Genomic DNA, 57,671 nt, shown 5'->3' on the forward strand with positions numbered 1-57,671 from the left:
TAAGTTCGCTCTTTGAAACCGAACCTACACGAAGCCAAGGTAAGAAAATCATTGCTTTGGCAAAGAAGTACCTTATAACTACTTTGGAAGGAGAGCTTATCATCATCAATATCAACAGGGCGCACCAACGCATCTTGTACGAAGATTTTATGAAGCATCTGCAATCCACCCATAGTGCAAGTCAGCAACTGATGTTCCCCTACGAACTGCCTTTTGCACCACACGAATTGGAAGTGATTGCACAACTGCGCGAACTCTTTGAGTGCAGTGGCTTTATGTTTACCATAGAAACCGACAAGATTGTAGTAAGTGGGATTCCTCTTCACCTCACCGATAGTGAGATTCCTAATATTTTCAACGAACTCTTGCAACAGCATATCGAGGCATTACCCTCTACCGAAAACACTCAGAAAGAAGCCTTTGCTAAAGCTTTATGCAAGAGCTTAGCTGTAAAAACCGGACAGGTACTCAGTGAGGAAGAACAAGAAACTTTGATAAATAATTTGTTTAGTTGTCAAGAAGTATTAATTTCGCCTTTTGGAAAGCGAATTTATTACAACCTTTCAGTAAATGAAATAGAAAACCTATTTTAAATGCGAGTTGGATAGGCAATATAAGCATTATGAACATTGCTAATTAACCAATCTCTAACAACTAATAACTAAAAACTAAAATGGACAGAATATCTAAAACAGTACTACATCTGATTATTATCAATACGATAGTATTAATACTTACCGCATTGAATGAAAAAGGACTATTTTTACCTCAAATAAATATAGTCGGCACTTTTGCCTTGCATTATTTTGAGAATCCTAACTTTCACTGGTGGCAATATATCAGCTATATGTTTATGCACGCTGATTTTACACACCTGCTCTTTAATATGTACGCCTTATGGGCATTCGGGACTCCCTTAGAGAATATATGGGGGCGCAATAAGTTTCTATTCTTCTATTTCTCTTGTGGCGTAGGAGCAGCCTTACTTCATACGGGAGTAAATTACTACTATGTACATCACACCCTCGATGCTCTTGGCAGTATGGGAGTTACTATGGAAGATTTAATAAACACTGTCAATACTAATTCTTATCCCCGCGTGTGGACTGAAGTGGCTTCAGTTGATGCTATTAATAATATGGGATCTACTTTCGCAAGTACTACCGTAGGCGCTTCAGGTGCTATTTACGGTATATTAGTAGCTTTTGGTATGTTCTTCCCCGATGCCAAACTGATGTTATTCTTTATCCCCTACCCTATAGCGGCTCGTTATTTTATCCCTTTACTCGTAGCCTTAGACTTAATAATGGGATTTGTGGGAGGAATTACTATTTTCGGTGGTAATATCGCTCACTTTGCCCACGTAGGAGGAGCTCTCATAGGCTTCCTAATTATGTTGTACTGGAAAAAGCACAACTTTGATAAGAATAGATGGGACAGAAGATAGTAAAGAGCCTTTAAGTAGAATCCTATTTTTTAATAACAAATGATATGCAAAATATTCAAATTCCCGAAAACTGGACTATCTATATCGGCAGAGTAGAAGATAACCCCGCTGTATTCCGCCTCAATTTAGGATTAGAGGAAATTGCTCCTATCACCCAATACCCTCAAAGCGTACGCCTTACTTTTGAGCTAAAAGAACCTGATGGAAACGGTTTTTCAAATAATCGAGAACGTGACTTCCTCTATACGATAGAAGATGAAGAAATAATGCCTTTGCTTAATGAAAGTGATATATTAACCGGTATTGTCACTTATCAAGGCACTATTACGTGGTATTTTTATACCGAAAATACTTCTGATTTAGAAAAACGCTTGCAATCAGTAGTAACCAAACACCCTGATTATAGCATTCAAATCAAAACTACTGACGATACTGATTGGAAGATTTACTTTGAGTTTCTTTTCCCTAATATCTACGAAATGCAAAGCATTCACAATAGTAATTTGCAAGAACATTGTGAAGAAGCAGGCGACCACACCGACCAAGAGCGCCCTATTGAACACTGGTTGTATTTCCAAACTGAAAAGGATATGAATAGTGCTATTACAAAAGCTGAAACCTTAGGTTTTTCAGTATATAACAGAGGTAAAATAGAGCCCGAAGAGGGTGAAGACCCTAATGAAGATTTAGGTTACCGCGTTATCCTCAGTAAAGTAAATAGTGTAGACAACATCGACCCCGATACGTGGGATTTGATAGACCTCGCTCTCGATACTCACGGCGAATACGACGGCTGGGAAACAGTCTTAGTTAAGTAAAAATAATTAACCATTTATCATTAAACATTAATCATTATTTTGAACTTAGAAAGTAAAAAAACAATTGTAGAGAAAAGTGCTAAAGACCTCTTTGCACTTTTAGAAAATGTAGCTAATTTTGAACGACTGATGCCCGATAATATTAGTAAGTTCCAAATGCTCAGCGAGCAGTCCTTTGTATTTGCACTAAAAGGAATGCCTGAAATTTCCTTAGAAAAGAAAAGTACTACCCCGAGTAGTCAGTTGGTATTAGGAGAAGCAAAAGGTAAGATTCCTTTTCAGCTTACTGCCAATATTACCGAAGTATCGAACAATAAGAGTGAGGTACAACTACTCTTCGAGGGCGACTTCAACCCCGTAATGGCAATGATGGTAAAGACACCTATCAGCAAGTTTATGGAGACCTTAGTAACCAAAATGAAAGAATTATAATGGCTGGAAATAGTATAGGTACACTCTTTAGGCTCACCACCTTTGGCGAATCGCACGGCGAAGCCTTAGGAGGAATTATAGACGGTTGTCCGCCTAATATAACCTTAGACTTTGGAGCTATACAGCACGAACTCGACCGTCGAAAACCAGGGCAGTCAGCTATTGTCACCCAACGCAAAGAGGGCGACAAGGTACGCTTCCTTTCGGGTATTTTAGACGGCAAAACTACGGGTACACCGATTGGCTTTATCATTGAAAATGAAAATCAGCATTCAGCTGATTATACCCATATAGCCGAAGTATACCGCCCCAGCCACGCCGATTATGTATATCAACAGAAATACGGTATACGTGACTATCGTGGAGGTGGTCGCTCATCAGCGCGTGAAACGGCTTGTCGGGTAGTAGCAGGAGCTATTGCAAAACAGGTACTGAAAGGAGTACAAATTACCGCTTATGTATCGAGCGTAGGTGAGCTTACCCTTACCAAGCCCTATACCGAACTCAATTTGGCAATAGCCGAAACTAATGCCGTGCGCTGTCCCGAACCTACCTTAGCGGAACAAATGGAAGCCTACATCAAAGCCATTCGTAAGGAGGGTGACACCGTAGGCGGGGTAGTAAGCTGTGTAGTAAAAGGTGTACCCGTAGGTTTAGGTGAGCCTGTATTCGATAAGCTCCACGCACAACTCGGCAAAGCGATGCTCTCTATCAATGCGGTTAAAGGCTTTGAATACGGCAGTGGTTTTGCAGGTACTGCAATGCACGGTAGCCAGCACAACGACCTTTTTAACCCCGATGGCACTACCCAAACCAACTATTCGGGCGGGATACAAGGCGGTATCAGCAACGGTATGGATATTTATTTTAGAGTAGCTTTCAAGCCCGTAGCTACCCTTATGCAAGAGCAACCCGCACTCGATACACACGGCAACATCGTAATAATGCAAGGCAAAGGCAGACACGACTCTTGTGTAGTACCTCGTGCAGTTCCTATCGTCGAGGCTATGACCGCAATCGTATTATTAGATTTTTACTTGTTAAATAATAGTTATCAGTAGTTGAACTTGTCAGAAAAGCCTAACTTATCTGACAATTAATCATTAAAGAATGAACACAAAAGAAATAGCAAATGGTATATTGCGTGCCGTAGGAATTATTGTATTGGTAGCCTTAGGGCTCTACACCCTTTACTTGCTACAATCTATTATCATTTACCTCATTGTATCGTTGGTACTGACATTGATGGGCAAACCTCTTATACAGTTTTTTTACAAAAAACTGAAGATAAAAAACCGAACCTTATGTGTGGTTCTTACAATGTTATTGTTCGTGGTATTGAGCCTTGGGGTATTCAGTTTATTTATCCCTTTGCTTATTTCGCAAGGCAAGAACCTCTCAAGCCTTAATATAGACTTGCTGAAGGACAATCTTGATGCCCTCCTCCACCAAACTCTTAGCAAGGTCGGACTTCAGAGAGAAGATTACTCTTTTGGAGTACAAGAGATGTTGAATTTTATCGATATTCCTAACTTCCTAAACTCTTTTATCTCGTTTATCAGTAGTTTTGGGGTAGGATTCTTCTCAGTGCTTTTTATTTCCTTCTTCTTTATGAAAGACGGTGACAGAATACTTATCGCATTGCTTTCTATTTTCTCTCCTAAACGTAAACGCAAACTTAAAACCTCTATTTTCAAAATAAACAACCTATTGTCGCGTTATTTTGTAGGATTAATGCTACAGCTTACTATTCTTTTTATAATTTACACCATAGTATTGCTTATTTTCGGAGTAGAAAATGCGTTTATCATAGCCCTTTTATGCGCTTTACTGAACCTTATTCCTTATATAGGCCCGATGATAGGTTTTATCCTAATGGCTTTGCTTACAATGAGTAGCAACCTACAAAACGACTTTATGACGGTAAGTCTGCCTACTACTATCTATGTGTTGATAGGGTTCATAATAGGTCAGTTTATTGATAATTTCTTTTCTCAACCGCTTATTTTCTCTAATTCAGTAAAATCTACTGCCTTAGAGATTTTCCTCATTACCCTTATTAGTGGTACGCTTTTCGGGATAACAGGAATGGTAGTGGCTATTCCCGCCTATACAGTACTGAAAGTAGTGTTAAAAGAGTTTTTCCCAAACAACAAGGTTGTAGAACTTCTCACTAAAAACATATAGCTATAAACCCTCTTGCTCTGTTCGTTTTAAATTAGACAAATGGTGAAAAACTCCGATTTTTAGGAAAAGAATGAACGAACAAAATATCCTCACCCCAGTCACATACTCTCCTATTCGGAGACTTCTCCCAAGGAGAGGGAGGGTAGTAACGGAAAAATGAGACAAACAATGAACGAACAAATGACGGTGCAAGCCGCACGGGCAGATAATGAAAAGACGAACAAAACCTCCCCCTAGCCCCCTCCAAAGGGGGAACTAAAGCGACGTAAAGACGAACAATGAACGAACAAAAGACGAACAATGAACGAACAAATAACGAACAATGAACGAAGCTAAACTGAAGCTAAGACAAAGCTATAATCTTAGAAAACTAAATATTAATTGCTTTTTTAAGGTAATAAAACTTTTAAAATAACGCAATGGTTTTAGAGTTTTTATGATTTTTAGACTTAACGGACAATAAGGATTTAAATAGCTATTATTCAAAGATATAAAATTATATATAAATAAAAAAGTGATTAAAGTAGCTTTTATTCAAAATATTATTCGTAACTTTGTAGCCTAATATCAAACTTGATAAATTTTAAAAGAAATGAGTAAATACGACGTTATTGTATTAGGAAGTGGTCCTGGTGGGTATGTTACTGCCATTCGCGCTTCTCAATTAGGGTTTAAAACCGCTGTTATTGAAAAAGAAAACCTCGGAGGTATTTGTTTAAACTGGGGTTGTATTCCTACGAAAGCTTTGTTAAAATCAGCGCAAGTGTTTGAATACCTAAAACATGCTGAGAACTATGGTATCACTGTAAAAAAAGAGTCTTTTGACAAAGATTTTTATGCGGTTATCAAACGTAGCCGCGAGGTAGCTGCTACAATGAGCAAAGGGGTGCAGTTCTTGATGAAAAAGAACAAAATAGATGTGATAATGGGCTATGGTACCCTAAAAGCTGGCAAGAAAGTAGACGTAAAAGATAAAGATGGTAAAGTAACTGAATACAGTGCTGACCACATCATTATTGCTACTGGAGCACGTTCACGCGAGTTGCCTGCTTTACCTCAAGACGGCAAGAAAATTATCGGTTACCGCCAAGCACTTACGCTCCCTGAGCAACCTAAGAAAATGATTGTGGTAGGTAGTGGAGCTATCGGTATTGAGTTTGCTTACTTCTATAACGCTATGGGTACTGAAGTAACCATCGTAGAGTTTATGCCTAACATTGTTCCTGTGGAAGATGAAGATATCTCTAAACAATTAGAAAAGAGTCTTACAAAATCAGGTATCAATATTATGACTTCGGCTGAGGTAACCAAAGTAGATACTTCTGGCAAAGGTGTAAAAGCATTTGTGAAAACAGCCAAAGGCGAAGAAGTTTTAGAAGCTGATATCTTGCTTTCAGCGGTAGGTATCAAAACAAATATCGAAAATATCGGTTTGGAAGCGGTAGGTATCAAAACTGAACGCGATAAAATTCAAGTAAACGAGTTCTACCAAACTAATGTTCCTGGTTATTACGCTATTGGTGACGTAGTTCCTGGTCAAGCCTTAGCACACGTAGCTTCAGCAGAAGGTATTATTTGCGTTGAAAAGATTAAAGGAATGCACGTAGAACCACTTAACTATGGTAATATCCCTGGTTGTACTTACTGCACTCCTGAAATTGCTTCAGTAGGTCTTACCGAAAAACAAGCTAAAGAAAAAGGCTATGAAATAAAAGTAGGTAAGTTCCCATTCACTGCCTCAGGAAAAGCAAATGCAGCGGGTACTACTGAAGGCTTCATAAAAGTAATCTTTGATGCTAAATATGGCGAATGGTTAGGTTGCCATATGATTGGTGCCGGTGTTACCGATATGATTGCTGAAGCGGTAGTAGCTCGTAAGTTGGAAACTACAGGACACGAAATCATCAAAGCGGTACACCCACACCCTACAATGAGCGAAGGTGTAAAAGAAGCAGTAGCAGCTGCTTATGGTGAAGCTATCGACATTTAATATTTTTGTTCCAATAAATTCATAAACGCAAGAAACTCCAAGTAAAAAGATTTTACTTGGAGTTTTTTTTATTAGTGTAAGTTTGAGATAAGAAATTTAACAGAGTGTTAGTTACAATTAACTTTGGCTAAGTTTAAAACTTTAGCTAAGTGTGGGAGTAAAAAACAGTATTGTATTATGTTGGAATAGTGCTAAAAGAGCGTTTGTAGCACCTCTAATGATTTTATTTGTCTAAAATTGGGGAAGTGCCATTCGTAGTATTTAAGCAGTTGAAAAAGCAATGCATTGCGCTCGTTCTTATTGCTTTTAACGCTTGATAACTGAGGATAATCGGTGTGTAGGAGGGTTTTGAATAGCAACAAGGTAGCGCCTGTAATGGTGTATTTGCTTTCATCGGTAGTAGTGAAAATGCCGTCTTCCAACGAAAAGGAGGGCAAATGCTCGTGAGTGGTATCGGGGTAAAAGCCGAGATAGCGAGTGATATCAAGCAGAAACTTTAAGTGAAAATTGGCAGAGAAGTCGTTTCTATCAAAAAAAAGGAGCTTCTGTTCTAAAAACAAAAACATTTCTTCATCGGGAGCTTCAGATGTGCAAACAAAAGCACATACTTCGGAAAGAAACATACTTACAGCACTCTTGTACATATCAGTATGTAACGAGTAATAAGGGACGGCTATCTTAGCTTCTTTTACACGTCCTAACGTACCGTTATTTTTATGGGTAGCCACCAGTTCTAACAGCATAAAAGGCTGAAAAAGGGCTGTTTTTAAGTTCCCTTTCTTCTGTGCTAAAACGCCTTGTAACAAATAGCTACGAGTACCCATCGTTTGAGTGAAACACTTCACTATAAGACTGTTATCGCTGTATTTGAGACTTGAAATAACTATGGCTCGGACTTTATGGTACATATTTCTTCTATAAATAGCGTTGCAAAAATACAAAAAAGACTTCAATAGGACGTAATTGATGATATAAATGAAAGGTAACGCCAATAATACCAATGAGAGAATGAGAAAATTAGAGAATTAGTAAATGGGGTACAAGCTTGAGTTAGAGGAATGGAGCTGTGCCTTGTGAAGTAACTTTTTGGAACATTAACTTTGGCAAAGGTCGTAGCACGACGGGCAATAGAAAATTAGAGAATTAGGAAATTAGCAAATGGGTAGTGATAAAAAAGGTTTTTTGACGGGTCTGACTTGTCGGACAAATTGGACTGGTCTGAGTTATCGGAGGAAAACGAAAAATATAAAAAGTGAGTTAGAAGGATTTTTGGTAAAAAAAGGGTGTAAGGAGGGTGTGGTTAGCTTATAGAGAGCTTATAGGAAGCTTATACGAATCTTGGACAATTGGTATAGGAAGGGTATATAAATAGTTGACTTATAGTACAATACAGCGATACAAAAAATGGTAAAAACGGGGTTTCGAGGCGAAAGAAAGAGAAAAGGCACTAGGCCTTAGGCCATAGGCAATAGGGGGAAGTATGACGGAAAGAAGAAGGAATCATTAGGAAATTAGTAGGTTAGTGGAAATATTGGAGAATCTTGGAGGGAGTTTGAATATAATGAGAGCATTTGTAATTCGCAATTATTTTGTACCTTTGCACCCATAATGAGCAAAAATAAGCATATAACCATTGAAAATGTAACCGTGATTGATGCAGGAGCCAAAGGCAAAAGCATTGCTAAAGCCCCTGACGGACGTGTGATATTTATAAGTAACGCTATTCCTGGTGATGTAGTAGATGTGCAGACCACCAAGAAGAAATCGGCTTATTATGAAGGTTTTGTAACTAAATATCACCAACTATCAGAACAACGAGTAACGCCCGTATGTTCTCACTTTGGTTATTGTGGCGGTTGCAAATGGCAAGATATGAACTACCAAAGTCAGCTATTTTACAAGCAGAAAGAAGTAGAAAACAACTTAGTACGGTTGGGCAGGATAGAAATTCCTGCTGTAATGCCTATCATAGGCTCTGAAGAGACTTATTACTACCGCAACAAAATGGAGTTTTCTTTTTCGGATATGCGCTGGCTCACTCCCGATGAAATTAAGAAAGCTGACGAAATAGACAATCGGAATGCCTTAGGTTTTCACATAGCAGGAGCTTGGGACAAGATTTTGGACATAGACAAATGTTACTTGCAAGCCGACCCTTCTAACGCGATACGCTTGGAGATAAAGCGTTTTGCCTTAGCTAACGAAATGCCTTTTTACAGCCCGAGGCAACAAACAGGCTTATTGCGTACTATGATGATACGCATTAGCTCCATTGGGCAAATAATGGTAGTGATACAGTTCTTCCGCAACGACCCTAAAATTACACTGCTCCTCGACCATATTGCAGAGACATTCCCGATGATTACCTCTTTGCAATACTGTATCAATAGCAAAGGTAACGATGCTATTTATGACCAAGAACTTATTTGCTATAAAGGTACTGACTGTATTTATGAGGAAATGGAAGGGTTGCGATTTAAAATCAATGCCAAGTCGTTTTACCAAACTAACTCAGCACAAGCGTACAAGCTGTACCAAGTAGCTCGTAACTTTGCCGATTTAAAGGGCGATGAATTAGTGTACGACCTTTATACGGGGACGGGCACTATTGCGCAATTTGTAGCCAAAAAAGCGAAAAAAGTGATAGGGGTAGAAGCTGTACCAGAAGCTATAACAGATGCCAAAGACAATGCTTTTGCCAATGGTATTGAGAATGTTACTTTTTACGTGGGAGATATGAAAAACATTTTCAACGACACTTTTATAGAAGAAAACGGCACCCCTGATGTGATTATCACCGACCCTCCTCGCGACGGTATGCACAAAGATGTAGTAGCTAAAATTCTTCAAATAGCCCCCCAAAAGATAGTATATGTAAGTTGCAATAGTGCAACGCAAGCGCGAGACCTTTCCTTGCTTGATGTAACTTATAAAGTAACCAAAATTCAGCCCGTGGATATGTTCCCACAAACCTACCACGTAGAGAATGTTGTATTATTAGAAAAGAGAAATGAAAAAAGCTGAAAAAGTAAACTTTATCATTGATACACTGGAAAGTATCTATCCTGAAATTACTATACCCCTACAACACAAAGACCCTTATACGCTACTGATAGCCGTACTCTTATCGGCACAAACTACCGATGCACGGGTGAACCAAATCACGCCTATTCTATTTAACAAAGCGGACAATCCGTATGATATGGTACTACTTTCGGTAGACGAAATACAGGAGATTATCAAACCCTTAGGGCTTGCCCCTATGAAATCTAAAGGTATTCACGGGCTTTCCCAAATACTCATAGACAAATACAACGGTGAAGTTCCTCAAACCTTTGAGGCTTTAGAGGCTCTCCCCTCAGTAGGACATAAAACTGCCAGCGTTGTTCTTGCACAAGCCTTTGGCATTCCGACCTTCCCCGTTGATACCCATATACACCGACTGATGCACCGCTGGAAGCTTTCCGACGGTAGTTCGGTAGTGCAAACGGAGAAAGATGCTAAACGACTCTTCCCCAAAGAAAAATGGAACAAACTGCACGTGCAAATCATCTTGTACGGGCGCGAATACAGTCCGGCGAGAGGCTGGAATATGGAAAAAGATATTATAACCAAAACCATTATACAATCGAAAAAATGAATTTACAACAGCGAGACGAAAAACATTTGTGGCACCCGTATACCCAACATCAAACGGCTGTCAAACCTATCGGAATTGTGAAAGGAAAAGATGCTCTCCTTTGGGACGAGGACGGCAAAGAATACATAGATGCCATTGCCAGTTGGTGGGTGAACCCCTATGGGCATAGCAACGAGCGATTAGCCCAAGCTGCCTACAAACAACTCACCCAGTTGGAGCACGTACTCTTTGGTGGCTTTACACACCGACCTGCCGTAGAGCTTGCTGAAAAGCTCATCAGTATTCTGCCTAAAAACCAACAGAAAGTATTCTTCTCGGACAACGGGTCGACAGCAGTGGAAGTAGGTATCAAGATGGCGTTACAGTACTTTTTCAATAAAGGCGAGAAGCGCTTTACGGTAGTTGCTTTTGAAGATGCATTTCACGGAGATACCTTTGCCGCTATGGCAGCTTCGGGTATTTCATTCTTTACTGATGCTTTTAAAGAACATTTGTTGAAAGTAGTGCGCATACCGTTACCCAAAAAAGGAAGCGATGAAGCTGCTAAAAAACTAAAAGAAGTGATTGCTGAACATCACCCTGCCGCCTTTATATTTGAAGCCTTAGTACAAGGAGCCTCAGGAATGCAAATATATGAACCAGAAGCCTTAGACAAGCTGATTCATATCGCACAAGAAAATGGTGTGATTACCATTGCCGACGAGGTAATGACAGGCTTCGGGCGTACAGGACGCACTTTTGCTTCGGACTATCTCACTCATAAACCCGATATTATGTGCTTATCGAAAGCTCTTACAGGAGGAACAATTCCGCTTGCAGTAACTACTGCTACCCAAGAGATATTCGACGGTTTTTACAGTGAAGACGTGAACAAAGCTCTTTTCCACGGACATACCTTTACAGCAAACCCGACGGGCTGTGCGATTGCCTTAGAAGCTATTCGCATATTGGAAAGTGACGAAATGCAAGCCAACTTAAAACGCATTGCACGCCGTCATCAGGAGTTTTTAGCCCGTATTGCGAAATATCCATCGGTAGAGAATGCACGTACCTTAGGTGTTATTTTGGCATTCGACCTCAAAACCTCTCAAAATACTGACTACTACGGCTCATTCAGGGATAAACTGTACAACTTCTTTATCTCAGAAGGCGTAATACTGCGTCCGGTGGGAAATATTATCTACATTTTGCCCCCTTACATCATCACAGATGCTCAATTAGACCGAGTGTATGATGTTTTAGAAGAAGCAATACAGAAGTTCTCTAATCAGTAAGAGAAAAGAAAAACACATTTAAGAGACTATTTTCATAAGAGAATAGTCTCTTTTTTATTTAGTAACACAAGAGAAAAGTTAAAATAATTTTATTGAGATATTAGTACGAGATACAATCTTTAGAATTTTATTTTGATAGTAAGAAAATATTCTATATCTTTGCACCACTTATGAAAACTTTATAACAAAGAAGTTTAAATACTGTATACAATGAAAAAATTAGTCTTATTAGCCACCGCTTTATGTATGGTGGCTTGCAAAAGTATTGAAGCACCCAAGTCAGTGGGAGCTATTCCTTCCGCACGTCAGTTGCCGTGGCACGAGATGGAATATTATGCTTTTATCCACTTTAATATGAACACCTTTACCGATATGGAATGGGGCACAGGTGGCGAAGACCCTGTTTTATTCAACCCTACTGAATTAGATGTAAATCAGTGGGTGAAAGTGATTAAAGACGCTGGTATGAAAGGTGTTATTATCACGGCTAAGCACCACGATGGTTTCTGCTTATGGCCATCAAAGTACACTGAGCACTCTGTAAAAAACTCACCTTGGAAAAACGGCAAAGGCGATGTTATAAAAGAGCTTTCAGAAGCCTGCCACAAAGCAGGACTTAAATTTGGAGTATATTTATCACCTTGGGATAGAAACCACGCTGAGTATGGCAGAGAAGCCTACGTAACCTATTTCCATAACCAACTACGAGAATTGCTTACCAATTACGGTGAAATATTTGAAGTATGGTTTGACGGTGCGAACGGTGGTTCAGGTTATTACGGTGGAGCTAACGAAACTCGTACTATTGATGCTCATACTTATTATCAGTGGGATAAAACATTTGCCATAGTACGCAAATTGCAGCCTAATGCTACTATCTTTGGTGATGAAGGCCCGGATATTCGCTGGATAGGTAATGAAAAAGGCTTTGGTACTCCTACTAACTGGAATCCTTTTACCTCTAACCCTTCTTTACAAGGAAAAGACCGCTTACATCATTTGGGTGAAGGCGATGAAAATGGCGTAAATTGGATTCCTGCTGAAGCTGACGTATCTATTCGCCCAGGTTGGTATTACCACGCACGAGAAGACCACCAAGTGCGTCCGTTAGAAAAAATGGTAGACATATACTACGCTTCAGTAGGTCGCGGTTACAACTTATTACTCAATCTTCCCGTGGATAGACGTGGCTTAGTACACGAAAATGACATCAAGAGACTTATGGAACTCAAAAAAGTTATAGAAGCAGATTTTGCACATAACCTCGTAACTGATGCCTCTGTAACGGCTTCTAATATTCGTAAAAATAACAAGCAATTTAACCCTGAAAAAACTACCGATAGTGATAAAAATACCTATTGGACAACCGACGAAGGAGTAACAGAAGCTTCTATAGAACTAAACTTTACCAAGCCTACTACTTTTAATCGCTTTATGGCACAAGAGTATATCCCATTGGGGCAACGTGTAAAGAAGTTTAAATTAGAATACCAAAAAGATGGCAAATGGGAAACTATAGATGAACAAACAACTATTGGCTACAAACGATTACTACGCTTCCCATCAGTAACAGCTACTAAGGTACGTTTCACAGTTTTAGAAGCTAAAGGTTCGCCATTGATTAGCAATATAGGGTTATACAATGCACCTGTGTTATTGGTAACTCCTCAGCTTTCTCGTGATAAGAATGGTCAAGTAACCCTCACTCCCGCTGATACTGAAACTGAAATTTACTATACCTTAGACGGCAGTCAGCCTACTGAGCAGTCGTTGCGTTATACAACTCCTTTCCCTGTTACTCAGCCTACTTCTTTAAAATTTGTAGCCTATGACCGCAAGCAGCAATTGTACAGTGAAGTCGCTTCTTACGCATTGGATATCCCCAAAGCAAAGTGGAAAGTGTTATCTTCTGCTTCCTCTGATATCCAGAAAGTAATTGATGAGAAACCTAATACGTGGTTTGCTCAAGAAAAGGGCAATACACCCACTGCCATTACTATTGATTTAGGAGAGCTGTTAAACCTAAAAGGATTTACCTATTTGCCTTCACAAGACCGCTGGGCTGAAGGCACTATCAGTCATTACATTTTTGAAGTGAGTACTGATAATGTACATTGGAAGAAGCTAAGTGAGGGAGAATTTGGCAATATCAAGAACAATCCTATTGAACAACGCATTACTTTCCCTGCCGAGAAAGCCCGTTATATCAAGCTTACCGCTACCCAAACTGTAGATGATACCAATAAAGTATCGTATGCCGAAATAGGAATCATTACACAATAAAGCTATGTATCTTAAAAACGGAAGATTATCACAGAGCCCTAAGTGGCTTTACATTATAGTTCCAACCCTGTTCTTTGCCTTTACAGGGTTGAACTTTTTAGTAGCACAATTTTTTGATACTACTACACTTATACAGTCGGAAATTGCCCAAAAAGGAGAATTGCAATTCTTGTTTGAGAACTTAGTTGTCTTTGCCATCTTCTTAGGGTTATTGCTACTATGGGTGAAGTTCATACATCGCCAGCCTTTGGTAGCACTTATTACGGCGCGACCACGTATCAGTTGGAAGCGTTTTTGGTTTGCTTTCTTGCTGTGGGGAGGCGTAACTATAGCAATGACTTGTATCGACTACTTATTTTTTAACCCCGATGATTATATTTGGAATTTTCAGTGGATACCTTTCTTAAAACTACTCGTGATAGTAGTGCTATTCATTCCTTTGCAAACCGCTTTTGAAGAAATATTCTTTCGTGGCTATCTAATGCAAGGCTTAGGACTTGCAATGCGTAATGCGTGGTTTCCTTTGCTTTTTACCTCTATCACCTTCGGGCTAATGCACATTGCCAACCCCGAGGTAGAAAAATTAGGATACAGCTTGCTTATCTATTACATAGGTACAGGCTTGTTCTTAGGTATCACTACCTTAATGGACGATGGCTTGGAATTAGCCTTAGGGTTTCACACCGCCAACAACCTTTTTACAGCTCTTTTAGTAACTTCCGACTGGACAGTATTCCAAGTTCCTTCCGTCTTGCGTGATGTTTCAGAACCCTCTTTAGGCTTCAGTATATGGGCTCCTCTATTGCTCTGCTTTCCTCTTTTATTGTATATCTACGCCAAGAAATACCATTGGAAAGAGTGGAAAAAACACTTATTATAAAAGAAAACTTAATTTTTTATTAGGATAATTTCCTTCATATCATAATATTTTATACCTTTGCAACCGATTTTAAATAGCAAAAGGCGATATCCCGAAAAGCCTTTAACAGAGTAGGGAGTAATTTTAATTTTCAGTTTTTATGGAAGAAAATACAACTTCAACACAAGAGCAATCTGTTCCTCAAGAACAGCAAACTGCTAAAGAAAACAACCCAACCATCATTATCCAAAACTCCTCTAAGAGCAACGGAATAGGCACTGCTGGTTTCGTATTAGCTTTAATAGCTGTATTCTTAGGTTGGGTTCCTGTTTTAGGGTGGATTATCTGGCTTTTAGGACTCGTCCTTTCAGGTATAGGTGTTACTAAAACTCCTAAAGGATTAGCCATTGCAGGGCTTGTGCTCTCTTTAATTGGGCTTGTTATCCTTATTCTTTTAGCTACTGTTTTTGCAACAGCGGCAGCTGTTTCTTCAATGCCAGTACAATAAGAATTTACAAAAAAGGCTATCTGAGATTCTTCTCAGATAGCCTTTTTCTATAAAGTTACATATCATTTTAGCTCCCTATAATAAAAATAGTAGGTCTCTTCTGCACATCAATATTCGTTTTCTTCCAACGATGCATAGGGAGTGTTTTAATTTCTTCAGTAGGAAGCGTAATATCACAAGCCACGCATAAAAGAGTATTAGCCTGTAATGTCTCTATCAAGTCAGTAAGCATTTGCTTATTGCGGTAAGGCGTTTCTATAAATAGTTGCGACTGTCCTTCTCGTGCTTTGCGCTCTAAGGTTTTAAGTGCCTTCTTTCGCTCTTGTTTATCAATAGGGAGATATCCGTTAAAAGCAAAATTCTGCCCATTAAGTCCACTCGCCATCATTGCCAATAACAGCGAAGAAGGTCCTACCAGCGGAATCACTTTCAGTCCTTTTTGGTGAGCCACCCGCACAATATCAGCTCCTGGGTCGGCTATCCCTGGGCAACCTGCCTCCGAGATAATCCCTATCGAATGTCCTTCCATACAAGAGGTTAGGAAACTCTGATAGTCAGTATCCTGATGGTGCTTATCTATCACAACTATTTTTAAATCTGCTTGCACCTTGTCCGGAGTAACGAGCTTGATAAACTTCCTTGCCGACTTTTCGTTTTCTACTACAAAATAAGTAAGTGATTGCACTACATTTGCCACCTGTGCTGGCAATACATCAAGAGCAACACCTCCTAATAAGTTCGGTATTAAATAAACATTTCCCATCGTTGTTTGTATCAACATTACTAACAGATTGCAAAGGTATATTTTTTTCATCATACTTATAGTATTAAATGATTAATTATTTGTACCTTTGTCGCGTATATCTCAACAATCTATAATCACAACAAATGAAAAACATTCTCTCTTATAATATCATTTTCTCGGTTATTACACTGATAAGCTGTAATAAAGACAGCAACAGCAATAACCTTTCTGAGCATTCCCAACAAATGCTACAACAAGCTATGCGCAATACCGAAGCAGGGCACGACACAAATTTTAGTGACAACACTCCCTTCATTTTCAATGGTTATAGTAATACTTCCAACAGATTGTTCGAAAAAGGAGGTAACATATCTATCGGGGCTGCCTTAAATTTTGCGTCTCTTAATCACAACAAAATCATTTATAAAAGTTGTCATTGGGGAATTTATGGCAAAGAAGGCTACTGCAAGTACCCTAACGAAAACCGATATTTTGAATTGTACAACCTTTGGGGGGTGCTATTTTCTGAAAAAAACAATCAGAACCCTAACGCTTTGATAAATGTAAAAAACTTCCGCTTCTACGTGCTTTACAAAGGTGAAAACGTATGGCGTAGAGTTCATTTTCCTGAAACTGATATTACCGACCAAGCCCCTATCACGTGGGCGGCTACATATTATAAAGATATCGTAACAGAAGCAGGCAATGGGAAGATTAAAGTAATACAAGAAAAAAACTATTCCACTATCCCTATTGCCAAATCAGGAAAATACGACGGCAAATGGTATGATGCCAAAATATTAGTAAACCACTTTGGTTCTAAACTTATGAAACCTGTAGGAGAGTTCACCCCCAGCAAAGTCGAAGGCGTGTATATGCAAGTAGAGGTACGTCTCGACCCAAGTACTCCCAACGCCAAAGTAGGCATACAAGCTGGTATGGACGTCCGCCACGAAGGCATTAAAACTACTTACTATATGGCTTTTGGCTCTACCCGCATCGTTACAGTTACCCCTCATTGGAAAACCGTTAATTGGGTAAACTACGCAGGCGGACAAGGAGCTGACGAAGGAGGCGTCGTACTGAGTAAAGAACGATTACTAAACACCTCTTTTCCAAGAGAATAATCCTCTATTAAACAGCTCTAAAAAGCACCTTATCTCTCAAAACGAAACATATCTTATATAAAACGAAATTAGAATAGGGATTACTACCTTATATCATTCGTATAGCTTTTCTATATCTATCGTCCAAGATTCGTATAAGCTTCCTATAAGCTTCCTATATCTATCCCTTAACTATCAAGCTCTTACAACAATAGCAAAACAAACCCAAAAAAGTACCTAACAAACTAATTATCACAATGAAACAGTTATTTTATCAAAAAGAAGGAAAAAGAAAGAATAAGACAATTGTCTTCCTTCACGGCTTTTTAGAAGACCATACTATATGGCAACCTATTACTAAAGCTCTCTCTACCGAATATTTCACACTATCCATCGACCTTTTAGGGCACGGGCAGAGCCCCACTATCGCCCCAGTACACACAATGGAAATGATGGCAAACCAAGTAAACGATATCTTACTAAAAGAAGAAATAGAACATTGCACCATCGTGGGGCACTCAATGGGAGGTTATGTAGCCTTAGCCTTTGCCGAGTTATTCCCCAAAAAAGTAGAAGGAATAGTATTGTTAAACTCCACTACCCTACCCGATTCCCCAGAGAAAAAAGTAAATAGAGACCGAGTGCTGAAAGTAATCGATGAAGAAAAAGAACTCTTCGTGCGCACTGCCGTTACAAACCTATTTAGCGATGAAAACAAAACACTGATGAAACCCGCACTCAACAAACTAATCGATATAGCAATGCACACCCCTAACGAAGGTATCAAAGCAGCTTCCTTAGGAATGAAACAACGCCCCGACCGCACTGAACTATTCGAACAACTAACCGCTAAAAAGCATATCATTATGGGTGAAAAAGACGCTCTTATCCCTTCTGATAGTTTGATAGCATTAGCCCAAAAAGCAGGTGCAAGCTATACCCTGCTTTCAGGAGGACATTTAGTATATATTGAGAACGAAGCCGAAACCATAGAAGCCCTGCGCAATTTTATGGCACAACCCTAATCTTAACTCCTTTTCTCAAATTCCAAGATATGTATAAGCTATTTATTCGCCCATTCCTTTTCAGTCTCGACCCCGAGAAAGCTCATCACTTTACATTTAAATACTTAAAGTTTGTTCACAAAATCCCCTTAGTGCCTTTGCTCATTCGCAAAATATACAATGTAGAACACCCTTCTCTACATCGCGAAGTCTTTGGGCTACACTTCAAAAATCCCATAGGGTTAGCCGCAGGTTTAGATAAAGATGCTAAATTGTACAAAGAGTTAGCCAATTTAGGTTTTGGTTTTATCGAAATCGGAACCATTACCCCTAAACTACAACTGGGGAACCCCAAAAAGCGATTGTTCAGACTCATAGAAGACCAAGGAATTATAAACCGTATGGGCTTTAACAACGAAGGAGTTGAAGCTGCTGTAAAGCGCCTTAAAAAGAATACCAATGTACTGATAGGAGGAAATATTGGTAAAAATAAAACTACCCCAAATGAAGAAGCCGTAAACGATTACCTGATTTGTTTTGAACAACTCTTTAATTATGTCGATTATTTTGTAGTAAATGTAAGTTCTCCCAATACTCCAAATTTGCGTACATTACAAGAAAAAGAACCTCTAAAACAGCTTTTAAGCACTTTGCAAAATACAAACCTAACCCATAAAAACCCCAAGCCTATCCTCTTAAAAATCGCCCCTGACCTTACCGACGAACAACTGTCAGATATCATCGAAATCGTACAAGAAACTCATATTGCAGGCGTAATAGCTACCAACACCACGATTGGTAGAGAAGGGTTAGTATCCGATAATCAAAAAGAAACCGGCGGACTTAGTGGGAAACCTCTAAAAAATCGCTCCACTGAGGTAATACGTTTTCTAAGTGAAAAGAGCAACCACGCATTTCCCATCATTGGCGTTGGAGGAATATTTAGTGAAACCGATGCCCTCGAAAAGTTAGAAGCAGGAGCCTCACTTATCCAGCTCTATACAGGTTTCATTTACGAAGGTGCAGGTCTTATAAAGCGCATTAATAAACAGCTAATTGCTAATTCTAACCAACATTAGCATTATTTCCGTTATTTGTTATTTGCGATTCTTAATTCACCGATACAAACCAAACGCATTGATAAAATAAAAATCTTGATGAAAATTTATAAACATACTCACCTCACAAATATTGTCAATTACTAATTATTTTATACCTTTGCACTTATTTTCAAAAACGATATTATGATACAGTCAATGACAGGCTTTGGCAAGAGTGTACTATCTCTCACCGATAAACATATTAGTATAGAAATCAAATCCCTAAACAGTAAGAGTATTGATATCAATACACGTATTCCGCAAGCGTATCGCGAAAAAGAACTCGATTTCCGTAAACTCATTGCCGAGCAACTCTTGCGCGGGAAAGTAGATTTTAGTATCTTTGTAGAAAATACAGGTACACAAACACCTTCTAAAATCAATCCTAATATCGTAAAATCCTATATCGAGCAAATGCGTACTATTGTTGATGGTGACCTTACCGAACTGCTAAAAATGGCAGTACGTATGCCCGATGCCTTACAAACCACTACCGAAAGCGTTTCCGAAGAAGAACTTTCAGCTATTTTCGAACATATCAGCCTCGCCATTACCGATTTGCAAACCTTCCGCATTCAAGAAGGTAAAGTTTTAGAAAAAGACTTCGTTTTGCGTATTAGTAACATCGATAGCTTACTGCAAGAGGTACAAGCTCTCGACAGTGAACGCTTAGCGCTCATTCGCGAACGCTTGGAAAAAGCGGTAGCTGATATCCAGAGTGTAGATGCCAACCGCTTTGAGCAAGAACTCATTTTCTACTTAGAAAAATTGGACATCACAGAAGAAAAAATCCGACTCAAAAAACACTTAGACTATTTTCTCGAAACCCTTCACAGCGAAGATTCTAACGGACGTAAATTGAGCTTTATTGCACAAGAAATAGGCAGAGAAATCAATACCTTAGGTTCAAAAGCTAACTTCGCTCCTATGCAACAGTTAGTAGTCCAAATGAAAGACGAACTCGAAAAGATTAAAGAACAAGTATTAAACGTCCTGTAACCTGACACCTATCACCTGACACCTAAAAATGAACAAACTAATTATTTTCTCAGCTCCTTCTGGGAGCGGCAAAACTACCATAGTGAGACATTTACTCTCGCTCAAAAAACTAAACTTAGCCTTTTCTATTTCGGCTACTTCTCGTGCTCCTCGTGGTGAAGAACAACACGGCAAAGAATACTATTTCCTTTCTGCTGATGAATTCAAAAAACGTGTTCAGCACAACGAATTTATGGAATGGGAAGAGGTATACACAGGTTGTTATTACGGCACATTAAAATCAGAAGTAGAACGCCTATGGGCAAAGGGAAAGAATGTGATATTCGATATTGATGTCGCAGGAGGTCTCCGTCTCAAACAACAATATCCAGAACAAACCTTAGCAGTATTTGTTGAACCGCCAAGCCTTATTGTCTTAGAAGAACGCTTGCGCAACCGTAAGACTGAAACAGAGGAGAAAATACAAATGCGTCTCAACAAAGCCGAACAAGAAATGGCAACTGCTCACCAGTTTGATGTGATTATCAAAAACGATAATCTACAACAAGCCCTACAAGAGGCTGAGCGCATAGTAACCGATTTTATCAACCGATGAAAAAACAAATAGGCTTATTCTTTGGCTCGTTTAACCCTATTCATATAGGGCATCTCATTATCGCCAATCATTTGGTAGAGCACAGTGCAATGAACGAACTGTGGTTTGTGGTAACACCTCAAAATCCGTTTAAAGAAAAACAATCGTTATTAGACAACCACTTGCGATTGGAAATGGTCAATTTGGCAATAGAGAGCTATCCCAAGTTACGCGCCTCAAACATCGAGTTTCACTTGCCACAACCTAATTACACAGTTAATACCTTAGCCTATTTAGAGGAAAAACACCCTAATACTAACTTTGCCCTAATTATGGGGGAAGACAACTTAAAGAGCTTTCACAAATGGAAGAACTACGAGCATATTTTAGCAAATTACCCTATTTATGTCTATCCTCGTATTTCAGAAGGCACAGTGCCCGAAGCTTTAACTGAGCACCAGCATATCACCCGTGTACCCGCCCCTATCATCGAACTCTCAGCCACCTTTATCCGTGAAGAGCTCAAAGCTGGACGCAATATACGTCCGCTCCTCCCCGAAAAAGTATGGCAATACATTGATAAATTAGGACTCTATTTCAATTAACAATTGACAAGTAATAATTAACATTTTTGCGTCATACACTTAGCCAAAGTTTCACACTTTGGCTAAGTTAAAACCAATAATATCTTTGTTTAATTTCTAAGGCGTAAGTCTTATCTCTTTTAATATATGAAAAAAACGAAAATACTAATGGTTTGCTTAGGCAATATTTGCCGTTCTCCTTTAGCCGAAGGCGTGATGAGGAGCAAACTCCCTTCCGATAACTTTGAAGTAGATTCAGCTGGTACCGCCAACTATCACGTAGGCGATGCTCCTGACACTCGTTCTATCGCCTCTGGCAAAAAACACGGAGTAGATATCTCTATGCTTAGAGGTCGTCAGTTCTCAGCCAAAGATTTTGCCCTTTTCGATTATATTTTCGTAATGGATAAAAGCAATTACCAAAACGTTATCCGGCTTGCTAAGAACGAAAAAGAGCGTACTAAAGTACATTTCTTAGCTGATGCTTTGGGTGGAATGACACAACACGAAATCCCCGACCCTTATTACGGCACAGAAGCTGATTTCGAAAACGTCTATCAGCTCATTGACGAGGCTTGCACCAAAGTTGCTCACAAACTATCTCCTAACCCCTAACTACTATTATCTCCTAAAATGGACTTCTCATCTAAACTCTTAGAAAACGCCGTCTACGAAATAGCACAATTGCCTAGTATAGGCAAACGTACGGCTTTGCGTTTAGCCTTGCACCTGCTCAAACAACCCGAAGAGCAATCACTACAATTGGCACAAGCTATTGTGGCTTTACGCACCCATATACAGTATTGTAAAAACTGCTACAACATCTCCGATGTAGATTTATGTGAGATATGTGCTAACCCTATGCGTGATACGGGAGTCGTTTGTGTTGTAGAAGATTTTAGAGATGTAATGGCAATAGAAAACACAGGACAATTCTTTGGTCAGTATCACGTCTTAGGAGGTAAAATATCCCCTATCGATGGCATCGCTCCTTCCAATCTACATATTGCCTCACTGATAGAAAAAGTAAAGACAGGTAAAGTAACTGAACTAATCCTCGCTCTGAGCAATACAATGGAGGGCGATACTACCAATTTCTATATTTACAAACAAGTAGAGCCTTACCATATCACCATTTCTACCATTGCCCGAGGCATAGCCGTAGGAGGCGAACTCGAATATACTGATGAGGTAACTTTGGGCAGAAGTATTACTCAGCGCATTCCTTTTGAAAAAGCTATTAAAGCCGTCTAAAATATGATACAAGTAGCCAATACCATTATTTCGGAAGATATCATAGATTGCGATTTTGTATGCAATCTCAATGCTTGTAAAGGTGTTTGTTGTATAGAAGGTGATGCAGGAGCACCCGTAGAAGAAAGCGAACTAAAAGTGATGAAGCGCATTTATCCCAAAGTAGCTCCTTACCTTACCGAGGAAGGTCGTACAGCTATCGAGGAGCAAGGAGTATACATCAAAGGAGAAGACGGCGAATGGGAAACTCCGCTCATCAATGGAGGCGAATGCGCTTATGTAGTACGCAATGAGAAAGGTTGGGCTCTTTGTGCTATCGAGCAAGCATATAACGATAAAAAGATAGACTGGAAGAAACCTATATCGTGTCACTTATATCCTATACGATTACAAGAGTACAGCTCCTTCACAGCAGTCAATTACCATCGTTGGAGTCCTATATGTGATGATGCTTGTGTCTTGGGTAAAAAGTTACAAGTGCCTATTTACAAATTCGTAAAAGAGGCTCTTATTAGAAAGTTTGGAGAAGAGTGGTACCAAGAATTAGAGCTTATAGCTGAGCACTTGAAAAAGTAACATACAAATAACAAAATAAAAGAGACAGTACTTTTAATATTGTACTGTCTCTTTCTTATATAGATATTATGGGATTTCTTACTTCATTGTCTCTAACTTCCCTTGTGATTTTAGCAACTGTATTTCTGCTAATTTGTAGTCCAACAAAGCATTGGTATAATTATTTTTAGCATCCGATAAAGAGCGTTCTGCTTCCAATAAATCTGTAAGGGAAGCCAAACCTTGTTGGTAGTTGTTTTGAGTGTTGAGCAATACCTCTTCTGCAAGCTTTACATTCTCCTTTTGCGAATCAATAGTAAGAAGGTTATTAGTAAGTCTACTATGGGCATTCTCATAAGCCAAATCCATTGCCAAACGGGTGTCTTTAAGGGTCGCTTCAAGCGCTTGACTTTCTATCTGTGCTTGGTGTATCTTAGCACGTGTACCAAAACCCGAAAATATAGGTATATTCACTCCCAATGTAATAGCCGAATAGTCAGCTCCGTACACTTTATCTTTCTTGCCGTAAATAATCGGTGTTTTAGGTCCCATACTCAAATAACCATAAGTAGCCTGCAACGCTAATGATGGATAAAGTGCTGCACGTTGTACCTTGGTATTGAGGTCAAGAAGTTGCTTTTGTTTTTCGAGTACTTGTAGCTCTATACGAGTATTGCTATTACCTTTCTCAAAAGCCAAATCGTAATTGGCTTCAAAGCCTTCTTTAGGCAGAGTAATTGCTTCATTCATCGGCATACCTATCATATATTTGAGCGCGTTCTCCGAGAGTTGTACCCCATTAAGGGCTTGTTGGCGTGCCGATTTGAGATTATTTACAGCCACAGTAGTGCGGTCAACGTCTATTTTCTTTGACAACCCCGATTGGTTTAACCCTTTTACAACATTAGCCGTTTTCTCGGTAAGAGCCAAATTACTTTCTATATTTTCTAATGTTTGTCGGGTTTGGTATACTTGATAGTAGGCTTGTGCTACTTTCTCAATGATTTCATTCTCGGTAAGCTGTTGGTTAAGCATATAAAACTCACGTGTCGTACGAGCCGCTTTCAAGCCCATAAACACGGATTGATTAAACAACACTTGGGTAAGTTTTGCTTCAGCATTAGCCGACCATTTTTGCCCCATTTCCATCTTTATAGGCTCATTACTTGCGGGCATACCCGGGAAAGCAAATGTGCTACCATCAATATAAGTAGCTTGTAACTTAGGATTGTACACCATACCGCCCGAAGCCGAAATATTAGGCAGTGCGTTAGCGCGTACTTCTTGTATTTTGTATTCGCTTTTGGTTACTTCCAATCGCGCTTTCTCAGCGTCGGCTTTATTTTCTAAAGCATAACGAATAGCGTCTTTTAAAGTCAATTCTTTTTGTTGTGCAAAGCTCATAAAACTGAGGAACAACAAAGCACTCGTAATGATTTTTTTCATAATAATTGTATTGCCTATTAATAGGCTTATTTATATATTGTCCTTTTAATTCTGTTATAACTTCTTTTTACTTTATTTATTCAGATACCCTTCTCTCGCTGACCTTACTTTTTCACCTCTGATGATTGGTATTATTGGCATTTTTAGTATTATAATATTAAATTAACCTTTTACCTTTTATCTTTTACCTCCTTAAGCACTCGTTCTAATTCTTTAAGTCCTTTTTCATTGACAAGTATCCTAAAAAAGTACTCTAAAATAGTATAGATAGTTTCCCAGAAGGGAAATTCTCTTTCAGGAAAAGTGCGGGTTATAGAACGAAGACGTTGTACACTAGTATAAAAAATCTTACAAAAGTCTACATTGATATCTTTTCTAAAAAGGCCTTCTTGCCAACCTTTTTCTAAGAGTTTATCTATAAAAAGTCCATCAGTTTTAGCGAACTCACTTTCCATACGTTCGTATGTTTTAGGATAGTATTTTTGTAACTCCCAAATAGGGCGGTCACTATTGATGTTGAAAACTTCCTGAACCTTTTTTTGGTTGCGGTATACATTTTCTATCACTGAACCTTCTCCTTGTACAAAAGTATCTGCATTTTTACAACTCATCTCTAAAGCGTAATCTAATGTAGCTTCTACCAAGTCGCTTTTAGAGGGAAAATACTCATAAAGTGTCTTTTTAGACATCCCCATTTTGTTAGCCAAATCATCCATAGTAAAGGTTTTAAACCCATACTGCATAAAGTCGTTTAAGGCACGTTTTACAATATCTTCTTTCATCTCTCTCATCTTTAAATTCGGGGGCAAAGGTATAACAAAAAAACTTAATAAACAAAAAAAGTTTCCATTATTACGTCTTACCTCTTACTTCTTATCTGTTTAAAGACTCAAGAAAGTAAAGCCTACTCCCACAATAGTTTGTTTGTAATTGTAATCGATAAGAGAATCACCATAACCGTGAGAGGCTTGCAATAAAATACGCAGGTCGCGACTCAGCGGATATATCCAGTTCAGCTCTACGTGTGCGCGATTATGTTTAAAATTTAAATTATTCCTCACTCGCAAATTAAAAACATTTTTACGGAAGGGGTAAGCAATGCTCAATTCACAACGTCCTATATAATTCTCAATATCGGGATTGTCATCTTCTCTTGCCTTTTCTGAGAAACGCCACCAAAAACGGCTGATAATCATTAAATCATTCCATTGGAAAATACCTAATAAAATAATTCTGTTCCAACTGCGGGAATGTGCCGCTTCTTTACCATTAGATTGGTGGTTTACGGATAGTCCTGCCATTTTCACTTTAAAATTCCCCACCGAGAGGTTCAGCGGGTAAGTAAATATCAATTCAGGTTCGTAATTCAGTTCCCTAAACGGACGTGAAAGCTCACCGTTGTACATCTGCCAATACGATTGCTGAGTAAAAGCTACCCACACATCACCCTTCCCAAAAGCATCTTGCATAATCTTAGCTTTTAAGCTCACTTGAAATTTTACCTCTACGTGCTGGTAGTCGCGCCATTCGGGTATAGGTCGGTCGGGGTTCAAACTTATAGGTTGTTCCGTAGGTTTATCCGTAAAACGGAAAGGCATTACGTACATAGGTAAGTAATCCACAAATTTAAAAGTACCCCGCTGGTCTTCTCGGTCAAGCTCCCATAGCTTAGAAATAGCCCTCTCTAACTGGGCTCTTCTATCGGCTTTTATTCCTGTCTTAGGAAGTTCCTGCAATGTGTCATTCTCCACCTCCTGAGGAAAAATAGGTGTCGCAATAGCCAAGAGCATTATAAATAAAGTGTATTTCATCATTTTGTTTTTTGCGGGTGCAAAAGTACAGCAAATAAACTTTATAAACAAAAAAAGTTTCCTACATTTTAATATGAGGAAACTTTTTCTATTCTGATACTTTATGTATATCAATACTTCTTCTTACTCAAACTCCGATGTAAAGTGTAATTTTAAGTTCGGATATTTTTGTTTTACCATCTCAATAGAGAAAGCTGAGTCGGCTAAGAAGACTAATTGATTCTGCTTATCGCGTGCTAAGAACTTCTGTTTTACGCGTAAGAAATCAAGATACTCAGCATCTTTGGGGTTTTCAGGCGTCTCTACCCAACAAGCTTTATAAATAGGGAAGTTTTCATAACTACACTTTGCTCCATACTCGTGTTCTAATCGATACTGAATTACCTCGTATTGGAGTGCTCCTACCGTCCCAATTACTTTGCGACCGTTGAAGTCTAACTTAAAGAGCTGTGCCACCCCTTCGTCCATTAGCTGGTCGATACCTTTTTCTAATTGTTTAGATTTCAGTGGGTCAGCATTGTTAATGTAGCGGAAGTGCTCAGGAGAGAAGCTCGGTATCCCCTTAAAGTGCAATACTTCACCTTCGGTGAGTGTATCGCCTATCTTAAAGTTCCCCGTATCGTGCAATCCTACAATATCCCCCGCATACGAGATATCCACTACTTCTTTCTTTTCGGCAAAGAAAGCATTCGGACTGGAGAACTTCAACTTCTTGCCCAAACGCGTATGCAAATAAGGTTTGTTACGCTCGAAAGTGCCCGAAACAATTTTCACAAACGCCAAACGGTCGCGGTGGTTAGGGTCCATATTTGCGTGAATCTTGAAGACGAAGCCCGAAAAAGTAGGTTCTTCAGGGTTTACGATGCGCTCTTCACTGGCTTTCGGGCGTGGCGAAGGAGCAATTTCCACAAAACAATCCAAGAGTTCTCTTACCCCAAAATTATTCAATGCCGAGCCAAAAAATACAGGTTGTTGGTCTCCTCTGAGGTAGGCTTCTCTATCAAATTTAGGATATACTTCATACACTAACTCCAAATCGGAACGGAGGTTCTCGGCAGATTGTTCGGATATAATCTTCTCTAATTCAGGATTGTTAATATCGTTGAAAGCAATAGTCTCCTCTATATTCTTACGGCTGTCGCCTGAAAAAAGGTTGATATTCTTCTCCCAGATGTTGTAAATCCCTTTGAAATCATATCCCATCCCTATGGGGAAACTCAGCGGAGTAACCTTTAAGCCCAACTTCTGTTCTACTTCGTCCAACAGGTCAAAGGCGTCTTTCCCTTCACGGTCTAACTTATTAATGAACACAATCATAGGAATATTGCGCATACGGCACACCTCAACGAGTTTTTCGGTTTGCTCTTCCACCCCTTTGGCAACGTCAATAACCACGATTACACTGTCCACAGCCGTAAGAGTGCGGAAGGTATCCTCGGCGAAATCCTTGTGCCCGGGAGTATCTAAGATGTTTATTTTATGCTCTTTGTAGTTAAAAGCCAGCACCGAAGTAGCTACCGAAATCCCACGTTGGCGTTCAATCTCCATAAAGTCGGAGGTAGCTCCTTTCTTTATTTTATTCGATTTCACCGCACCAGCTTCTTGGATAGCCCCCCCGAAGAGTAAGAGTTTTTCGGTAAGGGTTGTCTTTCCCGCGTCGGGGTGAGAGATGATGCCGAAGGTACGGCGTTTTTGTATTTCTTGTTGTAAAGACATAAAGTTAATTTGCTAATCTGCTAATTTTCCAATCTGCTAATTTGCTAATTTATTAATTAGTTTTTTTAAGGGTATAATTAGTAGCGTGTTCACTATCATTAATGCTGTTACCTTCTTGGTCGAACATTCTTCGTAAGTGCTTACATACGAACAACCATAAGTTGTAAACAACAGCGCTACCACAATGAATATTAATAAGATTCTTTTCATTCTTACTAATATTTTATCCAAAAATCGGGTGCAAAAGTAGTGAATAAACTCCAAAAAGAGACATAAATAAGTAAAAAATTCACTTTACCTTAATTTAATCCTCCTCTTAACCTCAACGTACCCCCACCCTTCCTTCGTTTATTCATTATCTGCCCGTGCAGTTCGCACCGTCATTTGTTCGTTCTTTCTCCATCTGCCCGTGCGGCTCGCACCGTCTTTTGTTCGTTCTTTGTTCGTTCTTTGTTCGTTCTTTGTTCGTTCTTTGTTCGTTCTTTGTTCGTTCTTTGTTTGTCTTTTGTTTATCTGCCCGTGCGGCTCGCACCGTCTTTTGTTCGTCTTTTGTTCGTCTTTTGTTCGTCTTTCCTATAAGCTTCTCCCAAATTAACCATTAATCATTAAACATTAATCATTAAACAATCAGTATTATTAGCATTTTTGGCATTGTGGTATTAAACTCATTTATCCATTTGATAATCAATAAATATATAAGAATATATACCCCTTATGCCAGCCTTTCAAATATAAATAAAATATAATTTTTTAGGACTTTATTTTTCTATGTTCAGTAAAATATATATCTTTGCCGTTTGAAGAGATAAAATAAGTAAATTATTTAATTAAAAAAATGCAAAACAAAGGACTTGTGAAACTATTTGCCATATTGTTTGGGCTAATATGTATTTATCAGCTTTCATTCACCTACGTGGCAGGTAGAGTAGAAGATGAAGCCAAAGCATTCGCTGAGGCAAAAGTGCCTAATACTCAAGCTGACTATATCGCTAAACGCGAAGCTATAGAAGCTAAGTATTTGGACGATAAAATGGGGCAAGATGTCTATAACCTCGGTTTTACAAAATTCACTTATGGTGAAGTAAAAGCTAAAGAATTGAACCGCGGTCTTGACCTTAAAGGCGGTATCAACGTGATTCTGCAAATTTCCGTAAAAGACATCTTGAGAGGTCTTGCTGACAACTCCAAAGACCCTATCTTTAACAAATCATTAGCCGAAGCCGATGAACAGCTCCGCAAAACCGACAAAACCTATTTGGATTTGTTCTTCGAGGCTTACGCTAAGAACGGAGGTAAATTAGCCTCCCCCGATGTGTTCGCTAATAAAACCCTCAGCGACCAAATCAACTTCCAAATGAGTGATAGTGAGGTGCGCCCTATCATCAGAAAACGCGTAGACGAGTCTATCGTATCTGCTTTCGAGGTATTGCGCAAACGTATCGATAAATTTGGCGTTTCTCAACCTAATATCCAGCGTCTTGGTAACTCAGGTCGTATCCTTGTAGAACTTCCTGGTGCCAAAGATATCACTCGTGTGCAATCTCTCTTGCAAAGTACCGCTCAGCTTGAATTTTGGGAAACTTATAAGAATACTGATGTTTTCCCTTATTTACAAGCCCTCAACGCGCAACTTAAATCTACTGCTAAAACTACAGATAAAGTAAAAGATACGCTCACAGCAGCTACTCAATCAGGTAGTAGTGCTATCGACTCTCTACTTACTGATGTAAAGAAGGATTCTGTTCCAACTCAACAAGGAAAAGGCAACCCTTTATTTGACCTTATCAAAGCTAATTCTTATGAAGGTTCTCCAGTACTTTTTACCGTAAGTTTAAAAGATACTGCTCAAGTAAATAGCTATATCAATTCTCCCGAAGCAAAACATTTGATTCCTGCTTCATTGCAGTATGTAAAATTCGCTTGGGGTAAACCTGATAAAAAGACCTCCCTTATCGAACTTTATGCCCTAAAAGGTAACCGCGATAACACCCCCCCTCTTACAGGTAACGTAGTAACCCAAGCCGAACAAACCTATGATGTTCGCAACCAGCCCGCCGTATCTATGCAAATGGACGGCAAAGGAGCACGCATTTGGGAAGCGCTTACTGGCAAAGCTTTTACTCAAAACACCAATATTGCTATCGTACTCGATAACATCGTATATTCAGCACCAGGAGTAACTACAGGTGCTATTTCAGGAGGTCGCTCTGAAATTACAGGGCATTTTACTTTAAATGAAGCTGTCGACCTTGCTAACGTGCTCCGTGCTGGTAAATTACCTGCAAGTGCTGATATCGTACAATCTGAAATCGTAGGACCTTCTTTGGGACAAGAAGCTATCGATAGCGGTATGAACTCTTTCCTTATCGCTACTATCTTCATCTTTGCGTGGATGATATTCTACTACGGTCGTGCGGGTATTTATGCCGACCTCGCTTTGGTATTCAATATACTCCTTATATTTGGAGTGTTAGCAAGTATAGAAGCTGTACTTACGCTCCCTGGCATTGCGGGTATCGTGCTTACCATTGGTATGGCAGTCGACTCGAACGTGCTGATATTCGAGCGGTCGAAAGAAGAGCTACGCAAAGGTAAGAACATCAATCAAGCAGTAGTTGATGGTTTCAAACACGCCCTATCGTCTATCTTAGACTCTAACATTACTACAGCACTTACTGCTCTTATCTTGTTGTTCTTTGGTAGTGGTCCTATCCAAGGTTTTGCAACTACCTTGCTTATCGGTATTGCGACTACTTTGTTTACCGCTATCTTCATCACTCGCTTGTTTATCGACTATAGCGTTGAGAAAAAACACACGCTTACTTTCACCACTCCTATTACTAAGAACTGGTTCAAAAATGTAGATCTCAACTTCATTGGCAAGCGCAAAATAGGATATGCTTTTTCTATTATCCTATCAATAATAGGTATCATTTCTCTCTCTACTCGTGGTCTCGACCAAGGTATCGATTTCGTAGGTGGTAGAACTTACCAAATTCGTTTTGAGCACGAAGTAAACCCTACCCAAGTAGCCGATGCGCTCAAACTTACTTTAGGAAATGTGGAAGTGAAGACTTTTGGTGCTCCTAACCAAGTTAAAATTTCTACCAAATACAAAGTACAAGAAGAAAGTACTGAAGTAGATAATGAAATACAAGAGCTCTTGTACAAAGGCTTACAGAAATTCTTACCTGAAGGTACTTCATTTGATAGTTTTGCTAAAGCTAGTTCTACTGATAAGATTGGTATTATGCAATCTATGAAAGTAGGACCTACTATTGCCGAGGATATTAAGAGCAGTGCATTCTGGTCAGTTATCGGTTCGCTTATTGTAATCGGTCTATATATCTTATTCCGTTTCCGAAGATGGCAGTTCTCTATGGGTGCGATTGTATCTTCAGCGCACGACGTGCTAATGGTACTCGGTATCTACTCGCTCACTTATAGCATTATGCCTTTCAATATGGAAATCGACCAAGCCTTTATCGCGGCTATCCTTACAGTAGTAGGTTACTCACTAAACGACACGGTGATTATCTACGACCGTATCAGGGAAGTAATGCGTGAGCCTCATTGGTCAAGAGAGAAAATCAATCACGCACTCAACACTACCCTTAGTCGTACTTTGAACACCTCATTCACTACTTTGGCAGTACTAGTTACTATCTTTATATTTGGTGGTGAAACCTTGCGTGGCTTTATGTTCGCAATGATTATTGGGGTACTCATCGGTACTTACTCTTCCATCTTCGTGGCAGCTCCTATCATTTACGACACTGTAAAAGACGAAGCTGACCATACTAAAGAGCAATCTAAAAAGTAACATTTAGTTATTGAGTATATAAAAGGGACTGTCCTAAAAAGGATAGTCCCTTTTTCTATGCTGGTGAAAAAAGTGAAAAACTGTTTGCAAATATCAATTATAAACCCTAACTTTGCCTTTCAAAAAACTAAGTAATATGAAAACATACGACATCGTTATCATCGGTTCAGGTCCTGGCGGTTATGTAGCTGCCATTCGTGCAGGTCAATTGGGCTTTAAAACTGCCCTTATTGAAAAATATAATACCTTAGGAGGCACTTGCCTTAATGTAGGCTGTATCCCTTCTAAAGCCTTACTCGACTCTTCTCACCATTACGAAAACGCCTCCAAACACCTCGAAGCCCACGGTATTGAAATCACAGGCAAAGTAAAGTTTAGCTTAGAGAAAATGATTGCTCGTAAAGCATCTGTGGTAGAGCAAACTTGCGCAGGAGTAAAATTCCTAATGGAGAAAAACAAAGTAGACGTTTTTACCGGGGTAGGGAGCTTTGTATCACCCACACAAATTAAGATTACTCCTAATAAAGGCAAAGCAGAGACCATAGAAGCCAAGCACACCATTATTGCTACCGGCTCTAAACCTGCCTCCTTACCTTTTATTACAGTCGATAAAGAACGTATTATTACTTCTACTGAAGCCCTCCAGCTAAAAGAAGTACCAGAACACCTCATCGTAATTGGTGGGGGCGTAATAGGCTTAGAATTGGGGCAAGTATACAGTCGCTTAGGAGCTAAAGTGTCGGTAGTAGAATACACCGATAGCATTATCCCTACGATGGATAGAGGCTTAGGGCGCGAACTCACCAAAGTACTCAAAAAACAAGGCTTTGCTTTCTATACAGGTCATCAGGTGAAAGAAGTAACTCGCAAGGGCAAAACGGTAACTGTAAAAGCTACTACCTCCAAAGGCGAAGAGCTTATCCTTAAAGGTGATTACTGCTTAGTAGCCGTAGGTCGTCGCCCTTATACCGAGGGTCTTAACCTCGAAGTAGCAGGTGTACAGAAAGACGAGCGCGGTAGGGTAATAGTAAACGACCACCTGCAAACCAATGTGCCTAACATCTATGCCATAGGTGATGTAGTACGCGGGGCTATGCTCGCCCATAAAGCCGAAGAAGAAGGCGTATTGGTAGTAGAACAACTCGCTGGACAAAAACCTCATATCGACTATAATCTTATCCCTGGTGTCGTTTACACTTGGCCCGAAGTAGCTTCAGTAGGCAAAAGTGAAGAGCAACTAAAAGCTGACGGCATAGCCTATAAAGTAGGGCAATTTGCTTTTCGTGCCTTAGGGCGCGCCCGTGCCAGTATGGATACCGACGGCTTTGTAAAGATTTTAGCTGACACCCAAACCGATGAAGTGCTCGGCGTACACATCATTGGAGCTCGTGCTGCCGATATGATAGCCGAAGCCGTTACCGCAATGGAGTTCCGTGCTAGTGCCGAAGATATCGCTCGCATCTGCCACGCTCACCCTACCTTTACCGAAGCAATAAAGGAAGCCGCTCTTGCTACCACCGAAAACCGCGCTATCCATAGTTAACTACCGATGCCTATACAGGTAATAAAGATTTAAGTCCCATAGAAGGATATACGTTGCAATTAATGATTAGTGGTAAATACAGTGATAAAAATAATTAAGAAAAAGTTTGTTTCTTTCAAAATAAATAGTAACTTTGCCTCAACTAATCAGTAGCATATAGATTTATAAAAGAAAGTATTTTAAAATCAAAGAGCTTAGCTCTTGCTATCAGAATTGTTAATTTTTATAAATATCAATCTGAAAATAAGAAAGAATTTGTGCTCTCTAAACAACTCTTGCGCAGTGGCACTTCAATAGGTGCAATGGTTCGTGAATCAGAACACGCCGAGAGTAAAGTAGATTTCGTTCATAAGTTATCTATTGCCCAAAAAGAAATAAATGAAACACTGTATTGGTTAGAATTACTATTCGAAACAAAATATATTACTCTAAAAGAGTACGAAAGTATTTCAGCCGATGCTGTAGAACTCATCAAACTGCTAAACAGTAGTATCAAAACAGCAAAAACTACAATTAACCATTAATCATTAATAATTAACCATTAATATTATGAGTAGATTTTCCGATACCCAAACCGCTTTTGCCCTCAAAAGCCAATCCGAACTCAACTGGGCTTACCGCCTTTTTAAACTTATTGGCAGTAATACCCTTACTCGTGTGGGCACTGCCCTTACCAACTTCTCCTTAAAACTGCGCCTACCCGTCGAAGGACTCATCAAGCGCACCGTCTTTAAGCAGTTCTGCGGAGGTATCTCCGAACAAGACTGCCTTCCCGTAATCCAAAAGATGCATCAAAAAGGAGTAGGCTCTGTGCTCGACTATTCCGTAGAAGGTAAAGAAGACGAATCCTCTATCGAAGCTACTTTCGAAAAAACAATGGAAACCATCGATTTTGGTAATCTCCATCGCAACGAAGGTATTCCTATTGTGGTATTTAAACCTACGGGATTTGGGCGTTTTGCCATCTTCCAAAAACTCACCGAGAAAAAAGCCCTTACCCCCGAAGAAGAAAAAGAATGGGAGCGCATCAAATCTCGTTTCGACGCAGCCTGCAAGCGCGCCTACGAGTATAAAATTCCTATTTTGGTAGACGCCGAAGAAAGCTGGATGCAAACTGCTGCCGATGACCTCGTAGAAGAGATGATGCAGAAGTACAACAAAGAAGAACCTATCGTATACAATACCTTGCAAATGTACCGCCACGACCGTTTGCCTTACCTAAAAGAACTTTATGAACGTGCCGTAGATAAAGGCTTCTACATAGGCGTAAAAATTGTACGAGGTGCCTATATGGAAAAAGAAAACGAACGCGCTGCTGAGCTAGGCTATCCCACTCCCATTTGCCCCAGCAAGCAAGCAACCGACGATAATTATAACGCTGTTGTGCGCTATATTATTGACCATATCGATAGGATTGCGCTCTTTGCAGGTACTCACAACGAAGAAAGTGCTGCCCTAGTAATGGATTTGATGCACAAAAAAGGCTTGCAACCTAACGACAAACGCGTGTGGATAGCACAACTCTACGGTATGAGCGACCATATCAGCTTCAATGCCTCTAAGGAAGGCTATAACGTAGCCAAGTATTTGCCTTTTGGTCCCGTGCGCGAAGTGATGCCTTACCTTATCCGCCGAGCCGAAGAAAATACATCAGTAGCAGGGCAAACAGGACGTGAACTCACTTTGCTAAAAGCAGAGAAAAAGCGCCGAAAAGAAACTGCTAATCAGTAAAAATAAGTTTTTATTATTCGTTGCAACTCTCGTTTTTGCACTTCTCGCAAAAACGAGAGTTCTTTTTATTCCCAATTACTACCCTCTTACCTTCGCTCATTGTTCGTCATTTCTCTATCTGCCCGTTCGAATCGCACCGTCTTTTCTTCGTCTTTTCTTCGTCTTTTGTTCGTCACTCTTTCATTTTTGTGTCGCTACATTCCCCCTTTGGAGGAAGCCAGCGAAAGCTGGGTATGTGTAAGGGGGAGGTTTTCTTCGTCTTTTCTTTATCTGCCCGTGTGGCTCGCACCGTCACTTGCCATTGATTTGGTATTTTTGGCATTATTAGCATTATTGGTATTAAATTAGTTGCTAATTCAAAAAAAAGTTGTACTTTTGCGTGATTTTCTATCTTAAAACAAAAAATATAAGAATGGCACGTTCCATCGATTCATTTAACAAACGAAGATTAATTACCTCCTATTTTTCGGTAATAGTGAGCATTACCTTAGTGCTCTTTCTTATGGGCTTTTTTAGTTTTTTAGTATTAAGTGCTAATAAATTAGCCAATTACTTCAAAGAGCAAGTAACCGTTACCGTCTTGATAAAGGACGACGCTAAAAATGCCGACATCGAACAGTTACAGAAAACTCTTTCGGTAGCGAGTTTTGTAAAGTCAGTGCGTTTCGTATCAAAAGAAGTTGCTGCCGAAAAGTTCAGTAAGGATATCGGCGAAGATTTTGTTACCTTCATCGGTACTAACCCTCTGCAAAACACCATCGATTTAAGCCTAAAAGCCGAATATGCCGAGCCCGATAAGATGCGCGAAATCAAACGTGAGTTAGAGCAAAACTCTTTTGTTACCGAAGTAGTGTACGACCAATCTTTGGTAGCTCTTATTCACGAAAATGTGAACAGAATAGGTATTGTTACATTAATTTTCAGCGCCCTATTCACTTTTGTATCTATCTTGCTTATCAATGCCTCTATTCGCCTCTCCATTTATTCCAAACGTTTTATTATCAAAACAATGCAATTAGTAGGGGCTACGCGCAGTTTCATACGCCGTCCGTTTTTATGGACAAATGTACGCTTGGGCATTCTCAGCGCTCTAATAGCCATAGTGCTTTTCTATCTATCGTTATTAGCTATTGTAAAATCATACCCTGAGTTTAATATCTTAATGGACACTGGTACTTTAAGCATTGTTTTTATAAGCATTATAACCATTGGGATACTCATCAGTTGGCTAAGCACCTATTTTGCTACACAACGTTTCCTAAACCTCAATACCAACGACCTTTATTATTAACCATTAATCATTAATAATTAATCACTGATGAAACATCATTCAACTTTCATTTTTGAAAAGAAAAACTATCTTATTATGGCTATTGGCTTAATAGTAATAGCCCTTGGTTTTATAACAATGAGCGGTGGTGGTAGCGATAATCCCGCTGTGTTCGACCCCTCTATTTTCAATTTCCGACGTATTCACTTAGCTCCTGCTTTGGTACTTTTAGGTTTTGCCATTGAAATTTACGCCATTCTGGTAAATCCTAAAACTGATAAAAAACAAGACGAAAAATAAGAATGAGTACACTGCAAGCTATTATTATTGCTATTATCGAAGGACTTACCGAGTACCTTCCTATCTCATCAACCGCACATATGGGCTTTACCGCTGCCCTTATGGGAATGCCCGACGATGAGTATTTGAAAATGTTCCAAGTGTCCATACAGTTTGGTGCTATCCTCTCGATAGTAGTACTGTATTGGCGCAAGTTCTTCGACTTTTCTAATTGGAACTTCTATTTCAAATTAGCGTGTGCCGTTATCCCTGCTCTTATATTAGGTAAGCTTTTCGATGATAAGATTGAAGCAGTTTTGGGCAACCAAAAAGCGATTGCTATTACCCTGATTGTGGGCGGTATTATCCTTATTTTTGTAGACAATTGGTTCAAACATCCTACGATTCACAACGAGAAAGACATCACAATAAAGAAAGCCGTTACTATTGGTTTTTGGCAGTGTTTAGCAATGATGCCAGGCACTTCGCGCTCTGCTGCTTCTATTATTGGCGGAATGACACAAGGGCTCACTCGCAAAGCTGCCGCTGAGTTCTCTTTCTTCTTAGCCGTTCCTACAATGCTAGCTGTAACCGTGTATTCTATTTTCTTGAAGAAATGGGGTACTGCCCAGGAGAAAGGCTACGAGCTGATAATGAAAACTGATGAGAGTTTTTGGTTGTTTATCATAGGCAATGTAATAGCTTTTGTGGTAGCAATGATAGCCGTGAAATTCTTTATACATATCCTCACCAAATTTGGTTTTAAAGTATGGGGCATTTACCGCATTGTTATTGGAGCAGTATTACTGATTTATTTCTCAATTAACAATTAATTATCTTTCCCTCCTACCCTTACCTTTTACTTTTTACCTTTTAGTTAAAAATGAAAATATTACTTTTAATTGTAGCTTTCTGTTTTATTCTCATTCAATCTATAAAAGCTCAAACCGATAGCTTATCAGTACTCCACGAATCGGTACTCACAGCCGATACTTTGCAAGTAGCTACTGAAAAACCTAAACTCAAACAGGTATTACTTCCTGCTTCTCTCATTTCCTTAGGAGTTATCTCCAACGCTACCTATATCAATCGTTATGTACAACGACACGCTTATAGATATTCCGGCGGACAGAAGTTGCGCTTCGATGATTATATACAGTATCTACCTATTGCTAGCGTCTTTGCTTATAGCAATTTAGGTATAAAAGCCAAGCACAGTGTAAAGGAACGACTCATAGTAGGAGCTACCGCTTATGCCATTACGGCAGCCTTAGTAAACGGAACAAAATACATTGCAAGAGTACACCGCCCTGATGGTAGTGCCTACAATTCTTTTCCTTCAGGACATACAGCTACCGCTTTCACAGGTATGGAAATCCTTTGGCAAGAGTACAAAGATGAAAATATATGGGTAGGTATCAGTGGCTATGCTATAGCTACCACCGTAGGTGCAATGCGTTTGTACAATAACCGCCATTGGATAGGCGATGTGTTTGTAGGGGCAGGTATAGGTATTCTTAGTGCCAAAACAGCTTATTGGCTCTTGCCATATACTTCCAAATGGCTTACACGCAAAGAGAAATCTTCGGTACAAATGGCTGTTTACCCCGTTTATTCCGAAGAAATGAAAGGAATAGGGCTCACCTTATTTCGCTAAAAACACCTTCTAATGGCTATTATTACCACTATATTAAACAAAGTTCCACGCCCTTGGCTTATAACGATGAGCTATTGGGTGCGTCCGTTTTTAGCTTTCTACTTGCGAGGAAAGAAATACCAAGACCCTATTGATGGCAGGACTTTTAGGAAATTCTTACCATATGGCTACGGCAAAACTCGCCCCAATGTACTCTCGCCCTCTACCCTATCACTTGAACGCCACCGATTGCTTTGGCTCTATCTTACTCGTGAAACCGATTTCTTTACACGTGAGCTAAAAGTGCTACACGTCGCTCCTGAACAAGCCTTCTATAAACGCTTTAAAGAACAACCTAACCTCAATTACCTCACCACCGACCTATATTCTCCTTTGGCAGATGTAAAAGCCGATTTGTGTGCTTTGCCTTTTGAAGACGAATGTTTTGATGTGATATTTTGCAACCACGTATTGGAGCATATCCAAGATGATACCCAAGCAATGAAAGAGCTTTATCGTGTGATGAAAAAGGGTGGTTGGGGTATTTTTCAAGTACCACAGGACTACCATAGAGCAATTACATTTGAAGATAATACCATTACTGACCCGAAAGAACGCACCCGTATTTTTGGTCAGTATGACCACGTAAGGGTCTACGGTTTAGATTATTTTGATAAATTGCGCAGTATAGGCTTTGAAGTAGAGGAACTGCAATACGCTTCCCATTTCACAGCTGAAGAGATAGAACGGTATCGTATTGTTGATGAAGAAATCATTCCTTTGTGCAAGAAAAAGTAAAAATTTAATAATTAAATAATGAAATATCTATTTTTAAGTATCGCAATAGGTTTAGTAGCTTGCCAGTCTTCCGTAAAAGATGAAATTCATCTTATAAGTGGAGAGGCACAAGGTAGCACTTATCACATTAAGTACATTAGCAAAACTAAAGAAGACTTAAAACCTGCCATAGACTCTATTTTACAAGTGATAGATAAGTCTATGTCTACCTATAAACCAGATTCTGACATTTCTAAAATCAATGCAGGGGATAAAAATGTAGTGGTAGACGAACATTTCAGGAAGGTTTTTGAAGCCTCTCAGCAAATATGGCAAGAAAGTGAAGGGTTGTTTGACCCTACGGTAGGTGTATTAGTAAATGCTTGGGGGTTCGGTAAACAAAAGATAACTGAGGATAAACTCCCCACAGATGAAAGAATAGCAGAACTGAAGAAATATGTAGGCTTTAATAAAGTACATCTCACAGCCGATAACCATATTGAAAAAGAGTCTCCTGAAATACTGTTTGACTTTAATGCCATAGCACAAGGCTATACCTCCGATGTAGTTGCGGCTTTCCTCAGCTCAAAAGGTATTGAGAATTATATAGTGGAGATAGCAGGTGAGATGTATCTGAAAGGAAGGAATACTGTAGAGAACAAAGCGTGGACGATAGGCGTAGAAAACCCTATCAAACCTTTGGACGACCGCGAATTGGTAGCTACTATACAATTTACCAATCAAGGATTGGCAACCTCTGGTAACTATCGCAAAGTATGGACAGATAGTAACGGGCGGAAATACGTACATTCTATTAACCCTATTACCGGACGCGCTACCCAAAGCGATGTGCTCAGTGCTACAGTAGTTGCTCCTTCCACTATGTTTGCTGATGGATATGCTACTATGTTTATGGTAATGGGATTAGAAAAGAGCAAAGCTTTCTTAGAAAAACACCCCAATATGGCTGTACTTTTAGTGTATAGTAACGAACAAAACGAAGAACTTACCTTTAAGACGAAGGCTTTTGAAAAATTAATAATTCAGTAAAGATTTTTTATTTATGAAAATAGGAATTATAGGTGCAATGGAGCTTGAGATAGATAGTTTAAGAACTTCTATTGAGTCTTGCAAAGAAACTAAAATAGGGCGTTTTGTTTTTTATGAAGGTTCTCTTAATGGGATAGAAGTAGTATTATTACTTTCAGGTATAGGTAAAGTAAGCGCTTCGGTTGCGACCACTTTACTTATAGAAAGATACAATCCATCGCTTATTATTAATACAGGTACTGCCGGAGGCTTAGGTGATACTTCGGTACACGATATAATCTTAGCTACTGAAGTACGCCACCACGATGTAGACGTTACGGCTTTTGGGTATGAAATAGGTCAGCAAGCACAAATGCCTCCTGCCTTTATTGCTAACACGCAATGGACAGAAAAACTAAAACAAGTAGCCGAACGATACAGTCATACACTTCACTACGGACAAGTAGTAAGTGGAGACTCTTTCATTTCGTCGCCCACCCGACTACAAGAAATTGCTAATACCTTCCCTAAAGCAAAAGCCGTAGAAATGGAAGCAGCAGCTATTGCACAAACCTGCTATTTATTAAACATTCCATTTGTAATGCTTCGCGCTATTTCTGATAAGGCAGGCGAAGGGAATGCGGTATCATATGAGACTTTTGTAGTAGAGGCAGGCAAACTGTCTGCAACTATTATAAAAGCATTCTTAGCCTCTATCTCTGAAACATAGGAAAAGTACACATATAACAAATAAGGGATTGAATTACATAATTCAATCCCTTATTTTTTTATACTTATAGAAATATTCCTATTTTAAAAATTGACGTACTTCTTCTTTTAAATGGCTTAGTGCATTAGCCGAAGGAGTGGCTTTCTCTACAAACTCTTTAAATATAGCTTCTACCATAGCTTGTGAGTCTTTTACGTCTTCGGTTAGGGCTACTTTACGGATTATTTGGATAGTAGCCATTTTAGCAGTACGAATAATATTCCATAGCTTTTCACTGAGGTATATTTGTTGTGCTAAGTTATGTTCAAATTCTTCATCAATAGAGTTTACAAGCAATGCTTCATACTCTTTCTTAGAAAGATTATGAGGAGGAATGCGCAAAAATAGTTGTTGAGGAGACATTCGCTCTAAGAAAAGTGTCATTCGCTCGTATGCTTGTAAGCGGATAGGCATTGTGTACTTTTGATTTTCTTTATGAAGAAGAAACAATCGCTTTTTATCTTCATTTTCAATATGTATTCTAAAAAAATAAAAGGCTACCGCTCCTACAATAAGAGCCGGAACGCAATACATAATAAAGGTAATAATCTGGTCAGACATAAATAATTAAGATTCTTTTGATAATAATAATATTTTTTCTAAGTTTGGACTAAAAATATCTTCAAAAGCCGATATGATACGTCCGTTTTTATCTATAATTACTGATTTGTTGATATTATTAATTAAAAACTTTTGCGACAAATCTATGAAATTGATAGAATGATATTGGTCAGTCCAATCGGTATTTGAGATTTGTTTACGCCATTGAGTTTTATCCTGCCCTATATCAATACCTACAAACTTTACATTGGGGAATAGCTTCTTTAACTGACTCACTCTTCCGAAAATAAGTTTGGAAAGCTCTTTCTGATTGACTGACCAAAAGTAATAAATAGTTACCTCCGGCTGTTGTATTTCAGAAAACTTAGTAGGTTCACCGTTTGCATTAATCAAATCAAAATCGGGAGGAATTCTTCCCGCTTGTAGTGCTATTACGTTTCTAAAAACCTTATCTAATTCGGCTTTATACTTGTTATCTTTGTTATACTTAGCAAATTTATCGAAGTAATCTTTATACTCGGTGTGCTCTTGGATATTAAAAATATAAGCATAAGCTGCATTTCGGTATAGGTTATCTCTCAAACTCCCCTTGGTAAAAAGACTATCGATGATTTTAATCTTTTGCAAATGGAAACCTAATTCCCTACTTACATCTACCAAAGTGTGAGTATCATAGGTGTATTGAGTAAAAGCCAGATTATTGACATACATTACCATATACCTATAATAGGGTCGGAAATACTCTAAAAAGCTATCGTTATAATTAATTTGTTTACGATAGTCGTAAAAGTTATAGGGCAGTAAATCTACGATTGAAATGTTGTTCTTATTTTGATAAACAAAAGGATATATCTCCATTTCTTTATAGATAGGAAAAGTAGCGCTTACTAAGGCTAAATCTTTTGCTTTCTCGGTGAGCTGAGGATTTAGTTTGAGAAAATCATCATACTCGCGTTTTCTATCTTGATATAAGGAATCACTTTTGTTTTTGTACTGCATAGGTGGTAAAGAATGAAACTTCCTAAAAACTTCTTCTTGCGCATCTGATATCTTAGATTGTGAGAGTAAGAAGTTATTAATAGCAGAGCCTTTACCCGAGAATGAAATACTTTCTTCAAAACTGAGTGCATTGGCATACACTACCACACTGTCCTTAGGTTCTACATACACATATTGATACTTACCATCTGTTTCAAAGTTAAACAACTCTCCTTCGGTTATATTTAGGTTAAACAAGAAAGTCTTATTCTTATCTAAATAGGCGGTATCAATGGGGACATCGTTACTGTATAGCACTACAAAAGAATCGTTTGCATTAGGGAAAAAGCCTCTTATTATAGTAGGCTCATTATGCTTGCCCTTGCAAGCGATTAAAGTGCTAAAAAGCACCCATAATATTAGTCGATTCATCTTCATCACCAATAATCATTCAACTATTTTGGGGCAAAAGTATAACATTATCTAAACACGGTGAGTTAAGAATATGTTAAAAATATACCCACTACTAAATATTAACATTTATTAGTAATTCGCTGTTTGAATTAGCCTCTCATTGATAGCAAATTAGCTTTCTTTCTCCTTGCTCACTTCAAAGAGGAATTTCTTTTCTTGGTCGGTTAAACTTGCATAACCACTGGCACTGATTTTCTCTAACAGTTGATTGACCTGATGTGCTCGTATTTGTTGTTCTTCTGAAACGACTTTCTTCTCTTTTTTAGGGGACTCTTCTTGGGGCGTTTTTGCTTTTTTAGGAATACGAAAACTGTACTTTGAAGTAAGTCCTGCGAATATCCCTCCTAAAATACCTCCGAAGTGGGCTATCTTACCTCCTGTGTTTACTGATATATTCAGTATATCGAAAAGTATAAAAGCCAATATAACGTACAGCAATTTTATTTTAAAGGTAAAAATATACACATTATAAGAGGGGAACAGGGTTACCACAAAGGCTAAGACTCCCATAACAGCAGCTGAAGCTCCTAAGAGCATCGTATTATCAGTGAAGGAGGGGAAGAAGTAACCTATGGTTAGAAAAGTGATTCCACCACCTATAATCCCAAAGCTATACGCTTTTACAAATTGTTTTCCGTTAAAGAGATTGAAGAAAATATGCCCTGTGAAAAATAACAGGAGCATATTCCAAAACAGGTGTTGAATGCTTACGTGATAGAAAGCATAAGAAATGAGCGTCCAAGGTTGTTTTAAAAACAGAGGTAACGATTGAGGCATACATAGCCACTGATTAAGCTGTTCTTGTGTTACTTTGTTAGTATACACTACAAGTTTGCTTATACCCAATAGCAATGTACAAACCACAATTACGCTATTAGCTGTGTTTAATTTTCTTGACATTGACGTAATATTAATGAGGCTGTTTTTTCGCTTGCACCTTCTCCGCCTAACCTTTCTCTCAACAAAACATAATCTTTAAACACTTCGTAACGGTGCCTATAAGTAGTGAGCTTGTTAAGCTCAGCTTCTAAATTCTTTTTAGTAAGGTCACCTTGAATAAGCTCAGTAACCACAGGCTTATCCATAATGAGGTTTACTAATGAAATATACTTGAGCTTGATAATGCGTTTGGCTATATGATAGGAAATCCAATTGCCTTTGTAGCACACCACTTCAGGGACGTTGAGCAAGGCGGTTTCTAAGGTTGCCGTACCACTGGTTACAAGCGCTGCATAAGATACTGAGAGCAAATCATAAGTTTTACCGCTTACAAAATGCACGTTTTCTTCTTTGATAAAACGTTTATAGAAGTGATAATCAATTGAGGGGGCTCCTGCTATTACGAACTGATACTGATGAAAATCATCGACTATAGAGAGCATTATTTTTAGCATCTTGGCTATTTCCTGCTTTCTACTACCTGGTAACAGTGCTATAATAGGGCGCACATCTAAGTTATTTTCCTTTTTAAAAGTCTGCTCATCTACTTCTTTGCGCTGTGCAATAGCATCGAGCAAAGGATGACCAACAAAGTGCACGCGGTATTGGTGTTCTCTTTCGTAGAAATCTTTTTCAAACGGGAGTATGACGTACATAAAATCTACATCGCGTTTGATTGCTTTTATGCGGTTCTCTTTCCAAGCCCATATTTGTGGTGAGATGTAGTAATGAGTAGGGATATGCTGTTGTTTAGCCCATTGGGCAATACGCATATTAAAACCGGGATAGTCTATAAAAATAAGAACATCGGGGTTGAACTGGGTGATATCTTTCTTACAGAAATCGATATTGCGCAAGATAGTGCGCAGGTTCGTAATCACTTCCCAGAAGCCCATAAAAGCGAGGTCTCGGTAATGCTTTACTTGTGTACCTGCTACCTGTTGCATTTGGTCGCCCCCCCAAAAGCGGAATTCGGCTTTTGGGTCTTTTTCTAATAGGGCTTTCATTAGGTTAGCACCGTGCAAATCACCAGAAGCCTCGCCTGCTATAATATAATACTTCATTTTTCTGCGGTTTGAAAGTTTAATACATTATTAGTTTTTAATAGCGGTATTGTTTAGATACGCTGTGATGGCAGCGTGGTAAACTGATGAGGTGCCTTTTTTGACCTTAGGTAATACTTCATAGGAAGCCCTGAGCTGTGGGTCTTTAAGGACGAGCTGGGCATAACGCACGGCTTCTTGGAACTTAGTGCGACAGCCTAATTGGGCTTCGGAAGCTGGTACGCGGGACTTAGAAGGAGCTTTGCAGACTATTGTTTGTCCTTTAACTTTTCGGAAAACGAACGTTTTACCAATCATACCAGAGAGTCCATTTAAAATAACATTTCGACTTCTTGCCATAATACAAATTGTTTTTTGGAATTAATAGTGCAAAGGTATGGCAAATTTTTGGTATATCAAAATTGGTGTGAGTCGCACAAGCGGGTATAATTAGTAAATTAGCAAATTTGAGAATTAGCAAATGGGGACGGAAGAATAAAATAATGTAGATGAAAGGCTTATTTAATGGTTAATGATTAATGGTTAATTTGGGAGAAGCTTATAGGAAAGAAGAACAAAGAACGAACAAAAGACGGTGCGAGTCGCACGGGCAGATAAAGAAAAGATGAAGGAAATATCCTCTCCCCACCCCTCTCCCAAGGAGAGGGAGTGTAGTAACGGAAAAATGAGACGAAGGAATGATGAACAAAAGACGGTGTGAGCCACACGGGCAGATAAAGAAAAGATGAAGGAAACCTCCCCCTAGCCCCCTCAAAGAGGGGGAATGTAGCGACGTAAAGACGAACAAAAGACGGTGCGAGTCGCACAGACAGATAAAGAAAAGACGAAGAAAAGACGAACAAAGAACGAACAAAGAACGAACGAATGACGAAGAAAGAACGAAGGAAAAGTGGGGGTAAGTTAAAGCTAAGATAGAGATAAAAAAAGGGTGATTAGTAGATTTCAACTTTACTAAAATTTGAAACTTTGGCAGAGTTCGTTTTGGAAAGAGGGGGTAAACCACACGGGTAAATAAAGAATGAAGGTAGGAAAGTTGGTTTTGAAAGGATAAAAAAAGGGTGATTAAAGAATTGTAAAAAAGGATATATATTGCTGAAAATCAATAGATATTGTGTATGAGTAAAAAAGATTTTCGATATTAGTGAATTTATACATTATTTTTTCTTATTTTTGCCGTTCTAAACAAACTCATCATTATGATAGACGCACACAAATTATCTATTGGTTTACTACTACCTATTGAAGCATACGAAGGGGCTATTCCTAAAATGGAAAACCAAGTACAACTCATTCAGCGAGCTGAAATGTTAGGCTTTAATGCTGTGTGGGTGCGCGACATTCCTCTATACACTCCTGATTTTAACGAAGTAGGACAAATGTTTGACCCGTGGATATATTTGGCACACATTGCTACTCTTACCCAAAGTATTAAGTTTGGCTTTGCGAGTGTAATACTACCACTGCGTCACCCTTTACACGTAGCCAAAGCTTCGGCGAGTCTTGACGTGCTATTTCCGAAGCGTTTTATGATGGGAGTTGCTTCTGGTGACCGACCTGTAGAATATCCTGCTTTTAATGAACTTTATGAATCACGGAGTACTCGTGTATTGGAGCATATGGCTATGTTACGCGACTTGTGGAGCAAAGAGTTCCCTACCTACAATAATGAGTATGGTACCCTAATGGAAAAAATGGGTGATGTAGTGCCTAAGCCCTTGCATAAAAATATACCAATGTATGCCACAGGGCACATAGGAGGAGTGAATTTGGAATGGATTGCGAAAAACTCGGACGGGTGGATTTACTACCCAAGAGATTTTGCTCTCACTAAGAAGATAATACAAGACTGGCGCAAAGCTCTTAAACAAGAAGGAGAACCTCCTAAACCTTATATTCAACCTGTGTATATTGACCTAAAAGATAACCCTGATTTTGAACCACAGAAAATGGACTTAGGTTTCCGTTTAGGACGTAACTATTTATTGGATATGTTTTTAGAACTCGGGAAAATAGGGGTTAACCATATTATGCTTGTACTAAAATACTGCTCTCGCCCTGCAAGTGAAGTGCTTGAAGAAATAGGAAAAGAAGTATTGCCACACTTGAAATAAACGCAAATTATGACCATTACTCAATACCAATATGTGTTGGCTGTGGCGAAGTACAAGAACTTTACTACCGCTGCTGAACACAGTTTTGTTACCCAGCCTACCTTGAGTATGCAAGTGCAGAAATTGGAGGAAGAGTTGGGGGTTACTATTTTTGACAGGAGCAAAAAGCCTTTACAGGTTACTGAAATAGGAGAACAAATCGTTAAACAAGCCCAAGTAATCGTAAATGAAGCGGGGAGAATGAACGATATAGTAGCGCAACAAAAGGGTTATATAGGAGGTGAGTTTCGCGTGGGGATTATCCCTACCGTCTCCCCTACTCTACTACCTATGTTTCTCGCTAATTTCATCAATAAATACCCTAAGGTATGCCTAAAAATTGAGGAGCAAACTACTGAAAACATCTTGAAAAAGATAGAGGACGGGAGTTATGATGCAGGGATTTTGGCAACCCCTCTACACAATCCGTCGATAGTAGAAAGACCGTTATACTATGAGCCTTTTGTAGCTTATATTCCACAAAATCACCGTTTGCAAAACTCTAAGACTATCTATTCTGAGGATTTGGATATCAACGATATATTGATGCTTGAAGACGGGCATTGTTTTAAGGACAGTGTACTGAATATCTGCAACCAAGATGTGATAGACTCAAAAGAGCACTTCCAACTAAAAAGCGGTAGTTTTGAAACTTTGGTGCGCTTGGCTAATGAGGGTTTAGGAATGACTTTGCTGCCATATTTGCACTCTTTGGAACTAAAAGAGGAAGAAAAGAAACGCATTCACTATTTTGCTGAGCCTTACCCTGCACGTGAAATCAGCTTGGTATATCACAAAAACGAACTAAAAATGCAAATCATCAAAGCTTTACACGACACTATTGCAGGGGTTATACGAGGAGCTATTGTTTTCCAAAATGTAAAAATTATCAGCCCAACAAGAGAAAGGCACAGAATTTGATAAAGCTAAGAACTAAGAATTGAAAGTTAGCTAAATTATTAAAAAACAATTTTAGAATGAAAAATATTTCAGCAGTATTATTTTTATTATTTATTTCATTTGCGTCTTGTAGTTTTACAAGTAAGAAATTTGACAATCCAGATAAAGACAAGGATAGAGTGCTTTTGGACATTGTACAACACGTACTGGAAAATGCGCATTTTAGTCCGATAAAAATGGACGATGCTTTCTCTAAGAAAGTATTTGACAGTTATTTGAATAATATCGATGGGCAGAAGCGTTATTTTCTACAATCGGATATCAACGAGTTTAAAAAGTACGAAACCCGTTTGGACGACGATTTGAAAAACGGAGAAATTGCGTTCTTCAACCTTTCTTACGAACGCCTCAAACAACGTATGAAAGAAGCAGAAGCAATTACCAAAGCTATCTTTGCTAAACCTATCAACCTGAATACTAATGAAACGATTAATACCGACTATGAGAAGTTGCCTTTTGTAAAGAACAAAGCTGAGTTACAAAACCGCTGGAAACAAGTGATTATTTTCACTACACTTTCCACTTATATCACTAAACAAAAGGAAGAAGCGAGCAAGAAAGAAAAGGACGCTAAATATCAGCCTAAAACCAATGAGGTACTCAAAAAAGAATCGATAGAAGCTACTCAAAAAACATTGGCTGATATGTTCAGTATGTACAACGACATCACTCGTGAAGAGTGGTTCAGTATGTTTGTGAACGCTATTACTGAGACTTTCGACCCCCATTCCAACTATATGGCACCAGACATCAAAGAAGGTTTCGACCGAGATATGTCGGGTAAGTTTGAAGGTATAGGGGCACAATTACAAAAGAAGACTGATGGAATTGCTATTACCAATGTGATTTTGGGAGGGCCAGTATGGAAAGGTAAACTCCTTGAAGTAGGCGACCAAATCCTAAAAGTAGCACAAGGAGCCGGTGAGCCCGTAGATGTAGTAGGAATGCGTTTAGACGATGCGGTAAAACTTATTAAAGGGCCTAAGGGCACTGAAGTACGCCTTACCGTAAAACGCGTAGACGGCACAATAGAAGTAGTGTCTATCATTCGCGATGTGGTAGAGATTGAAGAAACTTATGCCAAATCGGCAGTGATAACTGCTAATGGTAAACGCTATGGACTTATTAACTTACCTAAATTCTATATCGATTTTGAAGATGTAAACCAACGCAATGCTGCAACTGATGTGGCTCTTGAAATAGAAAAGCTCAAAAAAGAGAATATAGACGGGCTTATTGTAGATTTACGTACCAATGGAGGGGGCTCCTTAAAAACAGTAGTGGATATAGGAGGTTTATTTATTCCTAAGGGACCTATCGTACAGGTAAAATCGTCACGCGGAAGTCGTGATGTACTCTCTGACAACGACCCTAAAACACAATGGGACGGTTCGCTGGTAATCCTTACCAATGAGCTTTCGGCTTCAGCCTCAGAGATTTTGGCGGCGGCTATGCAAGACTACAAACGCGCTATCATCATAGGTGGTAAACAAACCTTTGGTAAAGGTACTGTACAAAGTTTTGTAGACCTTAATAGTTTCTTGCGCCAAAACAATTACGGCGACCTTGGTGCTATAAAAATTACTATTCAGAAGTTCTATCGTATCAACGGAGGGTCTACCCAGCTAAAAGGTGTAGAAAGCGATATCGTAGTGCCTGATAAATACAAATATATTGACATAGGCGAACGCGATATGCCTAACGCTATGCCTTGGGATAAAATAGAGCCTGCTAAGTACACTCCTTGGACTAACAATACTAACTTTGATAAGGCAATAGAAAACAGCAAAAAACGCATCAGTGAAAATCAATACTTAAAGCTGATTGACGAAAATGCTCGATGGATAAAACAACAACAGAAAGATAATGTTTTCCCTCTCAACTACGAGGCTTACAAAAAAGTAATTGAGAAAAACGAAGAGCAATCTAAAAAGTTCAAAGCAATTAACGATTACAAATCTAACTTGAAATTCACTTCAGTAGCTTCTGATGAGGCTAAAATAAAAAACAATGAAGACTTGAAATTACGTCGTGATCGTTGGCACGAAAGTCTTGAAAAAGATGTGTATATAGATGAAGCTGTGAAAGTACTGGAAGATTTGAACAAATAAGACAATAAGTAATACATTATAAAAACATTGGCAGAGCGAGGTGCTTTGCCAATGTTTTTATTTTGGGTATATGGGAAATTTGTTATACCTTTGCACTAGGTTTTGTCTGTTACCTAAAATAGAAATGCGTTTTAAGATACTTAGTTATATGTAGGAATAAAAACCACCGCCACTACAAGAAAAAAATAGAGCTTAGATAATAGACTATAAAAATATAATGAAACAACGACTGATATTTATCGATGTAATACGCGCTTATGCCATCTGTATGATGTTACAAGGGCATTTTATTACCGCTTTACTTGCTGAACCATACTGTGACGAAAGTAACCCTTACTATCATATTTGGCATTATTTCACAGGTATTACCGCACCTGTATTCCTTACCATTTCAGGCTTTATCTTTACCTATTTACTTATTCGAGAAGGCGAACGCAGTGGTGTAGGACTCAAGAACCCACGCGTGAAGAAAGGAGCAAAACGCGGATTAATGCTTATAGCAGTGGCGTGTATTTTGCGGAAAAGCATCTATTTCGTAGATATTTTGCATTGTATAGGGTTAGCCCTGATCATAATGGTGGGGCTCTACTTATTAGCCAGAAATCACGTGAGGCATTTCCTTCCTACAATGCTCATCAGCATTACTTTACTACTTTTCACCTTCAACGAGACCTATAACCAATATGAATACTCTTGGTTACCTCAAGTAGTAGCCAATTACTTCACTCCGAAATACGGTACTTTCTTTACCATTTTTCCGTGGTTAGGCTTTGTAACCTTAGGAGGCTTTATGGGATCGCTATTTTACTATTACAGAAACGCCAAACACTTATATACAGTATATACGCTACTACTTATTGGCATCGGAGCTATTTTTCACTTCCAATATCACACATTTCACTTCTTATACAGCATTACAGGGTGGGGACACTTTGAAAGTTTAGCACGCAATGGCTTTCTTTTTTTGAGAATGGGTGATACTCTTTGGACATTTGCTGTATTTGTAATCTTACGAAATGTACTTACTGCCCATTTTTTACAACGTATAGGACAAAACACCCTTTCTATTTACATCATTCACAGTATTGCGCTCTATCATTTTATTCCATATTTCAACTTAGATTACTATCTTCATAAAAGCTTAAACCCTACCCAAGCTGTGATAGGTGCTATTGCCTTTGTGATAGGTATTTTAATTCTTTCATTCTATTATCACAAAGTCAGCAAATATATAAAAGAAAAATATTTAAACAAGAAAACCATTGAGAAATAAAATGGTAGCCATAGAAATCTTTACCAGCAAAAAGAAAATGTATGGAGCTCCTATCAGTATCGCAAGTTCCACAATGAAAATCAGTCATAAAGAACTTGTTTCGCTGCTTTTAGAAAGTTTAGCTACTTATAAATAAAGATAAAAATCAGTATAAATATACATTTAAAAACCTTACGTAAAATTTTATCTTCATTCGTTTGTCTTTATCTTTATCAGAAGAAAAGTAATGAGAAAAATAATCATTGATTTATAAGTCTTTACTTTTTTATTTACAAAAAATACAATAAAAAAGTTTTAAAAAATTTGGAATATAATAGCAAATGCCCGTATATTTGCACTCGAAAAATTATTTATATCATTGTAATTGCGGGAGTAGCTCAGTTGGTAGAGCGTCAGCCTTCCAAGCTGAATGTCGCGAGTTCGAACCTCGTCTCCCGCTCTACAAAAAAGCCTAATAACAATATGTTATCAGGCTTTTTGTTTATCATTTCTATTTTTATAACATTGTATGCTTCCTGAGCTTCATTGCTAACTCCCAAATAGCAATTCCTGCACTTACCGAAATATTCAGAGAATGTTTAGTACCATACTGTGGGATTTCTATTACCTCATCAGAAGCTGAAACCACTTCTTGTTCCACTCCTTTTACCTCGTTGCCAAAGATAATAGCATATTTTTGCTTTTCGTTAGGATGAAAATCTTTCAGCATTGTGGAATTTTCAGCTTGCTCAATGCTAATAATATAAACACCTTGCTCTTTTAGCTTTTCTACTGCCGAAAGTGTGTTTTCTACATATTCCCACGCCACACTATCAGTCGCACCCAAAGCTGTTTTGTGAATCTCTTTGTTTGGAGGAGTGGCTGTAATCCCACAAAGGTATATCTTTTCAATTAAAAAAGCATCGCAAGTGCGAAAAACAGAACCTATATTGTTCAAACTTCTCACATTATCCAAAATTACTATTAAAGGTGTCTTTTCTGACTTCTTAAATTGCTCAATATCCAACCTATTGAGCTCACTATTTGCTAATTTTCGCATATTAGAGTCTGTTTACTTTATCTACTCCTTTAATGTTCTTAATATCTTGCATCAATTTCTTTAAAGTAGCATTATTGTTGATAGAAATAGAGACTTTCCCGCTGAATACATTGCCTTCGGTATCAATATTAATGTTAGTAAGTTTTACAAATTTGCTATCCAAAATCACTTTTGAGATATCGCTGATGAGTCCATCGCGGTCAATACCACTAATTTTAAGACTCACTTTGAAATCTCTTTCATCAGATTTTACCCATTTAGCTTGAATGATACGATAAGCGTAATTCGATTGCATCGAAATAGCATTCGGGCAAGTTTTTTTGTGCACTTTTACCCCTTCGTTGATAGTAACGAACCCAAAAATGGGATCACCAGGGATAGGATTGCAACATTTTGAAAAAGTATAGTCTAACGATTCTTCTTCTTTGCCAAACACAATGCTATCATAGTGAACGTTGGGCGAATAAATGGGTTCGTCGGTAGGTTTTTTTACTGCCTTATTTTTGAATAAGCCAAAGAAAGACGTACGATGCGATACAAAGTCTTTCAGCATTTGGTTGCTGATTTCTCCCGTGCCTGCTTGATAGTAAATATCTAAGCTCGTCTTTGTTTTGAAGTAACTCACCATCTCATTCATCACTTCTTCGTTGAGAGTAATCTTCAATTGTTTTAATTTTCGTACTAAAATCTCTTTTCCTTCGGCGGCAACGGTTTTTGTCTCTTCTTTTAAAGCATTTTTTATCTTACTACGAGCTTTGGCTGTGGTGGCATAGTTGAGCCAGTTTTTAGTAGGTTTTACATTTTCGGCAGTGATGATTTCCACCGTTTCACCACTCTTTAACACATAGTTTAAGGGTACTAATTTATTGTTTACTTTAGCTCCCCGCGTTTTTAAGCCCACTCCTGTATGGATATAAAAAGCAAAATCTAAGGGTGTTGCGCCTTTCGGAAGGGATTTTATCTCGCCATTAGGGGTAAAGACAAAAATCTCTTTGGAATACAAGTTGAGTTTAAAGTCTTCTACAAAGTCCACCGCATTTGCCTCGCTGTTTTCAAAGACTTCTTGCAACCTATTAAGCCACATTTCGATGCCTTCTTCTTTTTGATCGCCGTGTTTATACTTAAAATGGGCTGCATAACCTTTTTCGGCGATTTCGTGCATACGTTCGCTGCGTATTTGCACCTCTACCCATTTGCCTTTTGGACCCATTACGGTAATGTGTAAGGCTTCATAACCTGTAGATTTGGGTGAGGAAATCCAATCGCGCAATCGGGTGGGATTAGGACGGAAGTGGTCGGTAACAATAGAGTATATTTTCCAAGCCAAAAACTTTTCTTCGGCTGGTTCACTTTTATAGATGATGCGAATCGCAAATTTATCGTAAACTTCTTCAAAACTCACGCCTTGCGATTCCATTTTTCTGTAAATAGAATAGATTGATTTGGGTCGCCCTTTGATGGAATAATCAATTTTTTGTTGCGTCAAAGAGGTTTCTACGATTTTGGTAAACGCCTCAATGTATTCCTGTTGTTCTTCTTTGGATTCCTCCATTTTGTTTAGGATACTATTGTAGCGCTCGGGGTCAGTGTATTTAAGGGCGAGGTCTTCTAATTCTGTTTTGATGTTATACAAGCCAATGCGGTGAGCAATAGGTGCATAAATATAAAGTGTTTCCGAAGCTATTTTGGCTTGTTTGTATTCTGCCATCGAATCCATCGTTTGCATATTGTGGAGTCTGTCAGCAATTTTGATGAGAATCACACGCACATCGTCGTTCATCGTGAGGAGGAGCTTTCGGAAGTTCTCGGCTTGCAAAGAGATATCATTTTCACGACTCATACTCGAAATTTTGGTAAGTCCTTCCACAATATGTGCTACAGTGTTACCAAAAAGTCGTTCTATATCTTCAATCGTATAGTCGGTATCTTCTACTACATCGTGTAACAAAGCCGACGCAATGGCTACGGCGTCTAATCCTATTTGTGAAGCAACAATTTTAGCTACGGCAATAGGGTGAAAAATGTAAGGCTCCCCACTTTTTCGGCGTTGGTCTTTGTGCGCATCAACAGCGGTGTCAAACGCTAAGCGAATGAGCTTTTTATCTTCTTCACTCAGGGTTTGATAGCTGATACGCAAGAGTTCTTTATACTCGCGGGCAATGGCTTTGTTTTCTTCTTCTAAGTCGGTGTTTGTTTCCATAGCAAAGAACAAAAGAGGATTTTCAAAAATCTATTTAATAGTAGCTGATAATTTGCGGAGCTTGATAGCCGTAAGGATTTTTTTAGTATACAACGGGAAGTCGGCACCGAGAAGCCAACCAAAATATCCTGGTTCTTCATCAAAAATATCTTCTACGCGTTTACCTTTGTGTTTCCCAAAGGTAAAGATTTCTTCGCCTTTTTCATTATAACCAATAAAACCAGCAAAGTCGGCTATTTGTTTGCGATAAGTAAACTCGCTGAGCTTTTTGATGTTGTTCTCTAAGCTGTCATAACGGTCGAGCTGGGCCTTGAGGATTTCATAAGTGGCATTGGTATCTGCCGAAGCCGTATGCGCATCAATAAGGTCTTTACCACAATAGAATTTATAGGCTGCCGAGAGGGTGCGCTGTTCCATTTTGTGAAAAATAGTTTGTACATCTACCGATACGCGGTTTCCCAAATCAAAATCTACTTCGGCACGCAACATTTCTTCGGCAAGCAAAGGAATATCAAAGCGGTCGGAATTGTAGCCAGCAAGGTCGGAATCTTTTATCATATTATGGATTTGCTTGGCAAGCTCTTTAAAAGTAGGTTCACCCGCAACGCGCTCATCGGTAATGCCGTGCACATCTGAGGCAGCTTTGGGGATAGGAATAGTAGGGTTTACCAACCACGTTTTGCTTTCTTTATTGCCATTGGGGTAGACTTTCAAGATAGATATTTCAACAATGCGGTCTTTGGTAATATCGATGCCCGTAGTTTCAAGGTCAAAAAAACAAATAGGTTTTGATAGTTTTAGTTCCACGATTTTAGTGAATAGTTAAAAGTTAAGAACAAATAGTTTAAGATAAAAAAATTATGCTTCTTCTATTTCGGCAGAGAGTCCCGCATCAAGAAGTGCAGTGCAGAGCGGTTTAAGGAAGCTATAACTTCCTGATTTTACATCGCATTTTCCTTTGAAATGCACAATAATAGCGCATTGCTCGGCTTGTTCAAAGGTGTGATGACAAACCTTTACTAAGGTATCGATAACGTGGTCGAAAGTATTGACATCATCATTGTATAAAATGAGATGACATTCGTCTTCCAAAAGTTCCGTTACATCACCTTCGGCAAAAGTTTCTTCTTGATAATTATTCCGTAACATAATTTGTTTTTATGATGATACAAAAGTACAGCAAATAAATGAATTGTGCAAATGCTTAACGGATATAATAAGGTTTTAGCAAAGGTTATAAGCACAAAAACGCCAAAAGAAAGTGTTTTCTTTTAGCGTTTTATCTTTTTCTTGCCATAGCATTACTATCACATATGATACATTTATTATTATTTGAATCCATATACTTTTAATTTAAATTATAAATCATTTAATTATCTTCTATAATCATTAACATTGCCAAAGTTTAAAACTTTAGCAATGTTAATATCTAAAAAATTGCTTACAGAAGCTATTTTTTAGCATAAAGAAGCAATATTTTATACTACTCTATCAATTACATTGGTATTGGAGAGTATAATTAGAAGGTCGTCTTTATTAAGTTTGACATTCGGGTCGGGCGTTACGTTCATTTTGCCATCGGAATGCTTTACTGCCAAAATATTTATCTCATACTTATGTCGCAAATTGAGTTCCATCAACGATTTTCCTATATAGCTCTTAGGCACTTTTACTTCGTAGATAAAATAATCTTCGGCAAACTTAAAATATTCTATAATAGTAGGTCGCAAAATGGAATAGGCTACTTTTTCACCCATTAATTCCTCTGGAAATACTACTTGCGTAGCACCTATTTTGTATAAAACCTTTTCTTGAGTGTGATTTACGGCTTTACAAATGACATTCTTCACCCCCAAATCTTTTAATTGCAAGGTAATAAGGATACTCGCCTGAATATTATCACCTACGCTCACAAAAGCAGTGTCGAAATCGTCTTTCACTACATTTTTGAGGGCAATTTCATCGGTAGCGTCCAAAATCACAGCTTCATCGATGATATTTTCACTGAGAGCTTGCTTAATAACACTCTCACGCGAATCTATTGCTAGCACAGTGGCTTTGTTCTTATAGAGTGTTTTGGCTACCGATTTGCCAAACTCTCCTAATCCTATGACTAAAAAATTCTTCATAATCTATCCTATTAAAATATTTTCTTTTGGGTATTTGTAATTTCCTTCGGCACGTGGTCTCGACAAGGCGAGCGCAATGGTAAGCGGTCCTACCCTGCCTAAAAACATTGTAAATATCAAAATAAATTTTGAACTGTTGCCTAATTGTGAGGTAATTCCGGTAGAAAGTCCGCAAGTGCTGAATGCCGAAATGAGTTCGAAAGCTATTTTTGTAAATTCTAAATCGGGTTCTAAGACTGTGAGTATTACAATCATTGTAATCACATACATCATCGCAATAAACACGAGTGCAGATGCTTTATTAAAGAGTTTCCAAGAGATGCGTCTCTTTGAAAATTCGATATAGTTCTTATTGAGTAATGCTGTTTTAATACCAAGAAACAAGATACCAATAGTAGTAGTTTTCACACCAGAACCTGTTGAGTTTGGCGATGCCCCTATAAACATAAACGTTACGCAAAAAAGAATGGTGGCACTGCTTAAATGCTCCAACGGAATCGTATCGAAACCTGCTGTACGCAAACTTACAGAGTGAAAAAAGCTAATAAGCATCTGTCCAAAGAAACTTTTCCCGTAAAGTGTGTGATAATTTTTATATTCTAAG

At 38.7% G+C, this 57,671-nt stretch carries 56 protein-coding genes and 1 tRNA gene (2 of these 57 cut by a window edge); 39 read left to right on the top strand and 18 right to left on the bottom strand.

From position 1 onward, the window contains the following. The 7 genes from mutL to lpdA (HW279_RS10305) all read left to right on the top strand — a co-directional run. Positions 1 to 593, top strand: partial view of a DNA mismatch repair endonuclease MutL gene (mutL, locus tag HW279_RS10275; protein WP_178958916.1) — the end only. Its footprint begins 1,246 nt before the window's first position; 593 of the gene's 1,839 nt are visible here — the last part of the coding sequence; the start codon falls outside the window, past its left edge; the stop codon is at positions 591 to 593. Between the two features lie 80 nt (positions 594 to 673). Further along, positions 674 to 1,447, top strand: coding sequence for a rhomboid family intramembrane serine protease (locus tag HW279_RS10280; protein WP_178958917.1), 774 nt, complete (start codon positions 674 to 676; stop codon positions 1,445 to 1,447). 44 nt (positions 1,448 to 1,491) lie between these two features. After that, positions 1,492 to 2,265, top strand: a complete 774-nt coding sequence (locus HW279_RS10285; RefSeq protein ID WP_178958918.1) for a DUF695 domain-containing protein — start codon at positions 1,492 to 1,494, stop codon at positions 2,263 to 2,265. A gap of 39 nt (positions 2,266 to 2,304) precedes the next feature. Next, positions 2,305 to 2,697, top strand: a complete 393-nt coding sequence (locus tag HW279_RS10290) for an SRPBCC family protein (protein WP_178958919.1) — start codon at positions 2,305 to 2,307, stop codon at positions 2,695 to 2,697. Next, positions 2,697 to 3,758, top strand: coding sequence for a chorismate synthase (gene aroC / locus HW279_RS10295; RefSeq protein WP_178958920.1), 1,062 nt, complete (start codon positions 2,697 to 2,699; stop codon positions 3,756 to 3,758). Before HW279_RS10290 ends, aroC begins: the two co-directional genes overlap by 1 nt. A gap of 49 nt (positions 3,759 to 3,807) precedes the next feature. Next, a complete protein-coding gene (locus HW279_RS10300; protein ID WP_178958921.1) occupies positions 3,808 to 4,884 on the top strand; it encodes an AI-2E family transporter in 1,077 nt (358 codons plus the stop codon). A 592-nt stretch (positions 4,885 to 5,476) separates the two neighbouring features. Then, on the top strand, positions 5,477 to 6,874 hold the full coding sequence (lpdA, locus tag HW279_RS10305) for a dihydrolipoyl dehydrogenase (protein ID WP_002672574.1): 1,398 nt from the start codon (positions 5,477 to 5,479) through the stop codon (positions 6,872 to 6,874). Between the two features lie 191 nt (positions 6,875 to 7,065). On the opposite strand, the gene recO is transcribed toward lpdA (HW279_RS10305), so the two are convergent. Continuing rightward, positions 7,066 to 7,782, bottom strand: a complete 717-nt coding sequence (gene recO, locus HW279_RS10310) for a DNA repair protein RecO (protein ID WP_178958922.1) — start codon at positions 7,780 to 7,782, stop codon at positions 7,066 to 7,068. Positions 7,783 to 8,482: 700 nt separating this feature from the next. Here recO and rlmD point away from each other — a divergent pair. The 6 genes from rlmD to HW279_RS10340 all read left to right on the top strand — a co-directional run bounded on the left by rlmD (position 8,483) and on the right by HW279_RS10340 (position 15,438). Further along, the gene (gene rlmD / locus HW279_RS10315) at positions 8,483 to 9,898 is read left to right on the top strand and encodes a 23S rRNA (uracil(1939)-C(5))-methyltransferase RlmD (RefSeq protein WP_178958923.1); all 1,416 of its coding nucleotides are present in this window, start codon (positions 8,483 to 8,485) and stop codon (positions 9,896 to 9,898) included. After that, positions 9,885 to 10,514: an endonuclease III domain-containing protein gene (locus tag HW279_RS10320; protein WP_009418990.1), complete on the top strand. Its 630-nt coding sequence runs from the start codon at positions 9,885 to 9,887 to the stop codon at positions 10,512 to 10,514. The genes rlmD and HW279_RS10320 overlap by 14 nt, the downstream gene beginning before the upstream one ends. Further along, on the top strand, positions 10,511 to 11,788 hold the full coding sequence (gene bioA / locus HW279_RS10325; RefSeq protein ID WP_178958924.1) for an adenosylmethionine--8-amino-7-oxononanoate transaminase: 1,278 nt from the start codon (positions 10,511 to 10,513) through the stop codon (positions 11,786 to 11,788). The genes HW279_RS10320 and bioA overlap by 4 nt, the downstream gene beginning before the upstream one ends. 210 nt (positions 11,789 to 11,998) lie before the next feature. Then, on the top strand, positions 11,999 to 14,071 hold the full coding sequence (locus HW279_RS10330) for an alpha-L-fucosidase (protein WP_178958925.1): 2,073 nt from the start codon (positions 11,999 to 12,001) through the stop codon (positions 14,069 to 14,071). Positions 14,072 to 14,075: 4 nt separating this feature from the next. Then, positions 14,076 to 14,951: a CPBP family intramembrane glutamic endopeptidase gene (locus HW279_RS10335; RefSeq protein WP_178958926.1), complete on the top strand. Its 876-nt coding sequence runs from the start codon at positions 14,076 to 14,078 to the stop codon at positions 14,949 to 14,951. A 139-nt stretch (positions 14,952 to 15,090) separates the two neighbouring features. Next, complete coding sequence (locus HW279_RS10340; protein ID WP_178958927.1) at positions 15,091 to 15,438, top strand: hypothetical protein; 348 nt, start codon at positions 15,091 to 15,093, stop codon at positions 15,436 to 15,438. Between the two features lie 67 nt (positions 15,439 to 15,505). Here the strand turns inward: HW279_RS10340 and HW279_RS10345 are convergent, their stop codons facing one another. Next, positions 15,506 to 16,255: an SAM-dependent methyltransferase gene (locus HW279_RS10345; RefSeq protein ID WP_178958928.1), complete on the bottom strand. Its 750-nt coding sequence runs from the start codon at positions 16,253 to 16,255 to the stop codon at positions 15,506 to 15,508. Between the two features lie 71 nt (positions 16,256 to 16,326). Between HW279_RS10345 and HW279_RS10350 the strand changes: the two genes are divergently transcribed. The 9 genes from HW279_RS10350 (at position 16,327) to HW279_RS10390 (ending at position 23,380) form a co-directional block, all read left to right on the top strand. Continuing rightward, entirely contained in the window at positions 16,327 to 17,310 is a 984-nt protein-coding gene (locus HW279_RS10350) for a hypothetical protein (RefSeq protein ID WP_178958929.1), read from the top strand. 236 nt (positions 17,311 to 17,546) lie between these two features. Further along, positions 17,547 to 18,314 (top strand): alpha/beta fold hydrolase, encoded by a 768-nt coding sequence (locus HW279_RS10355; RefSeq protein WP_178958930.1) that lies wholly within the window; start codon positions 17,547 to 17,549, stop codon positions 18,312 to 18,314. A 29-nt stretch (positions 18,315 to 18,343) separates the two neighbouring features. Then, the gene (locus HW279_RS10360) at positions 18,344 to 19,372 is read left to right on the top strand and encodes a quinone-dependent dihydroorotate dehydrogenase (protein ID WP_178958931.1); all 1,029 of its coding nucleotides are present in this window, start codon (positions 18,344 to 18,346) and stop codon (positions 19,370 to 19,372) included. A gap of 165 nt (positions 19,373 to 19,537) precedes the next feature. Next, a complete protein-coding gene (locus HW279_RS10365; RefSeq protein WP_053580767.1) occupies positions 19,538 to 20,392 on the top strand; it encodes a YicC/YloC family endoribonuclease in 855 nt (284 codons plus the stop codon). A gap of 28 nt (positions 20,393 to 20,420) precedes the next feature. Further along, entirely contained in the window at positions 20,421 to 20,987 is a 567-nt protein-coding gene (gene gmk / locus HW279_RS10370) for a guanylate kinase (RefSeq protein ID WP_178958932.1), read from the top strand. After that, entirely contained in the window at positions 20,984 to 21,571 is a 588-nt protein-coding gene (gene nadD, locus HW279_RS10375; RefSeq protein ID WP_178958933.1) for a nicotinate (nicotinamide) nucleotide adenylyltransferase, read from the top strand. The genes gmk and nadD overlap by 4 nt, the downstream gene beginning before the upstream one ends. A gap of 126 nt (positions 21,572 to 21,697) precedes the next feature. Then, complete coding sequence (locus tag HW279_RS10380) at positions 21,698 to 22,165, top strand: low molecular weight protein-tyrosine-phosphatase (RefSeq protein WP_178958934.1); 468 nt, start codon at positions 21,698 to 21,700, stop codon at positions 22,163 to 22,165. 18 nt (positions 22,166 to 22,183) lie between these two features. After that, a complete protein-coding gene (recR, locus tag HW279_RS10385; RefSeq protein ID WP_178958935.1) occupies positions 22,184 to 22,804 on the top strand; it encodes a recombination mediator RecR in 621 nt (206 codons plus the stop codon). 3 nt (positions 22,805 to 22,807) lie between these two features. After that, entirely contained in the window at positions 22,808 to 23,380 is a 573-nt protein-coding gene (locus tag HW279_RS10390) for a DUF3109 family protein (protein WP_178958936.1), read from the top strand. Positions 23,381 to 23,458: 78 nt separating this feature from the next. On the opposite strand, the gene HW279_RS10395 is transcribed toward HW279_RS10390, so the two are convergent. The 5 genes from HW279_RS10395 to HW279_RS10885 form a co-directional block, all read right to left on the bottom strand. Then, entirely contained in the window at positions 23,459 to 24,805 is a 1,347-nt protein-coding gene (locus tag HW279_RS10395) for a TolC family protein (protein WP_178958937.1), read from the bottom strand. 170 nt (positions 24,806 to 24,975) lie between these two features. Further along, on the bottom strand, positions 24,976 to 25,587 hold the full coding sequence (locus tag HW279_RS10400; RefSeq protein ID WP_009417847.1) for a TetR/AcrR family transcriptional regulator: 612 nt from the start codon (positions 25,585 to 25,587) through the stop codon (positions 24,976 to 24,978). Positions 25,588 to 25,686: 99 nt separating this feature from the next. After that, entirely contained in the window at positions 25,687 to 26,619 is a 933-nt protein-coding gene (locus tag HW279_RS10405) for a phospholipase A (RefSeq protein WP_178958938.1), read from the bottom strand. A gap of 120 nt (positions 26,620 to 26,739) precedes the next feature. Beyond that, entirely contained in the window at positions 26,740 to 28,332 is a 1,593-nt protein-coding gene (locus tag HW279_RS10410) for a peptide chain release factor 3 (RefSeq protein WP_178958939.1), read from the bottom strand. Positions 28,333 to 28,687: 355 nt separating this feature from the next. Beyond that, positions 28,688 to 28,864 carry a hypothetical protein gene (locus tag HW279_RS10885; RefSeq protein WP_218975869.1) on the bottom strand — a complete coding sequence of 59 codons (177 nt, stop codon included), beginning with the start codon at positions 28,862 to 28,864 and terminating at the stop codon, positions 28,688 to 28,690. A 303-nt stretch (positions 28,865 to 29,167) separates the two neighbouring features. Here HW279_RS10885 and secDF point away from each other — a divergent pair, with 303 nt between their 5' ends. From secDF to HW279_RS10465, 11 genes are all read left to right on the top strand, one after another. After that, entirely contained in the window at positions 29,168 to 32,155 is a 2,988-nt protein-coding gene (gene secDF / locus HW279_RS10415) for a protein translocase subunit SecDF (RefSeq protein ID WP_178958940.1), read from the top strand. 136 nt (positions 32,156 to 32,291) lie between these two features. Further along, positions 32,292 to 33,698, top strand: coding sequence for a dihydrolipoyl dehydrogenase (gene lpdA / locus HW279_RS10420; RefSeq protein WP_178958941.1), 1,407 nt, complete (start codon positions 32,292 to 32,294; stop codon positions 33,696 to 33,698). A gap of 164 nt (positions 33,699 to 33,862) precedes the next feature. After that, positions 33,863 to 34,222 carry a four helix bundle protein gene (locus HW279_RS10425; RefSeq protein ID WP_178959050.1) on the top strand — a complete coding sequence of 120 codons (360 nt, stop codon included), beginning with the start codon at positions 33,863 to 33,865 and terminating at the stop codon, positions 34,220 to 34,222. 25 nt (positions 34,223 to 34,247) lie between these two features. Beyond that, complete coding sequence (locus tag HW279_RS10430) at positions 34,248 to 35,429, top strand: proline dehydrogenase family protein (RefSeq protein ID WP_009410265.1); 1,182 nt, start codon at positions 34,248 to 34,250, stop codon at positions 35,427 to 35,429. A 412-nt stretch (positions 35,430 to 35,841) separates the two neighbouring features. After that, positions 35,842 to 36,720 (top strand): cell division protein FtsX, encoded by an 879-nt coding sequence (locus HW279_RS10435; RefSeq protein ID WP_002672636.1) that lies wholly within the window; start codon positions 35,842 to 35,844, stop codon positions 36,718 to 36,720. 27 nt (positions 36,721 to 36,747) lie between these two features. Beyond that, a complete protein-coding gene (locus HW279_RS10440) occupies positions 36,748 to 36,999 on the top strand; it encodes a DUF3098 domain-containing protein (RefSeq protein ID WP_009410262.1) in 252 nt (83 codons plus the stop codon). Between the two features lie 2 nt (positions 37,000 to 37,001). Further along, the gene (locus tag HW279_RS10445) at positions 37,002 to 37,811 is read left to right on the top strand and encodes an undecaprenyl-diphosphate phosphatase (RefSeq protein ID WP_002672638.1); all 810 of its coding nucleotides are present in this window, start codon (positions 37,002 to 37,004) and stop codon (positions 37,809 to 37,811) included. 50 nt (positions 37,812 to 37,861) lie between these two features. Beyond that, on the top strand, positions 37,862 to 38,635 hold the full coding sequence (locus HW279_RS10450; RefSeq protein ID WP_178958942.1) for a phosphatase PAP2 family protein: 774 nt from the start codon (positions 37,862 to 37,864) through the stop codon (positions 38,633 to 38,635). A gap of 12 nt (positions 38,636 to 38,647) precedes the next feature. Further along, on the top strand, positions 38,648 to 39,412 hold the full coding sequence (locus tag HW279_RS10455; RefSeq protein WP_178958943.1) for a class I SAM-dependent methyltransferase: 765 nt from the start codon (positions 38,648 to 38,650) through the stop codon (positions 39,410 to 39,412). Between the two features lie 18 nt (positions 39,413 to 39,430). Next, the gene (locus tag HW279_RS10460; protein WP_178958944.1) at positions 39,431 to 40,441 is read left to right on the top strand and encodes an FAD:protein FMN transferase; all 1,011 of its coding nucleotides are present in this window, start codon (positions 39,431 to 39,433) and stop codon (positions 40,439 to 40,441) included. A gap of 13 nt (positions 40,442 to 40,454) precedes the next feature. Next, complete coding sequence (locus HW279_RS10465; RefSeq protein WP_178958945.1) at positions 40,455 to 41,150, top strand: 5'-methylthioadenosine/adenosylhomocysteine nucleosidase; 696 nt, start codon at positions 40,455 to 40,457, stop codon at positions 41,148 to 41,150. Between the two features lie 78 nt (positions 41,151 to 41,228). Here the strand turns inward: HW279_RS10465 and HW279_RS10470 are convergent, their stop codons facing one another. The 5 genes from HW279_RS10470 to HW279_RS10490 form a co-directional block, all read right to left on the bottom strand. Next, positions 41,229 to 41,750 (bottom strand): hypothetical protein, encoded by a 522-nt coding sequence (locus HW279_RS10470; protein ID WP_178958946.1) that lies wholly within the window; start codon positions 41,748 to 41,750, stop codon positions 41,229 to 41,231. A gap of 6 nt (positions 41,751 to 41,756) precedes the next feature. After that, entirely contained in the window at positions 41,757 to 43,166 is a 1,410-nt protein-coding gene (locus HW279_RS10475) for a TlpA family protein disulfide reductase (protein WP_178958947.1), read from the bottom strand. A 147-nt stretch (positions 43,167 to 43,313) separates the two neighbouring features. After that, entirely contained in the window at positions 43,314 to 44,102 is a 789-nt protein-coding gene (locus HW279_RS10480; protein ID WP_053580783.1) for a rhomboid family intramembrane serine protease, read from the bottom strand. Next, positions 44,087 to 45,205 carry a lipid-A-disaccharide synthase gene (lpxB, locus tag HW279_RS10485; protein WP_009419110.1) on the bottom strand — a complete coding sequence of 373 codons (1,119 nt, stop codon included), beginning with the start codon at positions 45,203 to 45,205 and terminating at the stop codon, positions 44,087 to 44,089. The genes HW279_RS10480 and lpxB overlap by 16 nt, the downstream gene beginning before the upstream one ends. A gap of 30 nt (positions 45,206 to 45,235) precedes the next feature. Next, positions 45,236 to 45,544 (bottom strand): hypothetical protein, encoded by a 309-nt coding sequence (locus tag HW279_RS10490; RefSeq protein WP_034575611.1) that lies wholly within the window; start codon positions 45,542 to 45,544, stop codon positions 45,236 to 45,238. 857 nt (positions 45,545 to 46,401) lie between these two features. On the opposite strand from HW279_RS10490, the gene HW279_RS10495 reads away from it, so the two are divergent. The 6 genes from HW279_RS10495 (at position 46,402) to HW279_RS10515 (ending at position 52,138) form a co-directional block, all read left to right on the top strand. Continuing rightward, entirely contained in the window at positions 46,402 to 47,316 is a 915-nt protein-coding gene (locus tag HW279_RS10495) for an LLM class oxidoreductase (protein ID WP_009421337.1), read from the top strand. A 9-nt stretch (positions 47,317 to 47,325) separates the two neighbouring features. Continuing rightward, positions 47,326 to 48,276: a hydrogen peroxide-inducible genes activator gene (locus HW279_RS10500; protein ID WP_002672662.1), complete on the top strand. Its 951-nt coding sequence runs from the start codon at positions 47,326 to 47,328 to the stop codon at positions 48,274 to 48,276. Positions 48,277 to 48,332: 56 nt separating this feature from the next. Next, positions 48,333 to 50,426, top strand: a complete 2,094-nt coding sequence (locus HW279_RS10505) for a carboxy terminal-processing peptidase (protein ID WP_178958948.1) — start codon at positions 48,333 to 48,335, stop codon at positions 50,424 to 50,426. A 217-nt stretch (positions 50,427 to 50,643) separates the two neighbouring features. Then, positions 50,644 to 51,699 (top strand): heparan-alpha-glucosaminide N-acetyltransferase domain-containing protein, encoded by a 1,056-nt coding sequence (locus HW279_RS10510; protein ID WP_178958949.1) that lies wholly within the window; start codon positions 50,644 to 50,646, stop codon positions 51,697 to 51,699. 1 nt (position 51,700) lies between these two features. Next, positions 51,701 to 51,835, top strand: coding sequence for a hypothetical protein (locus HW279_RS11215; protein WP_009419107.1), 135 nt, complete (start codon positions 51,701 to 51,703; stop codon positions 51,833 to 51,835). A gap of 230 nt (positions 51,836 to 52,065) precedes the next feature. Further along, positions 52,066 to 52,138: transfer RNA gene (locus HW279_RS10515), tRNA-Gly, on the top strand. 57 nt (positions 52,139 to 52,195) lie between these two features. Here HW279_RS10515 and HW279_RS10520 read toward each other — a convergent pair. The 6 genes from HW279_RS10520 to HW279_RS10545 form a co-directional block, all read right to left on the bottom strand. Beyond that, positions 52,196 to 52,738: an RNA methyltransferase gene (locus HW279_RS10520; protein WP_178958950.1), complete on the bottom strand. Its 543-nt coding sequence runs from the start codon at positions 52,736 to 52,738 to the stop codon at positions 52,196 to 52,198. A 1-nt stretch (position 52,739) separates the two neighbouring features. Then, a complete protein-coding gene (locus HW279_RS10525) occupies positions 52,740 to 54,938 on the bottom strand; it encodes a RelA/SpoT family protein (RefSeq protein ID WP_178958951.1) in 2,199 nt (732 codons plus the stop codon). A gap of 30 nt (positions 54,939 to 54,968) precedes the next feature. Beyond that, a complete protein-coding gene (locus tag HW279_RS10530; RefSeq protein WP_178958952.1) occupies positions 54,969 to 55,745 on the bottom strand; it encodes a 3'-5' exonuclease in 777 nt (258 codons plus the stop codon). A 51-nt stretch (positions 55,746 to 55,796) separates the two neighbouring features. Continuing rightward, on the bottom strand, positions 55,797 to 56,087 hold the full coding sequence (locus HW279_RS10535) for an ATP-dependent Clp protease adaptor ClpS (RefSeq protein ID WP_048746313.1): 291 nt from the start codon (positions 56,085 to 56,087) through the stop codon (positions 55,797 to 55,799). A gap of 329 nt (positions 56,088 to 56,416) precedes the next feature. Further along, positions 56,417 to 57,067, bottom strand: a complete 651-nt coding sequence (locus HW279_RS10540) for a potassium channel family protein (RefSeq protein ID WP_178958953.1) — start codon at positions 57,065 to 57,067, stop codon at positions 56,417 to 56,419. Positions 57,068 to 57,070: 3 nt separating this feature from the next. After that, positions 57,071 to 57,671 carry the end of a TrkH family potassium uptake protein gene (locus HW279_RS10545; RefSeq protein WP_012796825.1) on the bottom strand. Its footprint extends 728 nt past the window's final position, so only the last 601 of its 1,329 coding nucleotides appear in the window; the start codon falls outside the window, past its right edge; it ends in the stop codon at positions 57,071 to 57,073.

It is taken from the genome of Capnocytophaga sp. oral taxon 903 (assembly GCF_013394785.1).
Classification (GTDB): Bacteria; Bacteroidota; Bacteroidia; order Flavobacteriales; family Flavobacteriaceae; genus Capnocytophaga; species Capnocytophaga ochracea.

What these genes read in the sequence shown, in the direction of transcription:
- HW279_RS10475 (WP_178958947.1), bottom strand. Translation starts at nt 43,166, where the DNA reads ATGAAGATGAATCGACTAATATTATGGGTGCTTTTTAGCACTTTAATC.
- HW279_RS10490 (WP_034575611.1), bottom strand. Translation starts at nt 45,544, where the DNA reads ATGGCAAGAAGTCGAAATGTTATTTTAAATGGACTCTCTGGTATGATT.
- recO (WP_178958922.1), bottom strand. Translation starts at nt 7,782, where the DNA reads ATGTACCATAAAGTCCGAGCCATAGTTATTTCAAGTCTCAAATACAGC.
- HW279_RS10330 (WP_178958925.1), top strand. Translation starts at nt 11,999, where the DNA reads ATGAAAAAATTAGTCTTATTAGCCACCGCTTTATGTATGGTGGCTTGC.
- HW279_RS10470 (WP_178958946.1), bottom strand. Translation starts at nt 41,750, where the DNA reads ATGTCTGACCAGATTATTACCTTTATTATGTATTGCGTTCCGGCTCTT.
- secDF (WP_178958940.1), top strand. Translation starts at nt 29,168, where the DNA reads ATGCAAAACAAAGGACTTGTGAAACTATTTGCCATATTGTTTGGGCTA.
- HW279_RS10395 (WP_178958937.1), bottom strand. Translation starts at nt 24,805, where the DNA reads ATGAAAAAAATCATTACGAGTGCTTTGTTGTTCCTCAGTTTTATGAGC.
- HW279_RS10465 (WP_178958945.1), top strand. Translation starts at nt 40,455, where the DNA reads ATGAAAATAGGAATTATAGGTGCAATGGAGCTTGAGATAGATAGTTTA.
- HW279_RS10280 (WP_178958917.1), top strand. Translation starts at nt 674, where the DNA reads ATGGACAGAATATCTAAAACAGTACTACATCTGATTATTATCAATACG.
- gmk (WP_178958932.1), top strand. Translation starts at nt 20,421, where the DNA reads ATGAACAAACTAATTATTTTCTCAGCTCCTTCTGGGAGCGGCAAAACT.
- HW279_RS10400 (WP_009417847.1), bottom strand. Translation starts at nt 25,587, where the DNA reads ATGAAAGAAGATATTGTAAAACGTGCCTTAAACGACTTTATGCAGTAT.
- HW279_RS10390 (WP_178958936.1), top strand. Translation starts at nt 22,808, where the DNA reads ATGATACAAGTAGCCAATACCATTATTTCGGAAGATATCATAGATTGC.
- HW279_RS10410 (WP_178958939.1), bottom strand. Translation starts at nt 28,332, where the DNA reads ATGTCTTTACAACAAGAAATACAAAAACGCCGTACCTTCGGCATCATC.
- HW279_RS10495 (WP_009421337.1), top strand. Translation starts at nt 46,402, where the DNA reads ATGATAGACGCACACAAATTATCTATTGGTTTACTACTACCTATTGAA.
- bioA (WP_178958924.1), top strand. Translation starts at nt 10,511, where the DNA reads ATGAATTTACAACAGCGAGACGAAAAACATTTGTGGCACCCGTATACC.
- aroC (WP_178958920.1), top strand. Translation starts at nt 2,697, where the DNA reads ATGGCTGGAAATAGTATAGGTACACTCTTTAGGCTCACCACCTTTGGC.
- lpdA (WP_178958941.1), top strand. Translation starts at nt 32,292, where the DNA reads ATGAAAACATACGACATCGTTATCATCGGTTCAGGTCCTGGCGGTTAT.
- HW279_RS10450 (WP_178958942.1), top strand. Translation starts at nt 37,862, where the DNA reads ATGAAAATATTACTTTTAATTGTAGCTTTCTGTTTTATTCTCATTCAA.
- HW279_RS10435 (WP_002672636.1), top strand. Translation starts at nt 35,842, where the DNA reads ATGGCACGTTCCATCGATTCATTTAACAAACGAAGATTAATTACCTCC.
- HW279_RS10360 (WP_178958931.1), top strand. Translation starts at nt 18,344, where the DNA reads ATGTATAAGCTATTTATTCGCCCATTCCTTTTCAGTCTCGACCCCGAG.
- recR (WP_178958935.1), top strand. Translation starts at nt 22,184, where the DNA reads ATGGACTTCTCATCTAAACTCTTAGAAAACGCCGTCTACGAAATAGCA.
- nadD (WP_178958933.1), top strand. Translation starts at nt 20,984, where the DNA reads ATGAAAAAACAAATAGGCTTATTCTTTGGCTCGTTTAACCCTATTCAT.
- HW279_RS10505 (WP_178958948.1), top strand. Translation starts at nt 48,333, where the DNA reads ATGAAAAATATTTCAGCAGTATTATTTTTATTATTTATTTCATTTGCG.
- HW279_RS10365 (WP_053580767.1), top strand. Translation starts at nt 19,538, where the DNA reads ATGATACAGTCAATGACAGGCTTTGGCAAGAGTGTACTATCTCTCACC.
- lpxB (WP_009419110.1), bottom strand. Translation starts at nt 45,205, where the DNA reads ATGAAGTATTATATTATAGCAGGCGAGGCTTCTGGTGATTTGCACGGT.
- HW279_RS10510 (WP_178958949.1), top strand. Translation starts at nt 50,644, where the DNA reads ATGAAACAACGACTGATATTTATCGATGTAATACGCGCTTATGCCATC.
- HW279_RS10440 (WP_009410262.1), top strand. Translation starts at nt 36,748, where the DNA reads ATGAAACATCATTCAACTTTCATTTTTGAAAAGAAAAACTATCTTATT.
- HW279_RS10520 (WP_178958950.1), bottom strand. Translation starts at nt 52,738, where the DNA reads ATGCGAAAATTAGCAAATAGTGAGCTCAATAGGTTGGATATTGAGCAA.
- HW279_RS10285 (WP_178958918.1), top strand. Translation starts at nt 1,492, where the DNA reads ATGCAAAATATTCAAATTCCCGAAAACTGGACTATCTATATCGGCAGA.
- HW279_RS10500 (WP_002672662.1), top strand. Translation starts at nt 47,326, where the DNA reads ATGACCATTACTCAATACCAATATGTGTTGGCTGTGGCGAAGTACAAG.
- HW279_RS10300 (WP_178958921.1), top strand. Translation starts at nt 3,808, where the DNA reads ATGAACACAAAAGAAATAGCAAATGGTATATTGCGTGCCGTAGGAATT.
- HW279_RS10460 (WP_178958944.1), top strand. Translation starts at nt 39,431, where the DNA reads ATGAAATATCTATTTTTAAGTATCGCAATAGGTTTAGTAGCTTGCCAG.
- HW279_RS10340 (WP_178958927.1), top strand. Translation starts at nt 15,091, where the DNA reads ATGGAAGAAAATACAACTTCAACACAAGAGCAATCTGTTCCTCAAGAA.
- HW279_RS10430 (WP_009410265.1), top strand. Translation starts at nt 34,248, where the DNA reads ATGAGTAGATTTTCCGATACCCAAACCGCTTTTGCCCTCAAAAGCCAA.
- HW279_RS10540 (WP_178958953.1), bottom strand. Translation starts at nt 57,067, where the DNA reads ATGAAGAATTTTTTAGTCATAGGATTAGGAGAGTTTGGCAAATCGGTA.
- HW279_RS10535 (WP_048746313.1), bottom strand. Translation starts at nt 56,087, where the DNA reads ATGTTACGGAATAATTATCAAGAAGAAACTTTTGCCGAAGGTGATGTA.
- HW279_RS10320 (WP_009418990.1), top strand. Translation starts at nt 9,885, where the DNA reads ATGAAAAAAGCTGAAAAAGTAAACTTTATCATTGATACACTGGAAAGT.
- HW279_RS10445 (WP_002672638.1), top strand. Translation starts at nt 37,002, where the DNA reads ATGAGTACACTGCAAGCTATTATTATTGCTATTATCGAAGGACTTACC.
- HW279_RS10405 (WP_178958938.1), bottom strand. Translation starts at nt 26,619, where the DNA reads ATGATGAAATACACTTTATTTATAATGCTCTTGGCTATTGCGACACCT.
- HW279_RS10525 (WP_178958951.1), bottom strand. Translation starts at nt 54,938, where the DNA reads ATGGAAACAAACACCGACTTAGAAGAAGAAAACAAAGCCATTGCCCGC.
- HW279_RS11215 (WP_009419107.1), top strand. Translation starts at nt 51,701, where the DNA reads ATGGTAGCCATAGAAATCTTTACCAGCAAAAAGAAAATGTATGGAGCT.
- HW279_RS10380 (WP_178958934.1), top strand. Translation starts at nt 21,698, where the DNA reads ATGAAAAAAACGAAAATACTAATGGTTTGCTTAGGCAATATTTGCCGT.
- HW279_RS10480 (WP_053580783.1), bottom strand. Translation starts at nt 44,102, where the DNA reads ATGTCAAGAAAATTAAACACAGCTAATAGCGTAATTGTGGTTTGTACA.
- HW279_RS10355 (WP_178958930.1), top strand. Translation starts at nt 17,547, where the DNA reads ATGAAACAGTTATTTTATCAAAAAGAAGGAAAAAGAAAGAATAAGACA.
- HW279_RS10455 (WP_178958943.1), top strand. Translation starts at nt 38,648, where the DNA reads ATGGCTATTATTACCACTATATTAAACAAAGTTCCACGCCCTTGGCTT.
- lpdA (WP_002672574.1), top strand. Translation starts at nt 5,477, where the DNA reads ATGAGTAAATACGACGTTATTGTATTAGGAAGTGGTCCTGGTGGGTAT.
- HW279_RS10350 (WP_178958929.1), top strand. Translation starts at nt 16,327, where the DNA reads ATGAAAAACATTCTCTCTTATAATATCATTTTCTCGGTTATTACACTG.
- HW279_RS10345 (WP_178958928.1), bottom strand. Translation starts at nt 16,255, where the DNA reads ATGATGAAAAAAATATACCTTTGCAATCTGTTAGTAATGTTGATACAA.
- rlmD (WP_178958923.1), top strand. Translation starts at nt 8,483, where the DNA reads ATGAGCAAAAATAAGCATATAACCATTGAAAATGTAACCGTGATTGAT.
- HW279_RS10335 (WP_178958926.1), top strand. Translation starts at nt 14,076, where the DNA reads ATGTATCTTAAAAACGGAAGATTATCACAGAGCCCTAAGTGGCTTTAC.